Here is a 57,671-nt window from a genome sequence, read left to right as displayed (position 1 = left end):
AATCAAGCGCTAAAGTTTCAAAACTTGAGGCATGAATATTTGTGATTTGACTTTTATAGATTTCAGATTGCAGCATCAGTATTTTAAACAAATGACATATGCTAAAATGATTATTAAAATACTTATGATTACAAAAAGGAAAAATTTACGATTTAACAATGGTGAAAATTTTCCTGAAAGCTTTACCGGATTGGAATTACTGATGTAGAGCAATTTCAACATATCCAGTTCTTTTTGAATGTCCGGATCAGAGTCTCGCCATTCTTCTACAAAAACTCTTTCTTCGGGTGTACAAGAGTTTAAAATGTAGCGAATCAATATTTTTTTATCCGGGCCAACAGCCATGTTCATCAATATTTAAAAATATCTTTTCCCTTGTGAATATGAACCTCTTCATGGTCACTTGCTTCAACCCTTCCTATGATTTGTGCTTCAATTTTCATTTCCGCGGCAAGGCTAATTATTTCCTGAGTATAAATTTCGTCCACATAAATTTCCATTCGGTGTCCCATGTTATAAACTTCATATAATTCATGAGGAGTGCAGAGTGAACATTCTGCAATCATTTGAAAAACCGGAGGTGGATCAAATAAATTATCCTTAATAACCCTCAGTCCCTTAATAAATTTTTTCACTTTCGTCTGTGCACCTCCTGTACAATGAATGATTCCTTGCAAGTTTTTTCTATGTTCTGCAATAAGCTTAACTAAAAAAGGCAAGTAGGTTCTTGTAGGGGATAACAATAATTTGCCAACTTCATGCTGGACTCCATTACAAACATATGCATCAAGTAAATTATATTTTCCGGTATATTTTACTTCATCAGGGGTTTCCGGAGCACATGACTCAGGGAATTGCGTCAAATATTTTTTTGTCAACACATCGTGTCTCGCTGCCGTGAGACCATTTGAACCTATTCCGCTGTTGTATTCAGTTTCATACAAAGTTTGCCCACTCGACGAAAGCCCAACAATCACTGCACCGGGTTTTATACTGATGGGAATAATATCGGCCCTGGGAATCCTGGCAAATGCGGTAATCCCGACATCTATAGTTCTAACAATATCACCCACATCAGCTGTCTCTCCTCCCCCTGAATAAATATTCACTCCAAATTCATTCATCAGGTCAAGAAAATCTTCAGTTCCCTCAATGATGGATTGAATAACTGCCCCCGGTATTCTGTGTTTATTTCTGCCAATTGTAGAAGACACAACTATATTATCCACTGCACCGACACAAGCCAGATCATCCAAATTCATGACCAAAGAATCTTGAGAAATTCCTTTCCACACCTTGACATCACCTGTTTCTTTCCAATACAAGTATGCCAAACTAGTTTTGGTCCCAGCTGTGTCTGCATGAATCAAATTGCAAAAGTCCTTATCCTTTCCTACCAAATCAGGCAGCACCTTACAAAAAGCGTTGGGGAATAATCCTTTATCCAGGTGTGCAATGGCTTGATGAATCTCATCTTTACTGGCTGAAACGCCAAGAGAATCGTATCTTTTTGACATAAAGTGAATTAACTTTCAGCACAAAAATAAGGAAGGCCCAACAGGAATTCAGTATAAATTTTAAACAATTGTTTAACTTTATTTTATATATATAAAATAAATATAATGTATTAACTCGACCTTAATTTTACCCACAAATATTAACGAATGGTTAGCATATCAATTTTTTCAAAATTTCTAATTTTACAAACTTAATGGTGATTATATGAAGCTGACTCCTGTACCGAAAAGATCAGGACTCGACAGACTCAGTTTTAAAAAGGAGTTTCTCGAACCCATGCAACCTGTGGTCTTTACAGATCTGATTGACACCTGGCCCGCTAAGGAAAAATGGACGTTTGATTTTTTTATTGGAAAATATGGTGAAATCGAAGTTCCTGTGTATGACAGTAGTTTTTCAAAAGGTGGCAAAAGCTACATGGCTTCAGTTGGGAAAATGAAATTTGGAGAATACTTAAAAAAAATATCGGAGGGTCCGACTGAGTTGAGAATTTTTCTATTTAATATTTTTAAACGTATTCCGGAATTGAGGGAAGACATTAGAAAGTTGGACATCATGGATGGTTTTTTAGATGACTTTCCGTTTATGTTTTTCGGGGGACAAGGATCTTACACCAAAATTCACTACGACATTGATTGTGCTCATGTATTTTTGACCCAATTTCAAAATAAAAAAAGAGTCCTGCTTTTTTCACAGGAACAATCCAAATATTTATACCACATCCCTTTTACGGTGGCTTGTTTGGTTGACCCTATTGATCCTGATGAAAAAAAATATCCTTCCCTTAAATATATTGAAGGGCATGAGACTGTTTTAGAACATGGAGAAACTCTTTTTATTCCAAGTCAGTACTGGCATCATATTGAATATACCGAAGGAGGTTATTCGATTGCGCTCAGGGCAAATGAATCCATCCAACGCAGGATGAAAGGGGTTTTCAACATTGCAAGGCATATGGTTGTAGACCGTGGATTAAACTATATTATGGGTGACAAATGGATGGACATTAAGGTGCAAATGGCCAATAACCGTGCACATGCAAAATAATTGGCACTAAACTTGCATAAGAATAAGAGTAAAACGAAACCGAATATTGTAATTTGTTAAAACCAACCTGTTAAAAGATCCTGTTCCAAAAGAACGGGATTTTTTTTTTGAAAAAGTAATCTCCTTATTCCTTTATCTCATTTCAATTGAACTTAATTTAAAAACAGTCCGTCGATTTATTTTTGTTGATTTAATCTCACCTCTTCATAAGGACTAAATTAAATCCTGTGGATTTAATAGCGTTATAAATTACTTGAATAGAATTTCTTTGTAAACACCACAAATTAGATTGCCTTTTCCATGGCCTGATGCAAAATTCCAACTTCTATGAAAGGGTCCCCAACTGAGAGATATCCGAGTTTTTGATAAAAATCAACTACTCCACTCCTTGCATGAAGTACGATTTTATGAAATCCTTGAGTTCTGGCCCAATGCTCTGAATAAATTACCAATGATGCTCCAACTCCTTTTCCCTGAAAATTTTCATCCACTGCCACTTGTCGCATTTTAATAATACCGGAAGACAATTTCTGAAGTGTCAGCCCACCAATGATCAGACCGTATTCATTAAATGCTCCAAGATGATACTGATCCCATTCCTGTGATATCTGATCCTCTGTGAATTCCAAGTCCAAAGGTTGCCTCAGAACTTGATACCTCAAACGAACAAACAAGTCGTATTCAGGACTTGCATAATCCATGAAGCCGTAACTTATCATAAATAAATTTTAATGGGTGAATACTTTAGACGAGAACATCATGGCCTCATCAAATCGCTCCTTTTTGATGCCTGTCTCCTCATTTTGACGATAAAAAAAGTCAATGATGTGTTCAGTCGGCATATTGCCGGTCAATACATCCTTTGCCATCGGACATCCCCCATAACCTTTGATGGCACCATCAAACCGACGACAGCCAGAATCATAGGCTGCCTGGATTTTTTCTTCCCAGGCATTTGGAAGGGTATGAAAATGGGCTCCAAATTCCATTTCCGTATAAACAGGAATCAAATGTGAAAAAATATAAGAAATGCTTTCAGGGGTTGCAACGCCAATCGTATCTGACAATGCAATTGTTTTACAACCTAACGCACGGAGTTTATCCAACCAAAATGATATTATGTCGGAGTTCCAGGGATCTCCGTAAGGATTGCCGAATGCCATGGATATGTAAAGTATCAGGTCTTTATCATGTTTACTCACTATATCCATGATTCGCTTCACTCTTTCAAAGGATTGTTCCAAATTACTATTGGTATTTCTCATTTGGAAAGTTTCGGAAATCGAAAAGGGATAACCTAAATAATCAATGACCTTATGTTCAACAGCTTCCTGCGCACCACGTTCATTTGCTACGATGGCTAATAGTTTTGTAGGAGAAGACTTACTTTCCAACAATCTGGTAATTTGGTGGGTATCTCGTAATTGTGGGATGGCTTTTGCAGAGACAAAACTCCCGAAATCAAGCGTATCAAAACCGACCTCAAGCAGCAAATTGAGATATTTTAACTTTATTTCGGTAGGAACAAAATAATTCAAGCCCTGCATAGCATCTCTGGGACATTCTATTATTTTAACCTTACTCATCATGTAATAATCATCAAAAGTATGATGTTCTGCCTATGAATTGTCATCGTCGGAGTTAAATTTGAGAAATTTTTTAACATGAATAAGAGAAGTTTAGGTCTCCTGATTGGTTTTGCACTCTTTATGATTGGAGCCATTGCCCTCATACTAAGTCTGGTTGGACTTTCGTTTAGCTTCTTGAGACCTTTAGAGGGATTGGGATTCCTTGGAGCCAGTCTGGTCAAGGGGTTGATGTGTATATCCGGGATTGTAATTGTTTATTTTTTGCAGGAGCAAAAAAGATATTAGATATTTTTTGTATATTTAATTAATCCTTTTTGAGGAACTCATTGTACTTTTACTTGATAATTCAGCAGACAATATGACTACAGGTTATTTTAGCTACGTCAGGACCGAGCAAAAAAACAGCATCAAGGGGACAGTTTATGCCATTCTTGTGCATTTATTGCTATTGCTGATATTTTTTATTAAAATGTTTGACATTATTCCGCCAGAAGACCCGGAGCAACCGCCTTATTTAAGTTTGGTTGAATTTATACCGGTGGAAAAAATGAAAGAATACGATAACGCGGGCGGCAGTAAAGGAGAAGAAGGGCTAGAGGCTCTGGAAGGTGGATCTCAGGGGAATGAGGAACAAACTCCTCAACCGGAACCAGAACCTGTCGCAGAAAAGAAAGTAGAGGAAGCCCCTGTTGAGAAAATTCCAACACAAACGCCGGCGGGGCCAAAACCAGTTCTTACATCTACTGAACCGGATGTAGTCAAACTTCCTTCTCCGCCAAAATTACCCCCTTCCACAAAACCAACTACTGATAACGGCTCTACGGCAAGTAATCCGAGCACGACTCCTTCAAAGTCCACTACAAGTTCATCTTCTGGTGATAATGATCATCCTGGTTCGGGAGGAACAGGAACAGGGTCCGGATCTGGTCAGGGTGCAGGCGATGCCAATGCAGGTAGTGGAACAGGTGCAGGAGGAGGCAGCGGAACCGGAGGTGGTGGTGGTACCGGGGGTGGATCCGGTGCAGGAACAGGCTCGGGTACAGGTGACGGTGTAGGAGTTGATTTCGACGAGATCGGTCCTCTTAAAAGACAGAGAGAGCTATGTCCTGACATGAAGACTCTTGCAGGACCGGTGGTTCAAGAGGCCGCATTCAACATTTGTATCGATCGAGAAGGGAACATCAAATTCTGCTCTTTTAATTCAAAGGCTTCCAAAACAAAGGATATCAATTTTGTTAGAAAAAGTATGAATCTGGTGAAACAATGTAAATTCAAACCAAATCCAAGCGCTCCAAAAAAGGAATGCGGAGTTTATACTTTAAGGTTGTTGGGTATTCAACAAAAGTTGAATTAAACATTCTTCTCCTGTGGATGTGAACTTATTCAATTTCGCTTAAGCTCCTTATTCAGCTTAGTCCTTGTACAGCAAATATTTATCTCTTAATTTTTTATAGGAGTCTAGCTTTTTTTGCCATGATTGTCTTATGACTTTTTCAGTCTTGCCTTTTATAATTTGAATTCTCAATTCATCGGTACCTACCAATTGATCAAAAAATTTCTGATTGGAAAAAAAATCAGCAGGCTTTCCCAAGACCCTGTAAGCCTCTATCAATTCATTTAATCTTACTTTAGGAGAAGTATAAAGAGAGTTCAAGTCTACATTCATTAAACTCCTACCAAAGCATTCTTTATCTTTCCAGGGCGGATCTGTGGCTCCACTCATTTCCCTTGGCACAAAACTGGTGTCCCCTTTCGTCCACATTGGGTGACCGTATATTTGGAAGGGTGCTTTTGTTCCTCTCCCCAAACTCACTAATGTCCCTTCAAAAAAACACATACCAGGATATAGAAGAATAGCCCTTGCATTAGGTAAATTAGGAGAGGGTTTTACAGGCAGTATGTAGCGGCTTCTATGGCTGTAGTTTTTACACAATATTACTTTAGGGGCAGATGACATCTGCTTGCTTAGCCATTTTTCACCATGTATCATTAAACCTAATTCTCCTATGGTCAGGCCGTACACCACCGGAATTGGATGCATCCCGACAAAAGATCTGAAATGAGTATCCAATACGGGGCCATCCACATAAAACCCATTGGGATTTGGCCTGTCAAGCACAATTAAATCTTTGCGATGCTCAGCGCAAGCCTCCATAACATAATGCAGTGTTGAAATGTAGGTATAAAATCTTACTCCAACATCCTGAAGATCGAAAATCACCACCTCCAGATCTGCTAAATCAGCTGCCGAAGGTTTCTTATTCTTGCCATACAAGGACTTTATCGGCAAGCCGGATTTACTGTCCTTTCCATCTGATATAGAAGTGCCCGCAGAGGCCTCCCCTCTTAGCCCATGTTCTGGTACAAAAATTTTTCGAACATCTACTTTCAGGTCTAATAAGGTATCCAACAATAATCGTTTACCAATGGTAGAAGTTTGGTTTATTACGAGACCAACTTTCTTTCCTTTTAGCAAGGGCAAATATTGATCCATTTGATAAGCTCCAGGTAAAATCACCTTTCCTTCCGGGTTTTCTGTAGGGGTGGAATGACTTTTTTCTGGATGGCCGTGATTAACTTTGTGGGCGCAACAGTACATGGCTATGATTAATACCAGAAACAAGTAAGATTTAAGCGTCAGTAGAAATTTGAACATGACAAAATTTGCGATTATTGATATTGAAACAACCGGAGGTCAATATAGATCCGGTAAAATTACAGAAATCGCCATAATCATATTCGAAAATGGACAAATAGTTGATCAATTTGAATCCTTAATAAATCCTGAATGTTCGATCCCTTATGAAATTACCAGAATCACCGGTATAGATTCAGAAATGGTAAAAGATGCGCCAAAGTTTTATGAAGTTGCCAAGAAAATTATTGAGATTACGCATGATTGTATTTTTGTAGCCCACAATGTTGAATTTGATTATTCATTTATCAAAGAGGAATTTAGAACTCTAGGCTACACCTACAGCAGGAAAAAATTATGCACCGTCCAATTATCCCGCAAATATTTTCCCGGCCTCCGCTCCTATGCCCTTGGAAATTTAATTAAACATTTTAACATTGAAGTAAAAAGCAGACATCGGGCTTATGAAGATGCTGCTGCCACTTTAAAAATATTTCAATTGATGCTGGAGGCAAACTATAATGATTTTAGTTTTACTAAATACATAAAGGGCGCACTCCGGGACACTAAACTCCCTTCCCAATTAACCAAAGAATTAATAGATGCCTTGCCGGAAGATTGCGGTGTATATTACATGTGTGATGAATCCGGCAAATATGTTTATATCGGTAAGAGCATTAATATTCGGGAACGAATTCTTCAGCACTTTAACGAAGATGGGTTTAAGACCATCAAGATGCGGCGAATGGTTCACCACATTGATCATATACATACCGGAAGTGAGCTCATGGCTTATTTGTTGGAATCCGCAGAAATTAAAAAACACATGCCTGAAATTAACAGGGCACAGAAAAATAAGTCAGAATCGTATGCGCTCATCAAAGAGTCCGATCCGGGAGGACGCTTTAGATATGAAATTAAACACAAAGATTGGCTGACAGGAAATGAAGAAGCCATCCAATTATTCAGCAATGCAAAAAATGCGCACAACTACCTTGACTATTTGATCTACCAATACCAGCTATGTGACAGTGTACAACAGACTAAAATAAAAGATTTAAAGCCATGCAATAAATTTCAATTAGGAATATGCCATGGAATTTGTGCCGGCAAAGAAAGTGTATCAGACTATAATGAAAGGTTCGATGCAATGCATCACAAAGTGAATCGTTTTTTTACCCAAAATTTTATTTTCTTTGATCGAGGTAGAAATGCCCGGGAACAATCTGCCTTTGTAATTGAAAATGGGTTCTGTACCAGAACAGGATACCTGAATATGGAAGAAAATTATTTTGATATTGAAGACATTAAAAATAACCTTGATTTTTACAAAGGGAATATTGAGTCAAATGGAATAATTCTCAATTATTTAAAAAACAATCCCGGGTTATTAAAAAAATACTTTTGACAATTAAAAAATGCTCCCTCATTTATTCTATTTTTATTTGTTCCCCTTTATAATTTCTTCCAGAGGTTCTAAATCAATCAAATCCCTGGCTTGAGGATACCGATCGATGTATGCTCGCCAACCTTGTAACCCTCCACTGTGCAAAAAGAAAACATTTTTATAAGGATGGACTTTGGTCAAGTAAACAGCCAATACCCTCATCAATCTGCCGGTATATATAGGATCCAATAAAACTCCGCTGAGCTTTTGAAATTCACCAATCCATTTGATAAGACCGTAATCATAAGCTCCGAATGCAATTTTGTTTTCCTCTACAAGAGGAATAATTCTGTCGTCACTAACTGGATCGAAATTTGATTTGACAGGAGAAAAAACTGCCAATTTGATTTTATGGGTATTTTCAAAAATGTATTTAGCGGTTGCTCCTGAGCCAATGGCCACAGCAAATAAGTTATCTTCCTGATCAAAATCTTCAGGGAGTTCTTTTAGCATTTCTACTATTCCTGATTCTGCCAATGGAGAAGCTCCTCCCTCCGGAATCCAAAAATATTTTTCTGACTGTTGTGCTGGTCCTTCCCTTAATTCATCTGCTTCAACCCGGCTCACCATATGCACCTTTACATTCCAACGCTTTGCATCTTCCAGAACCGGACTAGGTATCTTTCCGGAATGTCCATAAACAAATAACTCACAAGGCATGCCCAGTTTGAATGCAACATAAGAGAGCGCGTGTAAGTGATTGGAATGCATACCTCCCATGCTTGCTAAAATTTTTGGCTGTTCCAACTGGAGTAAATCATCTATAAAGCCTTGTAATTTTCTCCACTTGTTACCACTGATCAATGGATGAATAAGTTCATCTCTTTTGATCCAAACATTTGTGGCTACTCCGGGCAATTCAAGCTTTTGGAGCGGACTTGGTAAGGATATTAAATAATTTAATTTTTCCAACACAGTACAAGGCTATAATTTAATTCAATCTGCTCAGATTATAAAGGAAAAAAGTGTAAATCAATAAACCAAAGTGTACAATTCAGCCTAAACAATCTTAATATTCAAAATACCCTCCGTTTAAAATTTACAATAAATAGGTTATTCAAACAACCAAGGTATTGGTTTGTATTGATTGTGTGGAATTAAGGTGGATCTCACTAAGGTGTGATCTTTTATAAATTCGATGGCTGCATCGACATCATCTGTTACAAAAATCAATTCCTTATCCTTGGGTCCGATGGTACCTGCAGCCGCAAGATGATCGATAAACTCCAATAGGTCTTTGTGAAACTCGGTACCGAAAAGCACAATCGGAAATCCGGAGATCTTTCCTGTTTGAATTAAAGTAATTGCCTCAAAGAATTCATCCATCGTTCCAAAACCACCCGGCATCACAATAAATCCATATGAATATTTTATCAGCATCGTCTTACGGGTAAAGAAGTAATCCATATTTACAAAATGATCCAGGTAAGGATTCTGCTTCTGCTCAAAAGGAAGCACGATGTTACATCCCACAGAATGCCCTCCTACCATTTTGGCCCCTTTATTGGCAGCTTCCATAATTCCTGGACCGCCACCTGTCATAATGGTAAAACCAAGTTGAGCGATCTTACCGGCCAGCTCTTCTGTAATTTTATAATATATGTGATCTGATTTAAATCTGGCAGAACCGAAAACTGTAATACAAGGACCCACAAAATGTAAATGGCGAATCCCTCTAAACAAATCCCAACATACATCAATCAAATATTTGAATTCCTTCCAACGGCTGAGTGGCCCTTCAAGGTATTCTATTTGTTTTTTATTGGCTTTCATCAGAAAAACTGATTTGGGTTGCAAGATTAGAAAAAAATACCAATATTAAAATTTATTAATATTTTACCACCTCAAGCGAAGCATAACATGATAAATCCACCAAAATCAGTGCCTGTAGAGGTTTCCTCCATGGCAGCCAATCTGATTCCTTCTGAAATCATCAAACTGGGAAATGAAATCAACAACCTTATTAAATCCGGGGTTTCGGTATTTAATCTTACGATTGGAGATTTTGACCCAAGCATATTCCCGATTCCTAAAGAACTGACCGCATTCATTATTGAAGCTTACCAAAAAGGATACACTAATTATCCTGCAGCAAATGGCGTTCCTGAACTAAGGAATGCCCTTTCTGAGTTTATTCAGGAAAAATTGAACCTGAGTTATTCTCCAGAGGAAATATTAATCTCCGGTGGTTCAAGACCTTTGATTTACGCCACTTATCGAACCATTGTAGATGAAGGGGACACCGTGGTGTATGCGGTACCCTCTTGGAATAATAATCATTATTGCCATTTGAGCGGAGCCAAGAAAATTGAGTTAGAAGTTGGAAAGGATCAAAATTTTATGCCACATGCAAAAGATCTTGAACCCTTTTTATCTGAAGCGGTATTGCTGGCACTTTGTTCTCCTCAAAATCCAACAGGTACTGTATTTGACAGAAATACGCTCAAAGAAATTTGTCTTTTGGTACTCGAAGAAAATAAACGTCGTAAAGGAAATCGCAAACCATTGTACATCCTGTACGATCAAATCTATTGGCAATTGTGTTTTGGCGAACTTGAACATGTTGACCCGGTAAGTTTGGTTCCGGAACTGAGAGATTATGTAATTTACATAGACGGTCTATCAAAAGTTTATGCAGCAACTGGAATCAGGGTAGGTTGGAGTTTTGGGCCCATAGAAATCATGAATAAAATGAGGGCGATTTTGTCTCACGTGGGTGCCTGGGCACCAAAAGCAGAACAAATGGCCACCGCCTGGTTTTTAAAAGCAGACGGCGCGTCACAGCATTATCTGAATTGGTTCAAACCTGAGGTTGAGTTTAGGCTTAAGTCCCTGTATGAAGGCCTGTCTGCCTTAAACAAGGAGGGTTATCCCATAGAGGTAATAGAACCTCAAGGTGCAATCTATCTCACTGTCAGAATACCATGGAAAGATAAGATGATTAAAACCGGAGAGATTTTACATCATCAGAAAGATGTTACCCGTTATTTATTGGATACTTGTAAAGTAGCCTTGGTTCCTTTCAAAGCCTTTGGATCTTCTGATGAATCAGAATGGTACCGTTTATCTGTTGGGACTCTTCGCAAGGAGGATATTCCTACCATCCTGGAACAGCTTAGAGCCGGAATGGACCAATTCGTAGAAATCAGTAATTAAGAGTAAAAAAACTAAAATATGGAACGAGCCAAATTTGCCGTCATTATGGCTGGAGGAGTGGGAAGCAGGTTTTGGCCATTAAGTCGCAATCAAAGACCAAAACAATTCCTTGATATTCTGGGAACAGGAAAATCTTTACTGCAAATGACCTTTGACCGGTTGTGCAAAATAACATCTCCTGAATGCATTTTAGTTGTCACGCATAAAGATTATTTTGCCCTGGTTCAAACTCAATTACCGCTGATCCTTGAAAAAAACATTCTCACAGAGCCTGACCGTAAAAACACCGCACCCTGTGTCTTATATGCAGCTCATGTGATTCATGAAATTTCCCCTGAAGCTGACATTCTTATTGCACCAGCAGACCATTTGATATTGAATGAAGTTCAATTTATAAAAGATGTGAATGAAGGATTTTCATTTTTGAAAAAAAACAATTCCATCCTGACAATGGGGATCCAGGCGTCAAGACCGGATACAGGTTATGGATACATACAATTAGTTGAAGGTGGATTGATTTCTGACGAGATTTATCCCGTAAAGCGTTTCGTTGAAAAGCCTGATCACAACACCGCTCTACAATATTTGAACGATGGAAATTATGTTTGGAACAGCGGGATGTTTCTCTGGAACACCCAATCCATACTCCAGGCTTTTAAGCAATATGCCCCTTCTATGGCAGTACACTTCACACCATTTGACAGAACCAGAATTGAGGAAGTTTATGCCCAATGTGAAAGCATCTCAATTGACTATGCGATCATGGAAAAATCAGATCAGGTTTATGTAAAAAGTGTTGACTTTGGATGGAGTGATTTGGGGACCTGGGGTTCACTTTACACCTTACTTCCTCATGACAAATTTGGTAATTCTGCCAACAATAATCAACATATTTTGGTAGACTCAGAAGATTGCATGATCCATAATGAGACCAATCAAATCATAGCAATTCAGGGATTGAAAAATTTTATTATCGTCAACACGGAGGACGCGTTACTGATTTGCGACAAAAACGACGAGCAAAAAATAAAACAAATTACCTCAGAGGTAGGAATCAAATTTGGGAATCATAAAACCTAGTTCAAAAGCTAAATTCTCAAACTAGTTTGGAATGGGATTCAAGCGGCAGCTTCCTACACCTATGTTGCACCTGCTGAAATTATCTAAGCTCTAAATCGCATCAACTAAAAGCGCCTTTACCACCTGTACAATCCTTCAAACTTAAATTAAATACTTACACAATGAAGGCTTTCAGAGGATCCCAAATTCTCATCCACCTCCACACTTTTTTAAGTTTAGTCATATCCTTCCTGGCTCCAAATTTTAGTTTAAATAAATTAAATTTTAATAAAACCCTTGATTTTATAATTGTTTCCTTATATTCGTAAGGTGGGAGCGGTAGCCAGGAAATTGTTCCTGAGTGCAGGTGCATAAAGTTTTATCGTTTTTAAAACTCAATTATGAAAAGTTTTTGTAAGCTTTTACTGAGCGTAATGCTGATTCATTCGAATCTTTTTAGTCAGCCCATAAATGAATTTGCAGCGAAAAGTTACCTGAGAACAGGTAACTCAGATGGCTACATTAGTCCGTTTATCGATGTAGTTGGTTCTTCGATGAATTCCTCCGGTTTTTCTTATTTATATGATTCTACTCAAAAGTTCCATATTTACGTTGGGGTAAATGTTACCTCTGCATTCATTCCGAGTAGTATGCAAAGCTTTAATGGAATCACAGAAGAGCCTTTCTCCCCGGAGAGGACAGTGGAGGTTCCTACAGTCTTTGGGACAAATACTGCTGTAACAGCCGTTGATGAAACCGGAGATTCCTACGTTTTTCCGGGTGGGTTTGGATTGAATAGGGTGAATTTACTTTTTCCATCTCTTCAAATCGGGAACTTCTTTAATACAAATTTGAGTTTTAGGTTTTTAGCATTGGATTTTGGAGGAGATCTGAAGAGCATCAAATTATTTGGTGGCGGTATTCAACATTTCATCAGTCAGTATTGGGGAGCCAAGGACTATTTCGTAGGGGTAGGAGCCAGTTTCAATCAAATTAAAATTGGCGAGTATTTAACGGGAAACAATATCCTGGCTCAAGTAAATGCAGGACAGCAAAGGGGAATTTTTAACTATTATGGATTTGCGGCTTATCAAAAAAATAAATATGAGTTTTTCTATGCGGATGAAGAAAATGGCAAAGGATCAGTCGTCTACGAAGGTGACCAACCTTTTCGACTTGGATTAGGCGGAGGAATACAACTTTGGAAATTTTATTTGCATGCAGAAGCCTCCGGGTTTAAACCTGTGGTTGCTTCGGTAGGTTTTGGATTAAGATTTAAATAATAACAAATAATTTCAGCTGAATATGAAAAATTTTTTACTCTTTCTAACAACGATTTTCATCCTGTCCGGGTGTGAAGAGACAAAAAAAGTCAAACTTGAATTTACCAGCAATCCGTCCATAATTGAAACAGGCGCATTTACTAAAACAGGTGTTTTGGTTGCAAAATCAATTGGCAAGAATGATATTATAAATAAACTGAATCTCGACTCTGATGTTGAACTGAAGAAGTTAATTATAACGCGTGTATTTACGGAGGTTCACTTAAATGATGTAAAAGCGGACAGCGTGATCTTTGACCTGTATTGTGACGCGATTCCAGGATTTTCTATTTACAAAGGATCTGCAGCAGTGAAGCAGGGCTTTTTCGAATTCGATCCACAGAAAAAACAGGTAAAACTTTTTGGGGTATCGCTGACTTTGACAGATTTGTTAAATACTCAATTAAATCAAGTAATAACCAATGGTAAGGTCATTAGTTTCAGGGCAGTAGGTAGAACTTTTCCGGCCGGTACAGAGGTTATAGGTACCGCCTATTTGCAGATAGATTTTGCAGCGACCTATCTTAAATGTGTTGAATGGCCGGATATTTTGATATCAGAAAGTGAAAATCACGGGGCCTGCAATTAAAAAATTCGCAACGAGAAAAAAGCGTATTTACTTAGAGATCTGTTAGATTTGTTAACCTCTCCATGAGATGGTCTTGTGTTGAAGTGGTAGGTTTTTAAGTTTGAGTTCAAGTATTAAAATTTCTGAGAAGTCTATATTCAAATCTATATCAGTTTCCTTACCATAGTACAATCTCCTTCCATCAGTTGCCAACACCTGTATAAATTCTACCGGTTCATTTGTTGTTATACTTAGTTTTTTACCTATTTGTTCAACTGTGAACAAGGATAAATTCTTGTTTGGATGGTTGGTTTGTGAACTTACTTTAAATGCACCTTCCATCAACCGAACAGTCCCATCAGCATTGTCAGACCATGAAACCAACAATTTATTTGAATGAAAAGCTACGTCCGGATGAGTTTGATTTCCATTCTGTTCTGAATTCATTTTGATGGTATTTTTTATGAACCCAGTAGGCAAACCAATAGAATAAGTAAAAAAGATGTCATTGCTAATATCAGTTTCTTGCCAAACCATTGCAACAGTATCTTTTCTACCTGCCATTCTTGGGTAATTTTGACTTTGTCCCCGCCCTTTTTGATGATCCATGCTCAAGACTTGTTCTAATTTACCGGTCGATAAATTATAGCTTGAATAAAAAATCTTTGGTGGATTTACCCTTCCACTCATCCAGCAAGTATGCAACAGATCATCATTAAAAAATCCGTCACCACCCGTAGATGGGCATGAAAAAATAACCCAGTCCTTGTTATCCAACTCGGTATGCAGGTTAAAATTTTTACCCCGGTCATTAGAAATAGCTACCGCCATATTGCGCACATTGCCACGGTTGTTTCTATAAAAAACAGCCAACCGATCTCCATCAGATTCCATGGCTACAGGACAACAATCACAAGCTTCTCCAAATTGAGGCTCCACCAATTCTCTAAAGCTGTCAAAATCATTTCCAAAATTTTCAGAACGTATACTTACATAATGCGGCTCAGACCAATCTTTATTAAATCTCATATAACTGACAATGGGTTGGTGATTATTATCTACCGCTACACCTGGAAATCGGCAATAAAAAGTATCAGGATTGACTATGGGTATTGGTTTGGTGAAATTTTGTCCATAATCTTCTGAACGCATGAGGTAGATTTTACCGGACTCTGCAGGATCGGTTTTAAAAACGATGTAAACAAAGTTATCCCTGCCTGCCACTTCTGTGCTGGCCCAATCATTTATAAAAGGTTGTAGACCATTTAGATTTGGCGTGAAAATATTTGATACTTTTCCATTTTCCCAAAGTGCATATTGAATTCTTTTTGTCACCAACTGACCCCATAAAACCACCGCATGATCCCTATCCAAAAATACAGTTCTGGGACGAATGTTGGATCCGGTTCTGGCAGGATTAATTTTAATTTCAGGAGCCCAGATAATTTCTTGGGCATTGACAAAGTCAACCAAAAAAAACAAACATGCTATAATCCTAATATTGAACATAGATTAGAAATTTAAGCACACAAGTTAACGAAATTGGGAGGGTGTTGGTTTTTATTATAATGAGGTACAAAATTCTCTTTGTTGTGTTTTTTTAACACCCGCAATTGTTGTGCGTTTGGCAGCCAGTTACTAAAAGAATGACAGCTTATTAAAAGTCCAGATTTAAAGAGAAATAGTGAGAGTACAAACCTGCGCCGGTATTTCCAATGTTGGTCAAGGCATAGTCCAGGCCAATTTTGCCAAATTTCAGACCCAATCCACCGGATGGTTGCACACTGAATTCTTCTTTACCGGGAGTTTCGTCAGACAGGATGGTTTGAAAATTGGAAGCACCCAAACGGATAAAAACCTTTTGTTTAAAATCGAGTTCAAAGCCAAATTTTGGGTCTGCCACAAATTTATCGCTGCTGATTAATGCTGTTAGGGTACCATTAGTAGAAAATTCAATATCCATCGCCGTTGTAAATCCCAAACTACTGGTCAATTTCCAATTATAGGCAAAACCTGTAATCAATTTTGGGAGCGTATATTCCACGGAACTCACCGGCACATCATTTCCTGTTAGCAGTAAAGTGGCTTTTTCCTCTTCTGAGAAACTAAATTTATATGCGTTGTAGGTCGTTGTAATGTCCCTTCCCATCAGGCTAAAGCTGAGCCTGTCTCTTCGGTAAAGAATGCCGGCATCAATTCCAAATCCCCAAGCAGATGCAAATGTTCCAAAAGCCCTGTGGATGACCTTGGCATTGACCCCCAGTGACCATGGGCCATCGCCTAATTTTCTACCATAGGAGATGAGCATTGCGTAATCTGCCACGCTAAAAGAACTTAATCGGTCGTAATCAATACTTCCATCAGGAGCCCTTAGACGCAATGTGTTGGGTATGTCATCAATGCCCATTCGGATCAGACTGAGGGCCCCAAAGGATTTTCCTTCAGAATCAAATTTCTTTCCAAAAGCCACATAATCATAATTTCCGATGCCAGCAAACCATTCGGCATGTTGGGCTCCCACTTGAAAATTAACCGGTACATGAACCAAGCCCGCAGGATTCCAATATCCGGAATTTATGCTATTTGTAGTTGAACTTACTGCCCCCCCCATTGCCATTCCTCTGGCCCCAACACCTACATTGAGAAAGTCATTACTGAATTTTGGGGCTTGACCAAAAACAATGAATGATGACCAAAGGAAAAAAATTAAAAGCGCCAGTTTCTTCATAAAAATAAATATGGGGCTACAAATATATAATAAAAATAACTAATATATAATTACAGATGTAAATATCTAACGCAATTTCTGTAATGAATAGTGTTTACTATCAAAATCATGGAAGACTTGCCAATAAGGTGGAGCTTCTAAATTCGAAAGGATTTAAGGACCTTGTTAACTTAAATCGACGTCTCCCTCCCCCACAGTTTTGTGCATCATAAAGGCTTTTAGGAAATCGTCCAAACCTCCATTTAATACGGCATCGGTATTTCCGGTCTGATATCCTGTGCGATGATCTTTTACCCTTCGATCATCCAATACGTAGGAGCGAATCTGTGACCCCCACTCATTTTTCATTTTGGTTGATTCCAATTTTTCTTTTTCCTCAAATTGGCGTTGTAATTCTCTTTCGTACAATCTGGATTTGAGCATTTGAAGGGCTTTTTCACGATTTTGATGCTGGGACCTTTCCTGCTGGCACTCCACCACTATTCCACTGGGTAAGTGTCTTACCCGCACAGCGGATTCAGTTTTATTCACGTGCTGACCTCCTGCTCCACTCGACCTAAAAGTATCCCAATCCAAATCTGCCACATTAATTTCCACTTCAATGCGATCATCGACAAGTGGATGCACAAAGACGGAAGAAAAAGAGGTCATCCTCTTACCTTGCGCGTTAAAAGGACTCACACGAACCAAGCGATGAACGCCGTTTTCTCCTTTCAACATTCCATAGGCATAGTCCCCCTGAATTTCCAGTTCTGCCGTTTTAATTCCTGCAACGTCTCCATCTTGCTTATTTACAACCGTGACTTTAAAGCCACTTTTCTCTCCCCACATCTGATACATTCTGAACAGCATTGCAGACCAGTCGCAAGCCTCTGTGCCTCCGGCTCCGGAATTTATTTCTACCAGACAGCTTAGTTCATCTTCGGGTTTATTCAGGGTTGAGAAAAACTCAATGTCTTCAGTCAGTTTGATGCACTCATTGTATTTGGCATCAAGTTCTTCTTCGGTTGCCTCGCCGGCATCAAAAAATTCCAATAAAACCTCAAGGTCATCCAAATGAGACTTTGCATTCATATAGGATGAAATCCACTTTTTATGGGATTTAATTTCTTTCATGATCATTTCAGCCTTGTGGCCGTTTGACCAAAAATCAGGGTCAAGTGTTTGTTGTTCTTTATCTTCTAGTTCAAGGAGTTTCTTATCGACGTCAAAGAAACCTCCTCAACTCACCGAGCCTTGCTTTAAGCTCTTTTAATTGATCCAAGGTCATTAAAAGGTGATTTTACAGGTTAGTAATAAGAAATGTTCCGGGTGGTTCCCGGAACATTTCCATATAATTAATTAATTTTTATTTAGAACCGTTGACCTCCACATAAAAAACGAGGTCTGATTTTGCCGGGATCGTTGGAGGAGATCCAGCCTCTCCATAAGCCAATGCATAAGGAATAAAAAAAGTTGCTTTAGAACCGATTGGAAGCAAAGCTACCCCTTCGTCCCAACCTTTGATAACCTGACCCTGACCTAAAGGAAAACTAAATTCCTGTCCTCGTGACCAAGAATCATCAAATCTTGTACCGTCCATTAAAGATCCATAATAATTTACTGAGACCAACTTACCAATTTCCGGTTTTGCTCCTGAACCAGTAGTGTGAACGATGTATTTTAAACCCGACTCGGTTGAGATCAATTGATCTTTATTTTTACCGCTTTTAAAATCTTCAATCGTCATTTTAATGCTCTTTTCAATTTCCGGAACGAGTGCCTGCGATACAGCAATTTTTTCATTTCGTTCTTTAGCTTCTACTTCCATATCGGCTGTATATTCTGCTTCAGTTTTGATGTCAACTAATTTAACATCATACTCCAATTGGGAGATATCCGGAATTCCAATTTGTTTTTTTACATTTTCATCAATAACATGTGAAACAGTAGCGCTATCACCTTTGGACATGTTAATTAATAATTCAAGGATCGGTTGACTTTTAGTTAAGTCGTCCGTTTTTTCAATTTTAGGCAATTTGAATTTAATTACCGGCGCTTGCATTGCGGAATTAAAAACTACTGAGTCTTTAGCCCTTACCATATAGGTGAAGTAAACATAATCTCCTTCTTTGGCATTGGGACCATTTTCATCCTGGACGATGGTATATTTATGGCCATTGATGGTCGATTTTACGGATCCGCCTTTTTTGCAAGACACACTACCCAGCAAAACGGCAAGACATAATAACAGCAAATTTGATTTCATATTTAATTATTTTGTTTAATTTAATTGATTTGCAAAGACATATCCGGGAAATATGTCTTTGATTTTTTTGATGGTTTCTTCAAGACTCATTCTGGATGCACCTCCGGAGGCATTTCGGTGGCCTCCTCCATTAAAGTGCTCTCTACAAATAGCCTGAACAGAAAAATCACCCTTGGATCGCATACTTAACTTGACAATGGACGGTTGATTCATTACCAGGATTCCGACTTTAATACTTTTGAGCATCATCAAATAATTAATGATGCCTTCTGTGTCACCACGCTGAATGTCAAAAGTGCGATAATCGTCCCTGTTCAAATAAATAATTCCTAAATTCCATTCAGGAATGAGATCCATTCTATTGTGCAAGCAATGGCCAAGTAATTTTAAATACTTGTCAGGTTGACTGTTATTTACCAATTCTTGAATATGGGTATCTTCAAGTCCGTTTTCTTTTAATTCGGCCATTAACCTAAAAACTTCCGCAGAAGTAGAATGGTGAAAAGACCCTGTGTCTGTCATGATGCCCGTATATAAACAATCTGCCACCAGCCTTGCGATTGGCTTTGTGGGCTCAAGTTGTTTTATAATCTGGTAGACAATTTCAGACGTTGAACTTGACGTGATGTAGGAAAAAACCAAATCTGCAAAAGGTTCGGGATCCAGATGGTGATCTATCAATATTTTAGGAACTGTAGAGGTGTGAACCTTTAAGCCCATTTTATCAATTCGGTCAAGTGAATTAAAATCCAAACAAAATATCAGCTGAGCTTTATTGATGGCATTTTCCGCAACTGAGGGAGTCAGATCATAAATAATTATTTCTTCTGATTGAGGCATCCACTCAAAAGCCAGTGGGTACTCACTTGGAAACAGCACACTTGTTTTGTGTCCTTTACTCTGTAAATAAATACTGAGTGCCAGACAGGAGCCAATGGCATCTCCATCCGGATTTCGGTGGGAAAGCAATACAATTTCCTTGGGAAAGGCCAGTAATTCAGATAATTTGCTAAGATCCTCCATATAATCAGGACAAAAGTGAGTAGAATTTATGAAAATATTATTGAACAGAATGTTAAGATGTCGATAAAAAATTTGGGAGATGTTAGCTTTGCGCCTCTTAAACAATAGAAAATGGCTAGTAACAGAACCTTTACAATGATCAAACCGGATGCAGTGGAATCAGGTTATATTGGTGGCATACTTGATAAAATCTGTGGTGCAGGTTTCAAGATAGTGGCCATGAAATACACCCAACTCTCAAGGGATAAGGCTGCTGAATTTTATGCAGTCCATAAGGAAAGACCATTTTATGGTGAACTGGTGGATTTTATGTCACGAGGCCCTATTGTAGCAGCAATTCTTGAAAAAGAAAATGCTGTAGAAGATTTTAGAAAACTTATTGGTGCCACAAATCCAGCCAATGCGGAACCAGGTACTATTCGTGCCCAGTTTGCCAAAAGTGTTGGTGAGAATGCGGTCCATGGCTCTGATTCTGATGAAAATGCATCCATAGAAGGAGCTTTTCATTTTGCAGGAGTAGAGATATTTTAAAAAAAATATTGATAATTGCCTGAAGGGTTTTTCCTTGATTGGAAATTCTAACTTTCCATGTCAATGGGATAAAAACCGGAATAAACCCATTCAGCAGGTCCACTGAGCACAACATCAGTAGCTACTTTCCCATCCAAGTGCATAGATACACTTAAAATTCCACCTTCGGCATGAATGGTCTGAGCGATGTCTCCCTGTACCCCGCTTTTGGCAGCGAAATAATATGCTGAAGCTGTAATTCCGGTACCACAGGAGAGGGTTTTGTCTTCGACCCCCCGTTCATAAGTAGCAATATTTATGACTCCGTTTTTATTGTTAACGAAATTTACATTCGCGCCCTCCGGTGAAAATTCATGTCTCAGTTTTTTCCCTTCATTAAAAACATCCACCGCTGTAAGGTCTTCTACTTCCCGGATTAAATGAGGAGAACCACTTTGAATCAAAGGCCCAAGATTTGTTTGGTCAAAGGCCCGGATGTCCTGCATTTTTACGGACACATAATCCTTCTTAATCCATGCAGTATGCGGACCATCTGCTGCTATAAAATTCAAGGTGTCCAATCCAAGTTTTCTACTTACATATGCTGAGGCACAACGGCTCCCATTTCCACAAAATGTTGAAAATCTACCATCGGAATTGAGATATTTCATACGAAAGTCGTACCCTACTTCCTTGCATACTGCAATCAAACCATCTGCTCCAATTCCAAATCTGCGATCGCACATACGCTCAATGAATTTCTGCTGATGGAGGTCAAGAAACTCAAACTCAAAAAAGTCCAAAATAATAAAATCATTTCCTGTACCCTGGTATTTCTCAAAAGGGAAGTTTTTGATTTTCATGATCTAAAAATGAGGTTAGACGAAAAGGTGAATGTAATTATAAGACATCAGATCGATGATTTTGCCTGGTAACTCTGCAACAACTTCAATATGCTAAGGTGCATCGGTCTTAATTGCAATGCGTCCTGGAGTCCAAACCATCCTATTCCTTCAATGTCCTCTTCAATTTGAGGGATGGGTGGAGCTACTCCCTGATAACTCATTAAATACCATTTTGTTTTTTTTAGACATCGGGTATAGGACTTGTCCCTGAAAAAATGAAGGGTGGTTTCAAATTTACCATCCAGGCTAAGATTTTGTAAACCTGTTTCTTCCTGGCACTCTCTTAGGGCAGCATCTTTAAATTTTTCCTGCAGGTCCAACTTGCCTTTTGGCAAATCCCAGAACCCCTTTCTAAAAATCATCAACAACTTATGGTCCAAATTCTTAATGATTCCTCCACCCGCCGGAATAATTAAAAGCAGACTGCAGACATCCTCATAAAGCTGTTCCAATTCTTTGGTAAAAAGCACCACATTACTAAACCTGCTTGATTTCTCAAGAATGTCCATAAACTGAAAAAGGTTCTTTTTAATACCCATGTAGGGCATTACCAGGGTTGAAGAATCTGTCTGATAATTTGACAATTCGGCCTCGGAAAGCAACACCAATAATCGGTCATTTATATAAATTTCGTACATTTGGCGCGTTTTCGACATAGGTTAAATCATGAATTTGGCAAACAACATAGCAGACAGATTGATGCAAATTAACGCAATAAAGTTAAATGCTCAAAATCCCTTCACATGGGCTTCCGGTTTGAAGTCACCTATTTATTGTGATAACAGGCTTATACTGTCTTTTCCGGAGGTCAGAAAAATAGTTGTAGCAGCCTTGGTGAGAGAAGCCTTGAGTTTTGAAGGTATGAATGCTGTCGCAGGGGTAGCCACTGCCGGCATTGCCTGGGGAGCATTGGTTGCAGACCGACTTGACCTGCCATTCTGCTATGTAAGAAGCAAACCCAAAGAACATGGAATGAAAAACCTAATCGAGGGGGAATTACCTGAAAATTCAAAGGTTTTGGTCATTGAAGACCTAGTATCGACCGGTGGAAGTTCAATGGAAGCGGTTCAAGCTTTGCTGCAACCATCCTATGAAGTGGTTGGAGTACTTTCTATCTTCCAATATGGCTTCCTCTCAGCTGTTGAAAAATTTAATGACAAAAATGTAAAATTCAAGTCCTTAACTGACTTTCAGACACTTTTGGTACGCGCTTTGCAAGCAAATTATATCTCTTCCGCCGATTACGAAAATTTAAAATCCTGGAACCTTAATCCGAAGTTATGGTCAGATCAATTTATCAACCATAATTAAGCCCAACTATATGTCAATAATTACTAAAAAATCAGAAGAATTCTTATTCGAATATTTGAACAATGCATCTCCCACCGGACATGAAGCTGAAGGTCAGAAAATATGGCTCAAATACATTAAACCATTTATTGACGAATGGCATCTGGACTACTATGGCACTCTGTATGGGGTTATTAATCCGGGAATGGATTTCAGAGTAATAATAGAAGGCCACTCAGATGAGATCTCCTGGATGGTAAATTATATAACTGATGATGGTTTTATTTATGTAATCAGGAATGGCGGTGCCGATCAATCTATAGCCCCCTCAAAAAGAGTGAATATCCATACCCCGAAAGGAATCGTGAAAGGAATTTTTGGCTGGCCTGCAATTCATATGAGGAAGGGCAATGACACCAATCTCACTGCGACCATTGAGAACATATTTATCGACATTGGTGCTAAGGATAAAGAGGAAGTGGAGAAAATGGGCATTCACATTGGATGTGTCATTACCTACGAAGATGAGCTTATAAAATTGAACAACAAATACTACGTCGGTCGAGCTCTGGACAATAGAATGGGTGGATTTTGCATTGCAGAAGTTGCCAGGTTGATCAAACAAAACAAGAAGAAATTACCATTCTCTCTATATGTAGTTAATTCAGTGCAGGAAGAAATCGGGTTAAGAGGAGCTGAAATGATCGCGCAGACCATCAAACCAAATGTTGCAATAGTTACAGATGTTACGCATGACACCCATACTCCGATGGTAAAAACGAAAGAACAGGGAAGTATCAAATGCGGATCAGGTCCTGTAATTTGTTATGCCCCTGCAGTCCATAATAAACTGCAAAAAATAATTGTAGAGACTGCCGAAAAGAAAAAAATACCTATCCAAAAATCAGCAGCATCAAGAAGCACCGGCACGGATACAGATGCGTTCGCCTACAGTAATGGCGGAGTACCTTCCGGACTCATATCATTACCTCTAAGGTATATGCACACCACTGTTGAATCTGCAAATATTGAGGATGTTGAAAATGTAATTAAACTCATTTATGAAGTCCTTCTTAACATAAATCCAAAGGATAGTTTAAAGTACTTTTAACAACTAAATGAGACCTTTTATCGTCCCTTTTTTTTATGCAGTTATAGCTTGCTGTATTGCCCAGGGATTTTATCATTTTGCCTATGGCTCCTATCTTATTAAGTCAGAACAAATTTTCATACTGAGCGCCACTTTGGGGTATTTTATGTACCAAAAAGTGATTTCTCCTAATCTGGAACATGGCAAGTATTTGGTTTTTAAATATCTTAGTTATTTCGTACTTTTTATTTCTTTACTGACTGCAGGCGTTTCTATTTTTTTGATTCGAAATTACCAATGGCATTGTGTCTTTATGTTTGGATTCTTGGCCGTTTTTTACCATCTACATATAAATATATTCAAGCTTAGAGATTTTGCATTTATAAAAAACCTTTGCATAACGTGCGGTTGGGTTGCAGCCGCTATTTTTTATGTTGCAGAAGTAGATCTGTATACCGCGAAAAATTATTTATTGGTTGGTGAATTTAGTTTATTCATTTTTGCACTTACTCTTTATTTTGATGCCCTGGACAAGGGAAATGATCAGGCTCATCAACATGAAACGCTGTCTGTAATTTTTGGTGATCGGTTCAACTTTGGCTTTATCATGGTGGTACTCACGCTCGGAACCTGGATTGTTTTTGAAATGTACAGCGAACACCTATTTAATGATAAGACTTTTAAGGTATTTATAGGCACTTATGTACTTTTAGGAATTATGGTTGCAAGAAGTTACATTTTGAATAAATGGCACGACGACATTAAATGGCCGGCAGATGGGTTAATTCTTGCACAAGGCCTGGCTTTATGTCTAATTGAAAATTGAAAAAAAATTAGATTATCTATGCTCAATCAATTTTTAAAAATCGTTTGACTGCGAATTTCTGATGCTCATCATCTTTCAAACTGATTAAATACATTCCTCCTTTCAATCCGGAGAGGTCAATCCTTTTAGATTCTGTTAAAAAATTATTGGTTAACACTACTTTACCGAACATATCGGTAATTTGAAGGAAAGATACAGACCAAATTTCAGTATCAAGTTCGACTGTTAAGAATTGATTCGCAGGGTTAGGGTAAATCGAAAATTCAGATTTATTTTTTTTTCGTAGTCCGGTTTCCAAACAAATGTTTTCCCTGCTCATACTCACTTCCTCTAATTCAAAATTAAAAGATTCTTCACCCAACAACAGACTGTCATTGAACATACCTGTCACTTCATTTACCGTTACTTCATCCTTTGTTACCGTAAAGGCAAATTGTTCTGAACACTTGCCATTCAAATCATTCTTTCTTTCCACCACATTCACAAAAGATTCTGCAGATTTATTTGGTCGGGAAGCCATCAGAAATTGCTGCCAGGCATTGTGGTAAACTATTGATGAACTTGTTGCAATACTAACTGACTCAAATCCGGATCGGTAATAGTCCACTATTTCAGGAATCGCATTTAAGTTATTGATTCCCACGAATCCATAGGCATTCCCTCCATTCGTGACCGGTTCTTGACCTGACAACAAAAACTTACCTCCACCAATTCTAAAATCCTCCATACGAATTTTGGGACTGTAATCTCTCCAAGTCCGTAAATTTAAGTCATTGTCTAACATGGTTATTAATACTACGCCCTGATCGGAACGGCCTAAGATAGCCTGACAAGCTAAATGAATATTTCCGGCATTGATGTCAAGAAATGGGAAATCCGGTCTTTGGATCCTTCCATTTATATCCTTAAAAACAAGATCTTTGGAAATGAGAAGATTCCCTACAAGTGATAATTTGCACAATATTATTTTACTAACTGAACTATTTAAAGCGGTGCTCAAACCACTGACAAGAATATTGTTGTCTGGTGTAATTACGATAGAAGAACCCACATCATTTACACCGGCATTGTCATTTGCTATGGTTAAACTAAATGCGAATTGGCCGTTTTCCGAAACTTTCCATACAGACATTCTCTCTCTAGAGGTTGGTCCCACCAAAGTGCTCCTGTTAGTTAATACATAAATAAATCCCCTGGAGTAATTAAGATCCGCAGCACTGTATGAATCAAGTGGATGCCCTGCTCCATAAAGATGTGACCAAACAATTGATTTATTCTCAACATTGATTCTGGCAAGAAGAACACCTGTTTTTTGCGTGGTCTTTGAAAAGTAATTAGCCAGAATAATTAAATCTGCGCCTACCTGAATCTGATCCTTTAGTAGTAAACTGGCATCGGCTGAGGTCATTTTGATGGCAAAAGCACATTCTGTTCTTTCATTCAATTTTAATAGTAATCCTCCGGCTTCATCCCGATCATTGTAATGAAAATTAACGGCTAAAATTGCCGCAGGTAAAGTGCTTGAAATAGCAGGACTTGGTGCACTGAATTCAACGACTTCATCAATTAGCATATTTTTTTGAATGGGAGCAAAACGATATACAGACTGACCGGAAACTGAAGTTGCTGCAATCATTACAATTGCATTCAAAAACAAACAGAGAAAAATATTTTTCATGTGAATTATTTTACTATCAATGTTTGAAATTTTCGGTAAGTGTCCGTAGCCAATTTTACTACATAAAGTCCGGGCACAAGAGAAATATTTAAGTGAATTAAATTTTGATTTTCAAAATTGTGATGAAATTTTAATTGACCCTGCATATTGTAAATACTGATGTTTCCATCGTTGGGTTCACTCAAATCACATGTAATAAAATCGTTGGCAGGATTGGGGGAAATAATAAAATTTTCTGCACTCACATCAGCTGTTGACACCTGATTTCCGTTTGTCTGAAAAGTGGTTTTAAAAATTGAAAAACCACCCCTTTGATTCCCTACAGCCATTTCTAGTATTCCATCCTGATCAATATCTGCCAGAGAAAGATGTGTTTTTTCTCCTTCTCTTAAGCTTCCATAATCAGTATATTCAATTTTGAAATCGTTGTAAATATTTGATTCTATGTCTCCGCATACCAATGTTTTTCCCAGAAATCCCCCGGCGAATAACTTGTACTTGCCTCCAAAGTCATATACTGTTGGTGAAGAATTTACTTTAGAGCCAATTCCATCCATTATGACTGATCCGAGGCATTGTGTATTTGGGAGTAAATTCGGATTAGGATTAAAAAAAGGATTTGATTTGGATCCCTGATTTTGAAAATAATAAAAGCTCCCACATGGTTCAAAATTCACGTCGTTGTTGCTGGTCAAGGAACCTACCACAATATCCAATAAACCGTCCCTGTTCAAATCCACCAGACATGGAGCACTAAAGCCTTTTACTTCTAAATTTTGAAAACCATAAATCGGATTTTTAAAACTAAATTTATTTCCGGGGCCTGCAGTATTTTCACAATAAAAAAAAGATCCATTGTATTCACCTACCAACAGATCCAGATCACCGTCACCATCCAGGTCACCGAATGTAGGGGCAAAATTATAACTTGGATCTTGACCTCCGCTAAATCTCTTAAAATTGAGATAATTACTGTCCACCAAATGGAATTCAGGACTACTTTTTGTCCCCTTATTTTCAAACAATATCATACTTGCCTCAAGGGTATTACCCTGAATAAATATTCCCTCAGTACCTACCAATAAATCCATTTTACCATCCTGATTATAATCAACAAAACAGGGAAATGCAGAAGCTCCAAAATCAAGCATTTCATCTACCAGAAACTTTTTACTTTCCAGATTGTATTTACTGTTTCCATTTTCAATATACTTTTTATAATAATGTACATTGTTTGTATTGAGTGCTAAAAAACGCTGATTAGGGGCAACTATTACGTCCTTGTTCCCATCCAAATCTACATCCACTTCAAATGCCCCGTTAAAAATTACCATTTCGACCGGAGTATTTTCAGATGGCCAGGTTTTGTCCTGACGGTTCATCCATGCATTGGTTTTAGTGCCTCCATTGTACAAGGCGATTAAATGCGCATTGGATAAATCTCCTACAAGTAGATCCTGCAACTGATCACCATTCAAATCAAGGGTAAGTAAAGTGGATCCTGAGTGTCGTTTTGAGTTTGAATTATTTTTTAAACCAGTTGCACAAGTATCCGGACTCCCACTCAGAAAAATATCGCTAGTAAATCCACCTTCGGAAAAATTTCCATAACAATTATCTTCCAAAACATATTTCAAAGAATCAAGAGACCATCCTCTTTCTACAGCTATATTTTTATAAAATTCTACGCGGGTACCACCTGGAGAAAAAACGAGTATATCCAAATCTCCATCCGAATCAATATCTTCAATAGTAGGCAAATCAGTATAATCTACCGGTATTTGCGTGAATTTATTTCCTCCGGTAGGCCACATTAAAATATTAACGAAATTATAGGTGTTCACAATTTTAAATTTTAATTCATTTCCATTCCTGAATCCTTGATGCACTTCAATGCCTGCAGGTCCCTGCGTGTTGAAAGAACTTGAAAAGATGTCCACAACACCATCTTTATTAAAATCTTTCATAATCACCCAATCCCTCACTCTTGGAAAATTATGAACGATGGTTGGTGTAAAATCGTACCGGCCAATTTTAGTATTGTACACAAACGGCATCCATACATCTCCATTTCGATCGAATAAAATTAAATCCTGCGTGCCGTCAAAATTCAAATCGCCCTGACTAAACTGAACATTGTTTACACCTCCGGTGGCGGGATACTTCAATACTTTTCCTTCTACTACAAAAGGAATATTCATCCGATCCAAATTCTGAGATTTCAAAAAAGTGACCAACCACAAGAAAATAAAAACTAAAAATCCTGTCCTCAACATTTTACTGTATTTTAATGTAAATATAAGCTAAATAAGGGTCGTCAATTGATTTTAACATTTGGGTAATTTTAATTTCCGATCTCAGGAGGAAGTTAGCTTCAAATTTAATGAATGAAGATTTGCGATGGTAATGAGTATTCAATTGTATTAAATAATTTCTCCAAAGTCAATGTAAAATTATTTTACCTCTGCCAAATTCTTTTCATATTCAAAGAAGCCTTTTGAAGGATTTTGGATTTGATCCAAATATTCTTAAAACTTCCAAATTCATCTGAAATAATATGATAAGGAGTATTGGTAAAACCATACATATATAAGCATAATAAGCTATATTTGCGCCTTGAAAATCACTTTAAATGCAACAACCTGATCTGGAAACCGCCAAAAAATTAGGACTGATTGAATCTGAATATCATCAGATCGTTGAGATTCTTGGACGAAAACCTAATTTTACTGAACTCAGTATCTTTTCAGTCATGTGGTCTGAGCATTGTTCCTATAAGAATTCTATAAAATATTTGAAAAAACTTCCCAGAAAAGGAAGCCGGCTTTTAGTAGAAGCAGGAGAAGAAAATGCGGGACTGGTGGACATTGGGGATGGATTGGCCTGCGCCTTTAAAATTGAATCTCACAATCATCCTTCAGCCATAGAGCCATATCAGGGTGCAGCGACCGGTGTCGGGGGAATCCATCGGGATATATTCACAATGGGGGCCAGACCCATTGCAGCTTTGAATTCATTGAGGTTTGGAAATCCGGACCTTCCACATACTAAAAAATTAATAAGGGGAGTCGTTAAAGGTATTGGCAATTATGGCAATTCTTTTGGCGTGCCTACCGTAGGGGGCGAGGTTTATTTTAATGAATGTTACAATCAAAACATATTGGTCAATGCCATGTCAGTAGGGATTGTAGAAGTGGGCAAAACCGTTTCTGCAAGTGCTGACGGACCTGGCAATCCTGTTTTCATTGTTGGTTCTTCCACAGGAAAGGATGGTATACACGGTGCCACTTTTGCATCCGCAGATCTTTCAGAAAATTCATCTGAAGATCTTCCTGCCGTCCAAGTGGGCGATCCATTTCAAGAAAAACTTTTACTCGAGGCCAGTCTTGAAGCCATCGCAACAGGACAGATCGTGGGCATGCAGGATATGGGAGCAGCCGGAATTACCTGTTCCACCTCAGAAATGTCTGCTAAATCCAAAACCGGTATGGTGATTTGGTTGGACAAGGTTCCTACCCGTCAGGCAAAAATGCAGGCATTTGAAATTCTTCTGTCTGAATCCCAGGAACGGATGCTGATTGTTTGTAAAAAGGGCGGAGAAAGTGAGTTGTTGAAAGTTTTTGATAAATGGGATCTGGAATGTGTGCAGATTGGAGAAGTTACCAATACCGGCCGATTGGAGTATTTCATGAATGGAGAAAAGGTGGCGGATGTTCCTGCTCATGCTTTGGTACTTGGAGGAGGTGCACCGGTATATGACCGGGAAATGATTCGCCCGGCCTACATGGATAAAGTAGATGAGTTCTCCCCTTCCATGATTCTGGAGCCAGACGATTTGGTATCTATTTCAAAACGGCTTATTTCTACACCTAACATAGCTTCAAAGTCCTGGATTTATGAGCAATATGACCGAATGGTAAGAACCGGAACCATGACTTCTGTAGTCAGTTCTGATGCAGCTGTTGTTCGGATGAAAGGCACCAAAAAAGCACTTGCCTTGAGTGTTGACTGCAATTCTGCCTATGTCCATGTTGATCCTTATGAAGGTGCCATGATAGCGGTGGCTGAATGTGCCAGAAACATAAGCTGCTCAGGTGGCCTACCGGTAGCCATAACCAATTGTCTTAATTTTGGAAATCCCTATAATCCTGAAGTATATTTTCAATTTGTCCATGCGTTGAGAGGAATGGGTGATGCATGCTTAAAATTTGATACACCCGTCACTGGAGGAAATGTAAGTTTTTATAATCAAAGTACGATAAATCATAAAATTGAGCCGGTCTACCCTACTCCGACTATAGGCATGTTGGGAATTATAGATGATGCTTCCAAAATGATGACAATTGATTTTAAAAACGAGGGAGATCTCATTTTTCTGATTGGGAGACAAAACAACCATATTGGTTATAGTGAATATGTTGTGCACATTCATGGATTTGACCTCTCCCCGGCTCCATATTTTAATCTTAATGAGGAGTACAATATGCAGGCTGCCTTGAGAAAATCAATTCATGAAGGACTGATTGAATCCGCACATGATGTTTCCGAAGGAGGTGTTTTTATCAGCCTTACCGAGTCGGCAATGGCTGGGTTAATTGGTTACGACATAAAAGTCCATGAACAATACCGCAAGGATATCTTTTTATTTGGAGAGAGCCAGGGCAGAGTCGTGGTTAGTTGCAAACCCTTAAACAAAACGAAGCTTCTTGCGTTTTTTGCAGATCAGGGAGTGGATATACATGAATTGGGTACTGTAAAATCTTCTAAACTCGTGATTGATGGACAAGTGTTTGGGGATCTTAAGGAGTATTCCGAATTATACCAACAAGCGCTTTCCCTAAAAATGGATCATTAATTAAAATTGATATAAATGAAATTGTTAGTAAAGATTAGTAGTTTTTTTATGGGCATAGTTCTGTTTGCCTCGTGTTCCAATGATGTAAAAATAAACGGTGATTTTTCAGATGGCGGAGACATGAATGTGAGTCTTGAGCGAATTGGTCTTGACAATACTTCTGTTCCGGTGGATAATCAAAAAATGGCAAGTGGCAAGTTTGGTTTTGCCTTAAAGGAAGTTCCTAAGCCTGGACTTTACCGTATTAAAATGGGACAAAGTCAATTAATTTTTGTCTTGGATGGGTCGGAAAAAAAAGTAGAATTTTCCGGAACATTGGCAGATGTGAATCAAGGCAAATATGAACTTAAAGGTGCTCCTGCTGCCGAAGAGGTCGTAAATTCCTTGAAAAATTTAATGACTGGTCAAGTAACCATAGAAATGGCTCAGAAAAAAATTGATGAAGCCACACATCCATTGTCTAAAGGACTGCTTGCCGTTCAATTGTTAGGTTTTAGGCCTGAATTTATTGCTCAGCACAAAACCGTTATTGCTCAATTGAAAGAAAAGTACCCGGAATCAGAATTCACCAAATCATATGAGAGTTTTGTGGTCCAGACTGAGCAGGCGGCCGCACAAGAAAAAGCTCAGGAAAGTATTCAGGTAGGCATGCAGGCTCCTGACATCAATCTTCCTTCACCGGCAGGGAAATCTTACAAATTATCTGACTTAAAAGGTAAAGTAGTTTTGATAGACTTCTGGGCAAGCTGGTGCGGACCATGTAGAAGAGCAAATCCTCATGTAGTGGATGTTTACAATAGATACAAGGCTAAAGGATTTACAGTTTACAGTGTCTCCTTGGATGGTGTGGACAGCAGAACGAAATCGCAGTTGGGAGACGAAGCTCAGATTCAGGAATTTACCAAGAGGGCAAAAGATGCCTGGGTAGGAGCCATTGAAAAAGATGGATTGAGTTGGGATACACACGTAAGTGATCTTAAAAAATGGGAGTGCGCTCCAGCTGGAAGCTATGGTGTCAGGGCCATTCCAAAAACTTTCCTGGTTGACAGGGACGGTAAAATTGCCGCCATCGACCCGAGAGATAATCTGGAAGAAGAAATTAAAAAATTACTCTAATATTAGTTTTTATAAATATTAAAAGCCTCGAGGAATCGGGGCTTTTTTTTTACCCGATTTTACGCATAAAATTTTCTAGTGATTTTCTGGCTGAACGCTGAACTTTCTTTCTAAAAAAAGGCATCCAACCTAGCAAAACTCCTTTCCAACCAAATGCCTGTCTTGCCCAGGCATAAAAATTAAAATGATCCAAATGATGGATGATCTTACCTTCCCCAAATTTAAAGCTCGCATGAATTATATTCACCACTTTTCTTCCGGTAGGTGAAAACGTATATTGAGCTTGCCAAACAGCTGTTCCTGATTGTTCAGTAGCCTTGACTTCTCCAAATTCTATTTTTATATCGGTGCTACGGCTCAAAAGCATTGTCCACATTGCTATTGTCTGTTCGTAATGAAGGTCGTTAAAGACTTCATCTGAAAAAATCAATTGTTCTGAGTACAATAATTTCAAACTTTCAAATTCCTTTGATTTTAGCGCGGTATAAAAAGAATGGATAATTGCTGTATTAGATTCCATGTCTAAGTTATTATAATACCTTCTTCAAAAAATGTAGATGTAATACTATCTTATAAAGGTAAATATTAATTACCATTCTTTGAGATGTTACAAATTCAACAACCATCAGTACATTTAAAAGTCAATAACAGGATTCATTTTGTGGCATTAGCTCATAAATATAGTTTCCATTTCATTTGAACCTCGATCCTTAAATAGCCATTTAATTAACCAAACTATATTAACAAGTGAATGGAACAGATTTCTATGCTTTAGAGATGTCTTTTGTAAAAACTTTATTCCATGATCCTGAATATCTTTATGATAAATTTTGTCGATGAAAAAAGATATATATATTCAAACAAACATCAGTCACCCGTGGCATGGAGTAGATTCAAACTGGGAGAATAACCTGATCAATGCCGTTGTGGAGATTCCAAAAGGGGAAAGATCTAAGTTTGAGATTGATAAGCAAAGCGGTCTGATAAAGTTGGACAGAGTGCTATCAGGCTCACAAGAATATCCAACGAATTATGGAATTATTCCCAAGACACTGGGCGAAGACGGTGATCCACTGGATATACTTGTACTTTCTAATTCCCCCCTCCCTTCCCTTTGTCTGGTTCGTTGCCGAATATTAGGTGCATTTAAAATGCAGGATCAGGGTATTCCGGATGATAAAATTTTAGCTGTAGCAGATAAGGATGCTACCTTGAGCCATTTAAAATCTATGGATGATTTGCCGGATCATTTTAAAAATGAATTGAAACATTTTTTTGAGCAATACACTGTTTTAGAAAATAAGACAGTAAATTTTTTAGGATTTGAATCTTACGAAGCGGCAAACTTATTAATCACCAAATGCAGAGACAGGTACCAACATACCTATGCAATGGATAAAATTGGAACGTCCTGATTATCTGTGTTTATAAATCCTGTGATTTGAGTTATATTTGAATCAAAATAAGGCACGTGAAAAGGTACTTTTTATTATTACTTATAATACTTTTTAATAATACATTATTTTCTCAAATACAATCACTTCAGAAATATATCGAAGAAGGAAAAAATTTTAATGAGATCTACCGCAAAGCGGATAAGATGATTCGTCGACATAAATTAGAAGAAAAGGAGTACAGAGATACCTATAGAAAAAGTAAATCCAACAAGGATCACCTCGATAATGAGCGCTTAAGATTGGAGCGTTGGGCCTGGTATTGGCGAGACAGATTGAACGAGGACGGCAGTTTTCCAGATATAAGCCGCCAGCATGAAATTTATCGATTAGTCAACCAGACATCCAAAAAACAAACTTCACGTGAAGAAAAAGCTTGGAAACATGAAGGCCCTGTGCGCAATACCGGCGGATATTGGGGAATGGGGCGTACCACGCACATTGACTTTCACCCTACTCAGCAGGGCACTTTTTATGTTGCTGCTCCAAACGGCGGACTTTGGAAAACTACCAATGGTGGCTTAAACTATGTCTCATTAGGGGAAGATTTACCACAGCAGCCAGTTGGGATTGTCATTGTAGATCAGAAGAATCCGAATAACATTTTTATCAGCCTTGGTGAAAAAGAAGGCTGGTGGCAATATGGTCTTGGTGTATATAAATCAACAGATGGCGGCATTAGCTGGAAGGCAACAGGACTTAATTGGAAGCTTACGGACAACAAAGTATTATATGGATTGGAAATGAATTCTAAAAATTCCAATATCCTAATTGCGGCGACCAATGATGGTTTGTATAAAACATTTAATGGAGGAACCAGTTGGATCAAAGTAAGAAATGAAAATTTCTCAGATGTAAAATACCACCCTACAGACACCTCCATTGTATATGCTGCAATAAATGATTATTGGGGGAGCTGTGAAATTCTTAAATCTATTGACGGTGGCAAGAGCTGGAATCAAGTCTCCTCCTTTGCGACACAGAAATCATTCCTGCGACTAGCTGTTACGCTAGCGGCTCCTTCTTATCTGGGAGTCAATGCAAGTGTGGATGGTGCTAAGAAATTTTTCTTATCAAAAGATCTTGGTGCAAGCTTTAAATTTATTTCCGACATGCCGGAAAATCTAGTGATGTGTTTCAGTCAGCAGAATGCTGACATTATGTATTGCGGCTATGTTGTTTTGTACAAATCAAATGATGGTGGAGTGACCTGGACCAAATTTACCCATTGGCACGGTGGAACAGAATATCCTGAAATTCATGCAGACCATCATTACGTAGCTTCACATCCCAAGCAAAAACAAGATCTTTATTTTTGTAATGATGGTGGTGTACACAAATACGATGAGAATACAGATAAATGGACTGAATTGGTCAACGGTCTTGCCATTACGCAATTTTACAAAATGGCTGTATCCAATTCAACACCTGCAGTACTTATTGGCGGAAGTCAGGACAATGGAGGCTATATAAGAAGAGCGAATGGCAATTGGGGAAATACCAATGGGGGTGATGCCATGTGGCAACTGATAGACCCCACTAATCCAAACATTGGATATACGGAATACTGGGGTGGCACAGCAGTATACCGCACCACAAATGGATTTTATGATCTTACAGAAATTTCAGTCAATGTCCCAGGCGATCCTCAAGGGCAGTGGGTCACCCCATTTGTTTTAAATCCAAAAAATCCAAAAACATTTATCATCGGATATCACGAAGTTTTTGCAAGCCATAACCGTGGAAATAGTTTTGTTGCACTCAGCAAGAATTTAACCGGAGGTGAGGACAAAGATTTACGAAATGTAGTGATGAGCCCAATTGATACCAATACGATACTTGCCTCCTACAGTAATATCGTTTATCACACCAGAGATTATGGAAAAAATTGGTCAAAAACCACTGTTCCTCTTTCTTTGGATGTTACAGGAATAGAGTTTCATTCAAAAGATACCAACAGGATTTGGATTACCAGAGGAGGACTTGGCACCATTAAAGTGATGGAATCAAAGGACCGAGGTAAAACATGGGGGAATGTCACCAAGAATTTTGTAAATACGCCTGCACTTTGCGTCACCTTTGATGAAACATCAAATCTATTATTTGTAGGTACTGACATTGGGGTATTCTATTCAGATGTCAATGATTTTAACTGGAAATATTATGGGGTTGATTTACCTAATACGTCTGTCACCGATATAGATCTTCACAGACCAACCAGAAAAATGTACATTTCTACTTATGGCCGGGGATTTTATTCTATTGACTTGCCAGATTGCTACCCTGCAGAAATAAATGTACAAGCGAGCACTTCAGGCGATTCATTTAAAGATGTAGATACATTAAAAATTTGCCTGGGGCAATCATTGAAATTAAAATCCAGTCAGGAATCACTTACAGGAACCTTCCAGTGGATAGGCCCTTTGGGATTGGATACTGTAATCTCTAACTATAACATCCTTGACCTAGGTAAGATAACTACCTTTTCGAAAGCAGGGGTCTATGTGTTGGATTATCTCTCTCCTTCCGGGTGCAACAGATCAGATACTTTTTGGTTAAAGGTGTATTCTAATCCTGTTACAAAAATAACTTCGGATTATACTTCAATCGATTGCAGACATGGAGAAATAATATTGAGTCACCAAAATCCAAATAAGGACTTCAAACAAACGTGGAGTTTTCAACAAAATAGTTTTTCAGACAGTGCAGCCGTTGTAATTAAAGAAGAAGGAACTTATAAATTGACCATACTCAATGCGCTTACAGGTTGTTCTGCTTCAGACTCTATCTATATTAGGAAATTTATTTCCCCCAATCTCAGTTACACCAAAGAAGATTTAAGATGCTTTGGAGACTCCACCGGAAAAATAGAATTGAAATTAAGTGGCGGAACACAACCAATTATTCTGAGCTACTCTGATGCACGCATTGCATCGAACCCAACAAATTTGACAGCCGGAATTTACAAGGTAACAGCTAAGGACTCCATAGGATGTATTTCCGAAGTCGAAATAAAAATTATCGAACCAGCAGAAATCAGGATTACTACTATGGTCACACATACTTCCGGGAATGAAGGAAAAATTGTACTGGATGTTACCGGAGGCACCCCACCCTATTTATTTAAATGGTATAAGGAGAATGTTGAAATTAGTAATTCCAAAGACTTAGAAAATCTTAATCCTGGAATTTACGAAGTTGTGGTAACCGATTCGCTGGGGTGTGTCTATAAATCTGATTACATTACAATAAACAATTCTACAGGAATTAACACATCTAGCTTTGGTAAAATCTATTTATACCCCACTCCTGCAAAAGATAAATTGGTATTGCATTTTGACCAAATTCCCTCAGAACCTATCGCGATCGATATAATCGGATTGGGTGGTCAAATAATGTTCGGAAAAGAATTTATTCTGAACACCCAAGAATTTGATATAAATCTCAAGAGCATACAAGCTGGGTATTACAAATTAATTATCAGAACCAAAAGCCAAACAAAAGAACTACGATTTGAAGTAGTTAAATAAAAAACATTTAAGAATTTATGTTGCGTAAAATGAAAGTATCCAAACTCGGTTTTTTAATTGTTGCATTTATTATTTTTTCATCCTTGCAGTCTCTTTTTGCAGGAGAAGGGATGTGGCTTCCACAATTCCTCAAGGCACTGAATGAAAAGGAGATGAAGTCCATGGGAATGAAAATAAATGCTGAAGATATTTACAGTGTAAACAAGGGTTCATTAAAAGATGCTATTGTTCAGTTTGGAGGTGGATGTACCGGAGAAATAATTTCATCGCAGGGATTAATTTTAACAAACCATCATTGTGGATTTAGTTATATTCAATCTCATTCCTCCGTTGAAAAAAATCTGATCAAGGATGGCTATTGGGCAAAAGATTACAATTCTGAATTGGCATGTGCAGGGTTAACTGCAACTTTGATAGTCAGGATTGAAGAGGTGACAAAAGAAATGTTGAAAAACATCACACCAGACATGAAAGACAATCAGCGAAGACTGATTTATGATCGAAATCAAAATGAACTTCTCAAAAATATACAAAAAAAACCATTTGAAGAAGTCAGCATCAGATCCTTTTACAATGGCAATCAGTTTTTTGCTTTTGTCACATTGACCTATAGAGACATTAGGTTGGTTGGTACACCACCTGAATCCATCGGAAAATTTGGTGCAGACACAGACAATTGGGTTTGGCCCAGACACACCGGAGATTTTTCAATTTTTAGGATTTATGCCGGAAAGAATAATTTGCCGGCAGAATTTTCTAAAGAAAATGTACCTTATATTCCAAAGCATTCTTTGCCAATTTCTTTAGATGGCGTAGAGGCGGGAGATTTTACCATGATATTTGGTTTTCCCGGCAGAACCAATGAATATCTTACGAAAGAAGGAGTTCGTCAAATCACGGAAGTTCAAAACCCTGTGAGAATAAAGATTCGTGACCAGGTTCTCAAAATCATGGACAAATACATGCGCAGCAGTGTAAAAACCAAAATCCAATATTCTGCTTTGTACGCAGGAATTGCCAACTATTGGAAAAAATGGATTGGAGAAAGTCAGGGTGTAAAATTTACAAATGGTTTAGAAAGAAAACAAAGGACTGATGAAGAATTCAACAAAAGAGTTCAGACCAATCCAAACTGGGCCTCCTACAGATCTCTGGTTAGTGATTTGGAAACTCAATATCAATTATTAGAACCTATGGCTGTGGCAAAAGAATATTATGCGGAGGGTTTTCAGCGAAATATTGACCTTTTTAATTGCTACAGCAGAATCCGAAAACTTTCGGAAACTTATGAAGGGCGAGGAGAGGAAATTTTCAAGAGCAAGAGAAATGAAATGTTTAAATCTGCAGAAGGAATATTTAAAAATTTTGACATTCAAGTTGAGAAAGAAATTTTTAAAAATGTACTTAAGACTGTAGTGGAAGGAGTGGATTCGGAATTGTTGGTTCCTTATTTGAGAGATCAGTTAAACGCATATAAAAATGACTACTCAACTTTTACTGAAAATTTATATACTTCCAGTGCATTCACTACTCCGGACAGTCTGAGAAGTCTTAATTCTCTTGAGTTTCCTCAATGGATAAACAGGGTACAGTCGGATCCGGTTTGGAAATTTTATGAAGAACTCAATTACTTCTTGATCAATGGAATTCAAAAAAGAGCCGGTGAACATGAGGAGAACATTGCAGATTTAAGGAGAAGACATATGGCTGCTCTAATGGAAGTTTTTCCGGAGCGTAAATTTTATCCGGATGCAAATTCCACATTAAGAGTGGCCTATGGTAAAGTAGAAGGCTTCCTTCCAAGAGATGGCGTTACCTATCTACCCAAAACATATTTGGATGGCGTTATTGAAAAATATGTTCCGGAAGATTATGAATTTGATGTCCATCCAAAATTGAGAAGTTTGTTTGAAAAGAAAGATTTTGGAGTCTATGGGGAAAAAGGAAAAATGCCTCTCGCATTCATAGCTTCCAATCACACTACAGGAGGTAATTCCGGAAGTCCCGCCATTGATGCACATGGAAATCTCATAGGTTTAAATTTTGATCGGGTATGGGAAGGAACCATGAGTGACATCAATTATGATGTCAGAATTTGTCGCAACATCATGGTCGATGCGAGATATGTTTTATTCATTGTAGATAAATTTGCCGAAGCTGATCACATTCTCTCGGAATTGAAGTTGGTTCATCCAAAAAACAATAAAAGAGGAAAGCAAAAATTATAAGCTTATATTCGTAAAATTTTATTCAGAATCTGTTCTTATAAATTGGAAAGAAAAATGCGGTTGAAGTTTAGTACCATCTTAAGTTTGGCAATTCTAACCATAGGTAGAATTACATTATTAAGTAGTCAGTGCACAGGTATTGACGCAGATGCAGGGCCGGATCTATTTACATGTGACCCAAATGATCCCATTACTTTGCAAGGGAACGTGATGGGAAATTACACAAAATTCAGTTGGTCCCCTACTTCCGGATTAAGTGATCCTATGATACTGGACCCTCAGGTTACCCACAAGAATCCCGGAATTTATAAGTACAAACTATCAGCAGAAGGAGTCGGCGCAACAAATCTTATCATTAACGGAAATTTTGAAGCAGGTAATACAGGATTCAGCACCAGCTATATTTATGGTGTCCCGGGCAGTCCTTTTGGCCCCAATAATTATGGAGTAGGTGATAATCCACAAGCCTATAACGGTGGCTTTTCACCATGCGGAGATCACACTTCCGGATCAGGTCAACAAATGGTCGTGGATGGATCGACCACTCCAGGATCAAACGTTTGGTGTCAAACGGTGGCGGTAACTCCCGGAAACAGTTATTTGGTTGAGTTTTATGTCCAAAATGTATACCCTGTTTCACCATCTGTATTAAATCTCAAAGTGAATGGGGCTACTATTGGGTCCGGAGTAGCCGGAGCCCTGTGTGATTGGATTAGAATTGAGGGTTGCTTTACCGCTTCTTCGGGCTCTGCAAATATTTGTATAACAGAAGCATCTGGAGTCGGATTTGGAAATGACTTTGCGATAGATGACATTGCGATGTTTGAAAAGTGTATGGACATGGATGAAGTCACTGTAGAAATTGTGGATGTCATTGCCAAATTAACCATCCCGTTTAAACCAAAATGCTCGTCAGAAACATTTGACTTATTTGCTACAGGATCATCTTTTGGCCCGAATGTAAGTTATGAATGGTCTACCGATGTTGGTAAAATAATTTCTCAAAATGGATTGATGGCTAAAGCCAAAGGTTCCGGCATTTATACCGTAAAAGTAAAATACAAAAACGGTACTGTGGAATGTGAAGAAGAAGCCTCCATTGAATACATCGCACCCGATGAATTGGTCGGATTTGTAGATGCTGACGGCAGGATAGATTGTCAGAAGGACAGCGTACAATTAATTGCAAACCTTACTTCAGGTAGTGGAATTTACAGTTATAAGTGGAGTCCTGACAGTAACCTTATCGATGGGCAAAATACCGAAATAGTCCTTGTCAAAAAGGCCGGAAAATACACTGTCACCATCACTGATCAGACTTCCGGTTGCACGCTTTTAATAGACTATGATGTGAAGGCGGATACTGTCAGACCAATTGCCGGAATAACAGGTGACAGTCTTCTGAATTGTAAAAAACAACTGTTTACATTAAACTCTACTATTCTGGACAGCACTAAATACTTTTTGAGCTGGACTCATCCGGATTTAACCATAACCAATCAAAAATTAACTCTGGCAGGGAACTTGCCCGGGAAATATAAATTATCTATACTTGACAAAAACAATCATTGTGAAGACAGTGTAAATTGGGATGTCAAAATTGATACGTTGGCTCCGCTTATTGAATTGGGTAGTAATCTTAGCATTGATTGCAAAAACAATGGTGTGAACGTTACCAACAATTCCAGCAATCCATCCGGAAACTATAGCTATTTTTGGAGCGTAGACACCACCAAATTCCCCAAAGAAAATGTACTGTCAGACAAGCTAATTGTAAAAAGTGGTCTGGTAATTTTAAAATTAGTCAATGATATAAATGGATGTGAATCATCCGACAGTTTGACAGTGTTAGATTCCAGAATGGTGCCATTGCTGGATGCCGGAAAGAATGAAATCCTAACTTGCAAAACATCCAGTTTTAAACTGAATGCAACGGTTAATTCCAATGACTCCCTTGACATCACATGGACCAGCGTCGGAGGGAATATTGTGTCAGGCAGCAATCGTGTGGACCCTACTATTAACCAAAAAGGATGGTATTACATCCGAATTAAAAACAGGGCGAATGATTGTGAAAATTTGGATTCACTGTTTGTTGATCAAAACATTTTAAAACCAATAGTAAGTGCAGGCTCAGATCAGATTTTTAGTTGCGTGGATACATTAAAAACAATTGATGGCTCCTCCAGCAGTTCAGGTTCTCAATTCTCATTTAGGTGGACAAGCCCGGATGGGATTATAAAATCAGGGAACGGGACTAATAAAATTGAAGTCCGCACTCCTGGCACTTATATACTAGTTGTAACAGATACGATTAACGGTTGTCAGGATTCTTCAAGTGTCAAAATCACTCCGGACTTAAATAAACCAATTGTAAGCATAAAATCACCCGACACACTCAACTGCAATAAGTTGGATATTGATTTGACCGCAACCGCAAATTCGCAGAGTGGCAATCAACTTAGTTATGAATGGTCCTCTCAGGGTGGCGGAACCATCCAATCTCCGAATGCCCTGCAAACCAAAATAAATGCACCTGGCACTTACATTTTCAAAGCCACTGACCAATCTAATGGTTGCAGTGCATCCTTCAGTGTAAGTGTTGCAATTGATACTGTAAAACCAATGGTAAATGCCGGCAAGGATTTGATTTGGAATTGTGAAAGCCAACAACTTACTCTAAGTGGAACGGCATCTGGAAATTCAAATTCATTTAGTTTTAACTGGACCAGCACGGGAGGTCAGATCCAGGGTAATTCCGGATCGAAAAACATCACAGTTGTTTCTCCAGGAACTTATACAGTAACAGTAAAAGATTTAATTAATGGCTGTGAATCTTCCGACATGCTCAGCATTATTCCTGACCTTACAAAACCAATTGTGAATATTCAAACACCGGATACACTAAATTGTAAAAGAAGTATATTAAATATAAATGCCGGAAGTTCAAGCAATGGAAACCGATATTTAACAAGCTGGCAAAGTAATGGCGGCAATATTTTGGGTAGTCCTTCCAATTTAAATATCAGCGTTGATAAAGCAGGGGTTTATGTGCTTACCATAAAAGACACCGTTAACAAATGTGTTTCTCTGGACAGTATCCGTGTGTTCGAAGATTTCAACAAACCAACGATCAATTTTCCTGTCATTGGAGAAATCACTTGCTCAAAAAAGGATATATTAATTCAGGGAATAGTTCAGAATCAGGGAAAAAATTTCCAATTAATTTGGAACACGACCAATGGATCCATCATTGGAGCTACTGACAAAACAGATTGTCTGGCAGGAAGTAAAGGGACTTATTATTTAAAAGTTAAAAACCTTGACAATGGCTGCGAAACAACTGATTCCATCTCTGTCCTTGAAAATACGAATGTGCCCACACTCCTGAATTATGATTTGGAACAAGCCAGGTGTACAGGTGAAAATGCTTCTCTCACCCTAGTCAATATAGTAGGAGGCGTACAGCCATATACTTATTTTTTGGATAATATTCCGGTTGCGGGCCCCTACATATCAGGATTACAACCAGGTCGCAGAACTATACGAGTTGTGGATGCCAATGGATGTATTCTGAATTCAGATTTTATTGTAACCATTCCAGATCCGGTTGGAGTTAGCTTGCCACCTGTGATTAAAATTAATGAGGGCGACCCCTTGGTTTTACAGGCAGTAATCATCACACCCAAAGATTCTATCGATTGGATAAAATGGGATCCTGTTGACAATTTATCATGTTCTGATTGTGCAAATCCGTCTGTAACAAATTTACAAAAAGAGACCACTTACACTGTAACTTATGCTAATAAAGAGGGTTGTATTGCATCCGCAAGCATCACCATCCAAATTATTAAGAAAGGAATATGGATACCTTCCGTATTTAGCCCCAACGGAGATGGAATCAATGACTGGTTTTTCCCAAGTGTTACAGAGGACAGTTACAAGACCATCAGAAAATTTTCTATTTTCAGTAGATGGGGAGAAAGAATTTTTGACAAAGTAAATATTCAGCCCAACATACCAGGTGAAGGTTGGAATGGAGAATTTAAGAATGAACCACTCAATCCGGGAGTTTTTATTTACGTACTTGAAATTGAATGGAATGATGGTAAAGTCCAACAACTTACCGGTGATATCAACTTACTCAGATAATCTAATAAACCAATTTTGCTCAACATAATTTTTGAAGATAAAGACCTGCTCGTCCTCAACAAACCTGCCGGGCTTCCTTGCGAACCAGATGCAGCCAAAGCATTTGATAATCTTCAAGAGCAAATACTGAACTATTATATTTCATCAGGTCAAAAAGCAAAAAACCTGATCGCAGGACTGGCACATCGACTTGATCGTCAGACCAGTGGTTTGATGGTGGTATCAAAGAAACCTTCCATGTTAGTCAAACTAAATGAACTGTTTTTAGAAAACCAGGTACACAAAAACTATCTGGCAGTTGTGGAAGGTGATTTCAGGTTAAAAGAGATTCCTCAAAAACTATTTTTAAAAAAAAATCTAAAGAATTTTAGGGCTGAAATTTTTCCTTTCCCAAAAGCCGGTTATAAACCTATACTCACTCAATCAATTCATTTAGATTTTACAGACGGATTGAGTTTACTTGACATTAGTTTACTTACCGGCAGGTATCATCAGATAAGAGCTACTTTATCTTATTTGGGTCACCCTGTTTGGAATGATCAGCACTATCGAGGTTCGGTGCGATTAACAGAAAAGCGCATTGGCCTGCATGCCTGGAAAATTGAATTCATACACCCAATTTCAAATGAGTTGATGAAATTTACTTGTTTGCCGGTTAAAGAGGCCCCATGGACTAAATTCGAGCCTATTCTCAGTAGGCTTGAGGAGTAACGGATCCTGTTTAATTGCATTTTACACAAAATGATGGTCTCCAATGACCACTAAAATGCACCTGAAAAGGTCATAAAACTGTAAGCAAAACTCTGCCCAAGCCAAAAATGCCAAAATCACACATATTATATTTAAATACATATATATAAACTTAATTGATAATTAATTAAAGCCAATATTTTAAGCATTTTTATTAAAATTACTCAAAATTCATTTTACCGATAATCGGTTAAAACCTACCGTTAATCGGTTTACCTGAACACATTTAGTAGTCAGTAGTATCTTTATACCGTAATAAAAAATACTATTCTTCTATATATCCTCTTAGTAATCAATGGACGCATCCATAATACTATGAGAAACCCCTACAATCCACAGAGGATAGTCCTCTGTGGATTTCTTTATGAATTAGGTATCTAATCAGTTGCTGGTTGATTGTTTAGAGGGAATTTCAAATGTTTTATCTTTGAACTTTGGTACACAAAAACATAAAATCTGAATTGATCTGCAAGCAAAAATTCATGCTTTGGTTTTGCTCACTTTTTTTTTCAACCATTTTAGTTGTACACTTTCCACAATCGGCTTATGCCCAGGTGAGTCCTTATAAGAATTACACTGTCGCCGATGGGTTATTGTCCAATAAAGTATTTGCCATTTGCCAAGATTCCACGGGTTACATGTATTTTGCTACAGACAGGGGTGTCTCTGTTTTCAATGGCCATACTTTTAAAAACTTTACGGTTAAAGAAGGGATGCCTACCAATATAATTTATGGTCTTTATAAAGATAAATGGAATAGAGTATGGGCTCAAAACACTTCGGATCAGTTAATTGCATTTAAGGATGGAAAGATTGAAAAAAATTATCTTCTTGAAAGTGAATGTCGGCAATTAAATATTTTAGAAGGAAAATCTGGAATATATGTAATTGATAATCTTGGAATATTGTATAAAGAAATTAAAAACAAAATAGTAAAGATAGATTTTAATGAGTACTTAGAAAATAAAATTTTCAATAACTTCATTCCGTTAAATGATGATTTATGTCTAATTATTTCAAACGACAAACTAAGGCTATATTCTATTACTGAAAATGGTGATTTACTATTTTTAAATGACATCAGACCAAATAAATACAAATTATCAAATTATAAATCATTTTACGCTTATAAAACAAATAATTATATATATATGTATGCCAATGATGCAAATAAAATATTAATTATTTCTCTTAAATCAAATCAAATTATTTCAAGCATCAATTTAAATAAACTATTATCCGAAAACAACATCATCTATCTTCCAACAGTAAAGAATAACCAATTGTATATTGAAAGTTCTAATAAATATATTACTATTGACTCAAGTGCTATTGTAGAATCAAATTCATATAACACCCAAAGAAATATTGAGTACACAAGAAATTTTAAAGATAGAAATAACAACCTATGGATAGGCTCTAATTTTAGTGGTGTATTTTTGAACACTTTTAATAAAAATGAAATTAAAAGTAAATATTTAAATAATAAATATGGGAGATTCTGTAAAATAAATGGATACAAGAACAACATCTTTGTTGGCACAACAAAAGGCATACTATATAAATTTCAAAATAACGAGTTAATACAAATAGCAAATCTAGGTTTAGACCCAATCCACAGTATTGATATTAATGATTCATCTTTAATCGTTGCCAACACTCTAAATGTTTTTGAAATTCAGACAAAAACTGGCTTAATTAATAAAGATTATTTTTCAAAATTTAATAAATCTGAACAAAATAAGTTGATTTTTAATTACCCATTACAAAAAAATATCTGTAAATATATTTCTCGAGACAAAGACTACATATACATTTCAAGACTTAATGATTTTATTGCAATTAATAATTCATCAAATGAATTGCAATTTCATTTTTTATCAAACGGATTTACAAATCATATTTCCTCAACAAATAACCATGTTTACTTTTCAATAAATAATTCGTTATACGTTTTACATAAACCACTCAAAGGATCTGACAAGAAACAAATAAATATTCCAAATTCATTAATAATTACAGACTTAGATGTATTGGGAAATAATTTAATAATTAGTACAAACAATGATGACCTAATTCACTTCGACTCAAATTTAATTATTGATCAAAAAATCCAAACAAATACACGTATAAATAATTTATTCATAAATAATGAAAATAAAATTATTTTATCAACAATTAATGGAATCACCTTTTTAGACCCAAAAAATAAATTCTTAAACATTAATTCACTTTCCAGCCAAGACGGATTAAACGACCGTAATATTGTAGACATATATTCTAATTCAAATAAAATATATGCAATTTCGAATTCGTATTTTTCATCATTAATTTACACTAATTACAAAGCTGATCCATTTTTGAATTTGAAAATTAACTTGTGTCATAATTCTGATTGCTATTCAGGAAAAATAGTTTCAATATCAAGAAGTAACACAAGTTTCAAAATAATTCTTGAGCCTTTCGAATATAATAGTCTTGAACAAAAAAAATACCATTATTCCATAGAGGGACTACAAAACAACTGGAATTCAACAGCTAATCCAGAAATAAATTTCAACTTAAGCAAACCTGGCACTTATATCTTTAGATGCAAACTTGAAAATTACAAAGGGCAGATATCTCCGAATGAGTCTACCATGCAAATTATGATTTTGCCTAAATGGTATGAAACAGTGGTTGCAAGGATTCTGGGAATTATTTTTATGGTATCGCTATTGAGCGGCATCATACAATTCGTTCTTAAAAGAAAAAAGAAAACTGAGAAAGCAAAGCTATTGGCAGACATGCAAATTTCAGATGTAAAACTGGAGTCTTTAAGAGCACAAATGAATCCACATTTCGTTTTCAATGCAATGGGGTCCATACAGAATTTGATACAAAATGATCAAAAGGCTCTGGCTGATGAATACCTGAGCAGATTTTCAAAATTGTTGAGGCTTTATCTGGAATCTTCCAAAAATGAAGACATTCTGCTAAAAGATGAAATTCAATTAATAAGTAAATATCTGGAAATTGAAAAATTGCGATTTAAGAATAGGCTGGATTTCAGCATAGAGGTGCGCCCAAATGACCTGGACACCTCCACAATAAAAATCCCATCTCTGCTATTGCAACCAATTATTGAAAATGCCCTGGGACATGGGTTATTTCATAAAGAAAATGGTGGATTTATTTCTATCCTAATTGAAGAAAAAGCAGAAAAACTTAAAATCACCATTGAAGACAATGGAATCGGTAGAAAAAAAGCAGCCCAAATTAAAAGCCAAAAACCTGCTACGCACATTTCCAGGGGTCTAGAGATGATGTTTGACCGGATCAATCTGGTTAATAAAAAGGGCCATTTTTACGTTACTTTAGAGTACTTAGACTTGACAGAACAATCTAATCCTGTAGGAACCAGGGTGATATTAAATATAAAATAATGGAAACCGTAACAGCCATATTAGTTGACGATGAACAAGATGCACTGGCTATTCTGGAAGAAAAAATAACTAGCCTGTTTCCCAACATTCAAATTTTGGATAAAGTCCAAACTACCCGTGATGCTTATGTGCAGATTTTGTCAAAGCAGCCGGATTTAGTTTTTATGGATATTTCAATGCCCGGGGAGAGTGGTTTGGAATTGCTCAAAAGATTGCCCAAACACAATTTCGAATTGATATTTGTTACCAGTCTGGACCAGCATGCCATCGATGCCATCCGTTTGTGTGCAGTTGGGTTCATAGTAAAACCCATTAGCAATGCTGAGATCGTTCATGCCATTAATGCCGCCCTTGAAAAAGTCTACCTGAAATTTGAACACAACCGTATCCAGAATCTATTACGCAATTTATCGCTTCCCATTAGCCAAAATCACAACATTGCCATTTCAATGAAGGAGGGGGCACATTTTGTCAGAGTAGGCGACATTGTTCGGTGTGAGGGTTGGGCCGGGTATACCAAGGTGGTTTGTGCAAATGGCAAAACCTTGATCAGTTCCCAAAATATAGGGGAGTTCAAAAGTATGCTGGAAAAATATAATTTCTACGAGGTGCACAAATCTCATCTAATCAATGTAAAACTGATTGAATTTGTAGGTAGGAACGGAGAAGAAATAAGGCTTTATGACGGAACAACCATTCCAATCTCCAGAAGAATCAGAACGAATTTACTGGAAGTTATTTCAAAAAGGATAATTTGAAGTAGTTATATTTCAATCTTTATCGAATCAATTGCTTTCATATTACCTCCAAAGCAATTTGATAATAGTTGTTAACAGATCCAATTAATTTTGTTTTCAAATAATAACTCTCCTCCATAATTTTAAGGGCATGGAATTCATGATTCGGAACATTGAACTCATCAAAAAAGATAATATCCCCTTTATTTAGTACTGGATGAAGCGAACTTAATGAAAACAAAGTAGATGAAAACAAATCAGCATCAAATAGAATGACTTTCCTTTTTTTACTCAAAACTTCCCCCTCTCTTATGAACCCGGGGAGAGTTTCCTGGAAAAGCCCTTTGATAAATGTTGCGCGTGTGTCAGTTATTTCAGGAATATTTGCCATCAAGGTGCCTTTACCAAAAAAAACACCCCAATGTTCGGGTAGCCCTTCAAAAGTATCAAAGCCATAAAATTTACTTTCGAGATTTATATTTTCTCCTATCCACCATTTAAAGGAATGTCCTTCAAATACTCCAAACTCTAAATATAATATTTCATCCGAGTATAGGTTGTATTTTTTAGAGACGTAGTCATATAATTCAAATCTTTTTGAATAATCTCTTTTTGCTGTAAAAAAATCATCTAAAACGCCCTCAACTTTATTATGGCTAATCCATCTTGATAGCTTAATAAGATTAGCGGTAAAATAAAACGGCTTTTCTAAAAAACCAATTAACATATGAGGCCTAAGCCACAATATCAATCCCTTGATAAAAGCATTAATTTTTATTATAAAAGCGCCCATATTTAATTTCATTATTTAACAAAGGTATAAATTTCTATATGCTGTGCTGTTTACTAATGAGAAAATCGTCCTTATTATGGGTATTTAAATCAATTTGCGATTCAAATCCTCCTTCAATTTTACAAGTTTGGTTAACTTCGCCGAAGTATGATGTCCCGAAAAATTGAACAACTTTTAGAAAAAAACAAGGAGGCCCTTTTGGGCGGTGGTCAGAACCGAATTGATGCCCAGCATCAGAAAAAGAAACTCACCGCGCGAGAAAGAATTCATCTGCTGCTTGATCCCGGAAGTTTTGAAGAATTGGGGAAGCTGGTTACTCATAGATGTTCCGATTTTGGCATGGAGAACCAAATCTATTATGGAGATGGAGTAATTACCGGATATGGCTCTATAGAAAACCGATTGGTGTATGTATATGCACAGGACTTTACTGTATTTGGCGGATCTCTTTCTGAAACACATGCGGAAAAGATTTGTAAGATCATGGATATGGCCTTACGAAACGGAGCGCCGGTAATTGGGTTAAATGATTCCGGTGGTGCACGAATTCAGGAGGGCGTTCGATCTTTGGGTGGCTATGCCGACATATTCTATCGAAATGTCAGAACATCCGGGGTGATACCTCAAATTTCAGCCATTATGGGACCTTGTGCTGGTGGAGCTGTTTATTCACCTGCCATGACTGATTTTATCATCATGGTTGAACATACTTCCTACATGTTCGTAACCGGCCCAAACGTGGTTAAAACAGTAACCAATGAAGAAGTCAGCTCTGAAGAATTGGGTGGTGCACATACGCATGCTACAAAATCAGGAGTTACCCAACTTACTGCTGAGAATGATGTCGAATGCATTCTTAAAATACGCCGCCTGCTTGGTTATGTACCCCAAAATTGTGAAGAAAAACCTATCGACATACCTTATGTTCCATCCAATGAATTACTCGAAAACATAAGCGAACTGATCCCCAACAATGCCAACCAACCTTACGACATAAAAGATATTATTCATAAAATTGTCGATCATGAATCTTTCTTCGAAATTCATGATTTGTTTGCACAAAACATCGTCGTTGGATTTGCCAGACTTGCAGGAAAATCAATCGGCATTGTAGCGAATCAACCCATGGTACTGGCAGGTTGTCTGGATGTGAATGCCTCAAAAAAAGCAGCACGGTTTGTTAGATTTTGTGATTGCTTCAATATTCCTTTGCTTGTTTTGGAAGATGTGCCTGGGTTTTTACCCGGCACAGATCAGGAGTGGAATGGAATCATCAGTAATGGAGCCAAGCTCTTATATGCATTTAGTGAAGCTACTGTGCCAAGAATTACACTCATCACCCGGAAAGCATACGGAGGCGCCTACGATGTAATGAACTCCAAGCACATTGGTGCGGATTTTAATTTTGCATGGCCATCTGCTGAAATTGCAGTTATGGGTGCTAAAGGCGCCAGCGAAATTATCTTTAAAAAAGAAATAGACCAGTCCGATAATCCGGCAGCCACCATTCATGAGAAGGAATTGGAGTATGCTGAAAAATTTGCAAATCCCTATTCAGTTGCTTCAAGAGGATTTATTGATGAGGTCATACTTCCGGAAGACAGCCGAAGAAAACTCATCAGGGCATTTGCCTCTTTGGAAAACAAAGTAGATAAACTTCCCAGGAAAAAGCACGGAAATATTCCACTGTAACTAGTCTTTTACTATTGGTATTTATTTTCAATTTTCCTAAAATGAAATTCAGTATCTAAAGAAGACCAGCAAATTTTTGAAAGCAATTCTTCCAAACTGAATCAAAATTTCAAGAACATTTTGTTGTTAAAATTCGCAAATGTGGAACATTAAGGAGCAATATATATTTTAGAAAAGACAATTTTTATGATCAATATTCACTGTATTAAAAGTATAAAAATTACTGATTTTTATCAACTTGAAATTGCTGAAAAATTGCATCCGCAATTCTGATTCCATCCATAGCAGCAGACAAGATTCCACCGGCGTAGCCTGCTCCTTCACCTCCCGGATACAAACCATGGACCTGAGGATGCATGCATGTTTCTTTGTCTCTAGGTATTCGCACCGGGGCACTTGTTCTTGATTCACTGCCTACCACCACAGCTTCATCGCTTAAATATTGCGGCATTTTTTTTCCAAACTGTTGGAGACCTGTTCTCAAACGTTGATAAATATCCTTTGGAAATAATTGATCTACTCTTGAATTCAGGATCCCCGGAATATAGCTGCTGTCCGGCAAACTCTGACTTATCCTTCCTGTAAGAAAATCCTGTAATCTTTGTGCGGGCGCTTTCTGTGTTCCATCTCCGGCTTTAAAAAAATCACGCTCAATATTTTCTTGGAAATACATCCCCTGCAAAGGTCCATGTTTTGAAAAAGTGCTAAAATCCTTTTGATCGACAGAAGTAACCAATCCACTGTTGGCATATGGAGAATCTCTTCTTGACAAAGACATTCCATTGACTACAATTTCTCCCGGTGAGGTTGAGGCAGGAATGATCAATCCTCCGGGACACATACAAAAAGAAAAAACTCCCTTATCTCCTACCTGACATGCCAGGTTATAACTGGATGCCGGCAAGGTATCAGGCCTGGTCACACAGTGATATTGAATTTCATCAATTAATGATTGCGGATGCTCAATTCGAAATCCAACTGCAAATGGCTTTACTACAATGAAAACATTTTTCTCATGCAGTATTTTGTAAATGTCTCTGGCAGAATGTCCGGTTGCCAAAATTATTTGGTGGCATGGAATCATATCGGATCCCAACTTCAAACCCGTCACCTTATTTTCCTCTATCAATATATCGGTAAGTCTTGAATTAAATCTTACTTCGCCTCCATGTCTTTCGATCGTTTTTCGAATTTCAGAAATGATATCAGGCAATTTATTGGAACCTATATGAGGATGTACATCCACCAAAATATCCTCGCTGGCACCATGCGCAACCAATAATTGCAGAACATAATTTATGTCTCCTCTTTTGGTCGCTCTGGTATAAAGTTTTCCGTCAGAATAAGTTCCCGCCCCACCTTCACCGAAACAATAATTGGAATCTTCATTAACAATCCCAAACTGTTGAATGGCTTTCAAATCGCGTCTTCTATCTCTGACATCCTTTCCTCGCTCCAAAAGAATTGGCTTAATTCCATGACGGATCAGTTGCAATGCGGCAAAATATCCACATGGTCCTGCTCCAATTATATAAACTTCTTTGGTAGCTTTCAGTTCGTGGAACAAGTCCAATACATTTACTTTTTCAATCAATTCTCCCGCTTCGAAAATTTCTGCCTTAAGGACATACTCAACATTTTTCTGTCTCGCATCAATGTTTCGACGAATAATCCGATAATTAAAATCTTTTTCAAGATGTTTGGCACTAGCACTTTTAATGGCATCGCGAATAGCCGTCACATCCCGAATTTTGGAATGATGTATTGAAAAATCTACGGTAAAGGACATACTTACAGAATTGCCCTTCTTACTTTTACTAACTTTTCCAATAATGGCTCCATGTGATCAAGCTGGAGCATGTTGGCTCCATCTGATTTCGCCTGAGAAGGTCTTGGGTGGGTTTCGATAAAGAGTCCATCAACACCAACGGCCACTGCGGCTTTGGCAATTGTGGGGATCAAATCCGGACGTCCGCCTGTAACCCCAGAAAGTTGATTGGGCTGTTGGAGCGAATGGGTACAATCCATGATCACCGGCACACCGAATGCTTGCATCGTTGGTAATCCTCTGTAATCTACTATGAGATCATGGTATCCAAATGTAGTTCCGCGATCAGTCAACCAAACCGCATCATTACCACTTTGCCTCACTTTGTCAACAGCATGCTGCATGGCTTCAGGACTCATAAACTGTCCTTTCTTAACATTCACCACTTTACCGGTTCTGGCTGCTGCAACCAGCAAGGAAGTTTGCCTGCAAAGAAATGCAGGAATTTGGAGCACATCAACATATGCAGCCGCAAGTTCTGCTTCTTCATCTGTATGAATATCTGTTGTTACCGGAATTTGGTAATGGTTGCTTATGTATTTCAAAACCTCCAATCCTGTTAAGTCACCCTGGCCGGTAAACGAATCAATCCTTGATCGATTTGCCTTCCGATAAGAGGCTTTGAATATGTACGGCAATGAATAGTCTTTACATAGTTGAATCATACGCTCCGCTATTTCAGCACAGAGATCTTTTGATTCTACCACACATGGTCCGGCGATTAGAAAAAATTGTTCGGATTCCTTAAAGGAAATTTTATGAAGCGCATTCCAATTCATCATTGACATCAGTATTTAAGAATCCAGGAGTCCGGGTTAAATGACTTTTTTAATTCAGCTAATGTGACATGAAGGTCTTTAGACAAACAGTCAAACTTCACACCCACTCTATTAAATTCTCCAAAAGATTCCCGGTACACATTATAATTTTTATTTTTCACCCGCCTACTTAATCTTTCTGCATTGGCTTTAATTTTAAAGGAGCCTACAATTATCACACACTTTCTTCCTTTAATTTTGTCATCCAGTTCTTCAATATTATGATCCAAAATTTGGGCTTCGTGATTGAATTCTTCCTTACTCACTTGACTGCTTTCTTCTTCTGTTTGTATGGAAGAATTCAAGTTTGTTGAATCATTCGTCATAGCATTGAGAAGGGAAATACTATCCTGGTGTTTTTGCTTCAATTCAATACTTTCTCTTTGCGTTTCCAAAGACTTTTTTATAGGATCTTCCGCCATCACCTTTACAGGAGATTGCTGAATTGATTTGCGCGAAGGACACATTAAAAGAAAAAGAAAAACAATCCAAAGAATTCCAAGGAGATAGTACAACCATCTGAAATTGTTGCGCTCCTTTTGAGGCAGGGGTTTCACAGGTACTGAAACTTCAGGTAATGCCTGAAACTGATGCACCAACGGCGTTAGGCTTTTCCCCTCCATTCCAAAAAAGCGGTCGTGCAAATTTATTGAGGAAGGAAGAAAACTAATTTCACCGCTTGCATCTTGTCTCAAGGTGCCATATGGATCAAAAACAACTTGTTGATTTTTTTTTAATTCCGATACCAGGTGAAAGCTCAGTTGTCCTAAACCTTCTTCCAGGGCTTCCATGGAATAATCAGATTCTCTTTGTAAGTTTTCAAGCATTTGTTCGCCATCCAACTGATCGCCTGATATAAAGCTAACTTTTAGTTTTGATGGATAGATAACGCCCTTTTGATGATCCAGGTAGGCTTTCTCTTCATGCCCTTCCAATCTACCAATACCAGGTATCCCAATCCATTTGTATCGGTTCAAATGCCACAACAGCAAATAATTTATCTCAGGTTTCAAAGACAAAGTCCAGAATATTTAGCCTCTTACAGCAAAAAATGATCCCAAATTTACAGCAAGGACCAAGGAAAGTAAAATTAATGAAGAAGATTTAATTAATTCCTTATTATATACCCACTAATACATTAAACAATCTTGTTATATTATCAAAATTATTTAATATAATCATAAAAGTCCCTTTGCATATGGAACTATTGGATTACTCTCCCTTCTTTTTTCTTTTAATTTTGAACAGATCTACGACTTCTTTTTCTGTCATAAACTCATATTCTGTAAAGCTGGTGCTCACAAACTTCTTAACATCCTGATACTCCCGACTTCTTTTATCCTGATAAAAAGCCAATAGCTTTTGAATGTATTTCATGCTCATTCCTTCAACATCCTGGTTAAATGCTGAATTGTCGAAAATATTCATGTATGTGGCAAAAGTCTTGCTGATTTCGAAAAAGGAGAGATATTCCGGTTCGGTAAGGTTTTCGACTACATTTCCAAATTGCTGCAGTATGGCCAATCTAAGACATTCATTGTTAATCGACATCCCTTCATATTGAGCATAGAAGGCATTGACTGCGTCTATGGCATCTTCGTGTACAAAACCTTTGGTATGGATGGTTTCAAGGAGTTTGTAAAATTTAACCAGATCATCATTTTTACTTTTGTCCAGTAATTCATAAAACTTACTGTCTGCTTTAAGTCCAAATTTCGTACCTTCTTTGTAGCTCTTTTTAAGGAAATTAAAATATTGATTGGCAAATTGAGGATTGACGGTGCGGACCTCATTTATTGCAGAAGCCAGATACTGATTTTCCTTTTCTCCGAGATTAATAAAATTGGCCACTATTGCTAATAATTCAAGGAATTCCGATTCTTTGTAAAATTCCTTTTTAGAAACTAGCTCGTGAATTTCATTGATGTAATTTTCATGTTTGGATTTGAATGTGAGTCTGCTCCAAAGAAAATTTTTAAGAGATTCAAATTCAACCTTTAATTCTCCTACCGATTGTGGGAATACGCAAGTGAGAAAATTGTAATGAGCAAATTGCTTTTTATACCTTAAATAAAAGTTATGCCTTTCTTGAGTATCTCGAAATCTGTCCAATTTCATACTTTGCAAGAATGCCTTTACTTTTTTATTTTCTATTCTATCCAAAAGGGAAGCAATCCAAATATCACTGCTCAATGAAAAACCTAACTGTACAGTCTGCCCTATCCTTTGTTTGATCACATCAAAATTGGTAGAGTTTGCAATGGCAACTAAAACTTCTTTGAAATGCTCCTGAGGACGGCTGTATTTGACTTCGTCATTTATTTCTCCCCTAAGGACGCTATAACCCAAAATCCTGGGTAAAAACAAACCTTCAAAAAATGGATTGAGCAGAACTTTTTCCAATTCAAGAATTTGTAATGGGTGATCGTCCGCAACCTCTTGGTAAATTTCTGCAACCAAAGGCTCATAAGTTTCCTGAAGAGCTTTGTACAACTCCGGAGTCTCCTCTTCAAGATACGCTGCGAGTTCATCTGATCCCTGAATTACTTCGGCAACTGCCTGTAATCTCTCCTTGTAATCCATTTCTAGTTCCTGCATGGCAATTTCATTTATAGGTTTAATAACAAGACCCGGAAGATTTTACCACCTCCCAGGTCTAAATATATTTTTAATATTTATGTCTTTTAAAAATATTATTCTACTAACATGTAGAAGTTAAAAATATAAAATCAATAACACCTACAATACAAGAATATTATTCTTCAGCTTTCGCTTCTTCGTTATTTGCTGCGGCAGCATCCTCCGCAGTAGACTCAGATGCTTCATTAGATGATTCCTCTACAACTGTTTCTGCTACTTCTTCAACTACCTCAACTGGTTTGGCAGCTTTTGTTTTGGTTACCGCAGTCATAGATTTATGCAAATTCTCTATTTCAGATTTTCTAGTTTCGACTTTGATGTTGATCAAGCCTTCTTTCTTTTCGATCCAATCTTTATAAAGCTGATCTGCCTTTTCCTGATCAAAAGCACCTTTAGCTACCCCTTTGGATAAATGCTTTCTGTACATTACCCCTTTGTAACGAAGAATTGCTTTAACAGTGTCAGTAGGCTCGGCACCTTTCATCAACCATTCGAAAGCCTTGTCTCTGTCAATATCAATGGAGGCAGGAACGGAGATAGGATTGTAGAATCCTATTCTTTCAATAAATTTTCCATCTCTTGGAGATCGGGAATTTGCTACCACAATGTGGTAAAAAGGAGCCTTCTTACGACCCTTGCGCTGTAATCTGATTTTTACGGCCATTTATTAGATTTTTTAAATGTTAGACCATTACCCATTCACCCGGATTAACCGGCCATATGGGCTTTAGCGGCTGCAAAGTTAAAACTTTAATCGCATTCTATGTAAAAAGTTCGAAACAAAATTTTAAAAATCTGATTTTCAAGAACTTAAACGTTTTAAAACCCATCCCATTCCCTAAAATTCAATCCGTAATCTGAGGTTTATTCTCCTGGAGGTGAGATAATTTGGAATGGCAAATTGATAATTATAAACAGATTTAATCCATCGGACAGAAGCTTCATTTTTAACCTTTAATAGATTAAAAACTTCGACACTTACCCATGTTTTTTTTGAAAATCTCAAAACATGAT

General features: G+C 37.6%; 47 protein-coding genes (2 of these 47 cut by a window edge). 22 read left to right on the top strand and 25 right to left on the bottom strand.

Annotated features, from left to right (window positions below):
• The 3 genes in view from IPJ53_07660 to IPJ53_07650 are tightly spaced (at most 5 nt apart) and all read right to left on the bottom strand, a layout consistent with a single transcriptional unit that may run on beyond the window.
• Positions 1 to 76, bottom strand: partial view of an acyl transferase gene (locus IPJ53_07660; protein MBK7798972.1) — the 5' portion only. The gene continues 917 nt to the left of window position 1, outside the view; the window shows 76 of its 993 coding nt (coding positions 1–76); the start codon lies at positions 74 to 76; its stop codon lies off the left edge, out of view.
• Positions 76 to 345: a hypothetical protein gene (locus IPJ53_07655; GenBank protein MBK7798971.1), complete on the bottom strand. Its 270-nt coding sequence runs from the start codon at positions 343 to 345 to the stop codon at positions 76 to 78. Before IPJ53_07655 ends, IPJ53_07660 begins: the two co-directional genes overlap by 1 nt.
• Before the next feature lie 5 nt (positions 346 to 350).
• The gene (locus IPJ53_07650) at positions 351 to 1,517 is read right to left on the bottom strand and encodes a phosphoribosylformylglycinamidine cyclo-ligase (protein ID MBK7798970.1); all 1,167 of its coding nucleotides are present in this window, start codon (positions 1,515 to 1,517) and stop codon (positions 351 to 353) included.
• Between the two features lie 205 nt (positions 1,518 to 1,722).
• On the opposite strand from IPJ53_07650, the gene IPJ53_07645 reads away from it, so the two are divergent.
• Entirely contained in the window at positions 1,723 to 2,565 is an 843-nt protein-coding gene (locus tag IPJ53_07645) for a cupin-like domain-containing protein (protein ID MBK7798969.1), read from the top strand.
• Between the two features lie 284 nt (positions 2,566 to 2,849).
• Here the strand turns inward: IPJ53_07645 and IPJ53_07640 are convergent, their stop codons facing one another.
• Both IPJ53_07640 and IPJ53_07635 read right to left on the bottom strand, forming a co-directional pair.
• A complete protein-coding gene (locus IPJ53_07640) occupies positions 2,850 to 3,284 on the bottom strand; it encodes a GNAT family N-acetyltransferase (protein MBK7798968.1) in 435 nt (144 codons plus the stop codon).
• Positions 3,285 to 3,293: 9 nt separating this feature from the next.
• Positions 3,294 to 4,151, bottom strand: a complete 858-nt coding sequence (locus tag IPJ53_07635) for a hydroxymethylglutaryl-CoA lyase (protein MBK7798967.1) — start codon at positions 4,149 to 4,151, stop codon at positions 3,294 to 3,296.
• Between the two features lie 78 nt (positions 4,152 to 4,229).
• Between IPJ53_07635 and IPJ53_07630 the strand changes: the two genes are divergently transcribed.
• Both IPJ53_07630 and IPJ53_07625 read left to right on the top strand, forming a co-directional pair.
• Positions 4,230 to 4,439 (top strand): hypothetical protein, encoded by a 210-nt coding sequence (locus IPJ53_07630; GenBank protein ID MBK7798966.1) that lies wholly within the window; start codon positions 4,230 to 4,232, stop codon positions 4,437 to 4,439.
• 73 nt (positions 4,440 to 4,512) lie between these two features.
• Positions 4,513 to 5,508 carry a hypothetical protein gene (locus IPJ53_07625; protein ID MBK7798965.1) on the top strand — a complete coding sequence of 332 codons (996 nt, stop codon included), beginning with the start codon at positions 4,513 to 4,515 and terminating at the stop codon, positions 5,506 to 5,508.
• A 57-nt stretch (positions 5,509 to 5,565) separates the two neighbouring features.
• Here the strand turns inward: IPJ53_07625 and IPJ53_07620 are convergent, their stop codons facing one another.
• Entirely contained in the window at positions 5,566 to 6,810 is a 1,245-nt protein-coding gene (locus tag IPJ53_07620) for a DUF1343 domain-containing protein (GenBank protein ID MBK7798964.1), read from the bottom strand.
• Between IPJ53_07620 and IPJ53_07615 the strand changes: the two genes are divergently transcribed.
• Positions 6,809 to 8,197 (top strand): GIY-YIG nuclease family protein, encoded by a 1,389-nt coding sequence (locus IPJ53_07615; protein MBK7798963.1) that lies wholly within the window; start codon positions 6,809 to 6,811, stop codon positions 8,195 to 8,197. The genes IPJ53_07620 and IPJ53_07615 overlap by 2 nt on opposite strands.
• 33 nt (positions 8,198 to 8,230) lie before the next feature.
• Here IPJ53_07615 and IPJ53_07610 read toward each other — a convergent pair whose 3' ends face one another.
• Entirely contained in the window at positions 8,231 to 9,151 is a 921-nt protein-coding gene (locus IPJ53_07610; GenBank protein MBK7798962.1) for a pyridoxal-phosphate dependent enzyme, read from the bottom strand.
• A gap of 138 nt (positions 9,152 to 9,289) precedes the next feature.
• Positions 9,290 to 10,009, bottom strand: a complete 720-nt coding sequence (locus IPJ53_07605; GenBank protein MBK7798961.1) for a TIGR00730 family Rossman fold protein — start codon at positions 10,007 to 10,009, stop codon at positions 9,290 to 9,292.
• 87 nt (positions 10,010 to 10,096) lie between these two features.
• Between IPJ53_07605 and IPJ53_07600 the strand changes: the two genes are divergently transcribed.
• The 4 genes from IPJ53_07600 to IPJ53_07585 all read left to right on the top strand — a co-directional run bounded on the left by IPJ53_07600 (position 10,097) and on the right by IPJ53_07585 (position 14,362).
• The gene (locus tag IPJ53_07600; GenBank protein ID MBK7798960.1) at positions 10,097 to 11,392 is read left to right on the top strand and encodes an aminotransferase class I/II-fold pyridoxal phosphate-dependent enzyme; all 1,296 of its coding nucleotides are present in this window, start codon (positions 10,097 to 10,099) and stop codon (positions 11,390 to 11,392) included.
• An 18-nt stretch (positions 11,393 to 11,410) separates the two neighbouring features.
• Positions 11,411 to 12,472 carry an NTP transferase domain-containing protein gene (locus IPJ53_07595; protein ID MBK7798959.1) on the top strand — a complete coding sequence of 354 codons (1,062 nt, stop codon included), beginning with the start codon at positions 11,411 to 11,413 and terminating at the stop codon, positions 12,470 to 12,472.
• A 380-nt stretch (positions 12,473 to 12,852) separates the two neighbouring features.
• A complete protein-coding gene (locus tag IPJ53_07590) occupies positions 12,853 to 13,734 on the top strand; it encodes a hypothetical protein (protein ID MBK7798958.1) in 882 nt (293 codons plus the stop codon).
• A gap of 22 nt (positions 13,735 to 13,756) precedes the next feature.
• On the top strand, positions 13,757 to 14,362 hold the full coding sequence (locus tag IPJ53_07585; protein MBK7798957.1) for a hypothetical protein: 606 nt from the start codon (positions 13,757 to 13,759) through the stop codon (positions 14,360 to 14,362).
• 51 nt (positions 14,363 to 14,413) lie between these two features.
• Here the strand turns inward: IPJ53_07585 and IPJ53_07580 are convergent, their stop codons facing one another.
• The 5 genes from IPJ53_07580 to IPJ53_07560 all read right to left on the bottom strand — a co-directional run bounded on the left by IPJ53_07580 (position 14,414) and on the right by IPJ53_07560 (position 20,340).
• Positions 14,414 to 15,850 carry an exo-alpha-sialidase gene (locus IPJ53_07580; protein ID MBK7798956.1) on the bottom strand — a complete coding sequence of 479 codons (1,437 nt, stop codon included), beginning with the start codon at positions 15,848 to 15,850 and terminating at the stop codon, positions 14,414 to 14,416.
• A 148-nt stretch (positions 15,851 to 15,998) separates the two neighbouring features.
• Complete coding sequence (locus tag IPJ53_07575; protein MBK7798955.1) at positions 15,999 to 17,069, bottom strand: PorV/PorQ family protein; 1,071 nt, start codon at positions 17,067 to 17,069, stop codon at positions 15,999 to 16,001.
• Positions 17,070 to 17,234: 165 nt separating this feature from the next.
• Positions 17,235 to 18,339, bottom strand: a protein-coding gene (gene prfB, locus IPJ53_07570; GenBank protein ID MBK7798954.1) for a peptide chain release factor 2 whose coding sequence is annotated in 2 segments (ribosomal slippage) — positions 17,235 to 18,287 and positions 18,289 to 18,339 — 1,104 coding nt in all. Because the reading frame shifts where the segments join, the coding sequence is not laid out codon by codon here.
• Positions 18,340 to 18,417: 78 nt separating this feature from the next.
• The gene (locus IPJ53_07565) at positions 18,418 to 19,317 is read right to left on the bottom strand and encodes an FKBP-type peptidyl-prolyl cis-trans isomerase (GenBank protein MBK7798953.1); all 900 of its coding nucleotides are present in this window, start codon (positions 19,315 to 19,317) and stop codon (positions 18,418 to 18,420) included.
• A 15-nt stretch (positions 19,318 to 19,332) separates the two neighbouring features.
• Positions 19,333 to 20,340, bottom strand: coding sequence for a DHH family phosphoesterase (locus IPJ53_07560; GenBank protein ID MBK7798952.1), 1,008 nt, complete (start codon positions 20,338 to 20,340; stop codon positions 19,333 to 19,335).
• Between the two features lie 111 nt (positions 20,341 to 20,451).
• On the opposite strand from IPJ53_07560, the gene IPJ53_07555 reads away from it, so the two are divergent.
• Entirely contained in the window at positions 20,452 to 20,871 is a 420-nt protein-coding gene (locus IPJ53_07555; GenBank protein MBK7798951.1) for a nucleoside-diphosphate kinase, read from the top strand.
• Positions 20,872 to 20,918: 47 nt separating this feature from the next.
• Here IPJ53_07555 and dapF read toward each other — a convergent pair whose 3' ends face one another.
• Both dapF and IPJ53_07545 read right to left on the bottom strand, forming a co-directional pair.
• Positions 20,919 to 21,713, bottom strand: a complete 795-nt coding sequence (gene dapF, locus IPJ53_07550; protein MBK7798950.1) for a diaminopimelate epimerase — start codon at positions 21,711 to 21,713, stop codon at positions 20,919 to 20,921.
• 47 nt (positions 21,714 to 21,760) lie between these two features.
• Complete coding sequence (locus IPJ53_07545) at positions 21,761 to 22,393, bottom strand: NUDIX domain-containing protein (protein ID MBK7798949.1); 633 nt, start codon at positions 22,391 to 22,393, stop codon at positions 21,761 to 21,763.
• Between the two features lie 28 nt (positions 22,394 to 22,421).
• On the opposite strand from IPJ53_07545, the gene IPJ53_07540 reads away from it, so the two are divergent.
• The 3 genes from IPJ53_07540 to IPJ53_07530 are packed head-to-tail and all read left to right on the top strand — an operon-like array spanning position 22,422 to position 24,961.
• Positions 22,422 to 23,066 (top strand): orotate phosphoribosyltransferase, encoded by a 645-nt coding sequence (locus IPJ53_07540; GenBank protein MBK7798948.1) that lies wholly within the window; start codon positions 22,422 to 22,424, stop codon positions 23,064 to 23,066.
• 10 nt (positions 23,067 to 23,076) lie between these two features.
• Positions 23,077 to 24,156, top strand: coding sequence for a M42 family metallopeptidase (locus tag IPJ53_07535; protein MBK7798947.1), 1,080 nt, complete (start codon positions 23,077 to 23,079; stop codon positions 24,154 to 24,156).
• A gap of 7 nt (positions 24,157 to 24,163) precedes the next feature.
• The gene (locus IPJ53_07530; GenBank protein MBK7798946.1) at positions 24,164 to 24,961 is read left to right on the top strand and encodes a hypothetical protein; all 798 of its coding nucleotides are present in this window, start codon (positions 24,164 to 24,166) and stop codon (positions 24,959 to 24,961) included.
• Between the two features lie 22 nt (positions 24,962 to 24,983).
• Here the strand turns inward: IPJ53_07530 and IPJ53_07525 are convergent, their stop codons facing one another.
• Positions 24,984 to 26,639: a T9SS type A sorting domain-containing protein gene (locus tag IPJ53_07525; GenBank protein MBK7798945.1), complete on the bottom strand. Its 1,656-nt coding sequence runs from the start codon at positions 26,637 to 26,639 to the stop codon at positions 24,984 to 24,986.
• A gap of 5 nt (positions 26,640 to 26,644) precedes the next feature.
• Positions 26,645 to 28,915, bottom strand: a complete 2,271-nt coding sequence (locus IPJ53_07520; GenBank protein ID MBK7798944.1) for a T9SS type A sorting domain-containing protein — start codon at positions 28,913 to 28,915, stop codon at positions 26,645 to 26,647.
• 356 nt (positions 28,916 to 29,271) lie between these two features.
• Here IPJ53_07520 and purL point away from each other — a divergent pair, with 356 nt between their 5' ends.
• Both purL and IPJ53_07510 read left to right on the top strand, forming a co-directional pair.
• Positions 29,272 to 31,494: a phosphoribosylformylglycinamidine synthase subunit PurL gene (gene purL / locus IPJ53_07515; protein MBK7798943.1), complete on the top strand. Its 2,223-nt coding sequence runs from the start codon at positions 29,272 to 29,274 to the stop codon at positions 31,492 to 31,494.
• A 15-nt stretch (positions 31,495 to 31,509) separates the two neighbouring features.
• Entirely contained in the window at positions 31,510 to 32,610 is a 1,101-nt protein-coding gene (locus IPJ53_07510; GenBank protein MBK7798942.1) for a TlpA family protein disulfide reductase, read from the top strand.
• 49 nt (positions 32,611 to 32,659) lie between these two features.
• Here IPJ53_07510 and IPJ53_07505 read toward each other — a convergent pair whose 3' ends face one another.
• The gene (locus tag IPJ53_07505) at positions 32,660 to 33,130 is read right to left on the bottom strand and encodes a nuclear transport factor 2 family protein (GenBank protein ID MBK7798941.1); all 471 of its coding nucleotides are present in this window, start codon (positions 33,128 to 33,130) and stop codon (positions 32,660 to 32,662) included.
• Positions 33,131 to 33,446: 316 nt separating this feature from the next.
• Here IPJ53_07505 and IPJ53_07500 point away from each other — a divergent pair, with 316 nt between their 5' ends.
• The 7 genes from IPJ53_07500 (at position 33,447) to IPJ53_07470 (ending at position 48,907) form a co-directional block, all read left to right on the top strand.
• Positions 33,447 to 34,025 (top strand): inorganic diphosphatase, encoded by a 579-nt coding sequence (locus tag IPJ53_07500; protein ID MBK7798940.1) that lies wholly within the window; start codon positions 33,447 to 33,449, stop codon positions 34,023 to 34,025.
• A gap of 56 nt (positions 34,026 to 34,081) precedes the next feature.
• Complete coding sequence (locus IPJ53_07495; GenBank protein ID MBK7798939.1) at positions 34,082 to 37,594, top strand: hypothetical protein; 3,513 nt, start codon at positions 34,082 to 34,084, stop codon at positions 37,592 to 37,594.
• Positions 37,595 to 37,704: 110 nt separating this feature from the next.
• A complete protein-coding gene (locus IPJ53_07490) occupies positions 37,705 to 39,822 on the top strand; it encodes a S46 family peptidase (GenBank protein ID MBK7798938.1) in 2,118 nt (705 codons plus the stop codon).
• Positions 39,823 to 39,876: 54 nt separating this feature from the next.
• Positions 39,877 to 43,974 (top strand): gliding motility-associated C-terminal domain-containing protein, encoded by a 4,098-nt coding sequence (locus IPJ53_07485; protein MBK7798937.1) that lies wholly within the window; start codon positions 39,877 to 39,879, stop codon positions 43,972 to 43,974.
• 15 nt (positions 43,975 to 43,989) lie between these two features.
• The gene (locus IPJ53_07480) at positions 43,990 to 44,685 is read left to right on the top strand and encodes an RluA family pseudouridine synthase (GenBank protein MBK7798936.1); all 696 of its coding nucleotides are present in this window, start codon (positions 43,990 to 43,992) and stop codon (positions 44,683 to 44,685) included.
• Positions 44,686 to 45,206: 521 nt separating this feature from the next.
• Positions 45,207 to 48,149 carry a histidine kinase gene (locus tag IPJ53_07475; protein MBK7798935.1) on the top strand — a complete coding sequence of 981 codons (2,943 nt, stop codon included), beginning with the start codon at positions 45,207 to 45,209 and terminating at the stop codon, positions 48,147 to 48,149.
• Positions 48,149 to 48,907 (top strand): response regulator transcription factor, encoded by a 759-nt coding sequence (locus IPJ53_07470; GenBank protein MBK7798934.1) that lies wholly within the window; start codon positions 48,149 to 48,151, stop codon positions 48,905 to 48,907. The genes IPJ53_07475 and IPJ53_07470 overlap by 1 nt, the downstream gene beginning before the upstream one ends.
• Before the next feature lie 37 nt (positions 48,908 to 48,944).
• Here IPJ53_07470 and IPJ53_07465 read toward each other — a convergent pair whose 3' ends face one another.
• Positions 48,945 to 49,691: a hypothetical protein gene (locus IPJ53_07465; protein MBK7798933.1), complete on the bottom strand. Its 747-nt coding sequence runs from the start codon at positions 49,689 to 49,691 to the stop codon at positions 48,945 to 48,947.
• Positions 49,692 to 49,829: 138 nt separating this feature from the next.
• Here IPJ53_07465 and IPJ53_07460 point away from each other — a divergent pair, with 138 nt between their 5' ends.
• Entirely contained in the window at positions 49,830 to 51,371 is a 1,542-nt protein-coding gene (locus IPJ53_07460; GenBank protein ID MBK7798932.1) for an acyl-CoA carboxylase subunit beta, read from the top strand.
• A 220-nt stretch (positions 51,372 to 51,591) separates the two neighbouring features.
• Here the strand turns inward: IPJ53_07460 and IPJ53_07455 are convergent, their stop codons facing one another.
• The 6 genes from IPJ53_07455 to IPJ53_07430 form a co-directional block, all read right to left on the bottom strand.
• Positions 51,592 to 53,160 (bottom strand): FAD-dependent oxidoreductase, encoded by a 1,569-nt coding sequence (locus tag IPJ53_07455; protein ID MBK7798931.1) that lies wholly within the window; start codon positions 53,158 to 53,160, stop codon positions 51,592 to 51,594.
• A gap of 2 nt (positions 53,161 to 53,162) precedes the next feature.
• A complete protein-coding gene (gene kdsA / locus IPJ53_07450) occupies positions 53,163 to 53,978 on the bottom strand; it encodes a 3-deoxy-8-phosphooctulonate synthase (GenBank protein MBK7798930.1) in 816 nt (271 codons plus the stop codon).
• An 8-nt stretch (positions 53,979 to 53,986) separates the two neighbouring features.
• Positions 53,987 to 55,036 (bottom strand): hypothetical protein, encoded by a 1,050-nt coding sequence (locus IPJ53_07445; GenBank protein MBK7798929.1) that lies wholly within the window; start codon positions 55,034 to 55,036, stop codon positions 53,987 to 53,989.
• Positions 55,037 to 55,229: 193 nt separating this feature from the next.
• Positions 55,230 to 56,615 carry a hypothetical protein gene (locus IPJ53_07440; GenBank protein MBK7798928.1) on the bottom strand — a complete coding sequence of 462 codons (1,386 nt, stop codon included), beginning with the start codon at positions 56,613 to 56,615 and terminating at the stop codon, positions 55,230 to 55,232.
• Between the two features lie 157 nt (positions 56,616 to 56,772).
• Positions 56,773 to 57,321, bottom strand: a complete 549-nt coding sequence (gene rpsP / locus IPJ53_07435; protein MBK7798927.1) for a 30S ribosomal protein S16 — start codon at positions 57,319 to 57,321, stop codon at positions 56,773 to 56,775.
• A gap of 174 nt (positions 57,322 to 57,495) precedes the next feature.
• Positions 57,496 to 57,671: the end of a TonB-dependent receptor gene (locus IPJ53_07430; protein MBK7798926.1), read on the bottom strand. The gene runs 2,350 nt beyond the window's last position; only the last 176 of its 2,526 coding nucleotides appear in the window; its start codon lies off the right edge, out of view; it ends in the stop codon at positions 57,496 to 57,498.

Source organism: Candidatus Vicinibacter affinis (genome assembly GCA_016714365.1).
Lineage (GTDB): Bacteria > Bacteroidota > Bacteroidia > Chitinophagales > Saprospiraceae > Vicinibacter > Vicinibacter affinis.
Note: the sequence above shows the minus strand (reverse complement) of the source record. Positions and strands in the feature narration are given on the sequence as shown.

Bases quoted from the DNA above. Each gene is read 5' to 3' on its own strand.
- IPJ53_07655 (MBK7798971.1), bottom strand. From the start codon at position 345: ATGGCTGTTGGCCCGGATAAAAAAATATTGATTCGCTACATTTTAAAC.
- IPJ53_07650 (MBK7798970.1), bottom strand. From the start codon at position 1,517: ATGTCAAAAAGATACGATTCTCTTGGCGTTTCAGCCAGTAAAGATGAG.
- IPJ53_07645 (MBK7798969.1), top strand. From the start codon at position 1,723: ATGAAGCTGACTCCTGTACCGAAAAGATCAGGACTCGACAGACTCAGT.
- IPJ53_07640 (MBK7798968.1), bottom strand. From the start codon at position 3,284: ATGATAAGTTACGGCTTCATGGATTATGCAAGTCCTGAATACGACTTG.
- IPJ53_07635 (MBK7798967.1), bottom strand. From the start codon at position 4,151: ATGAGTAAGGTTAAAATAATAGAATGTCCCAGAGATGCTATGCAGGGC.
- IPJ53_07630 (MBK7798966.1), top strand. From the start codon at position 4,230: ATGAATAAGAGAAGTTTAGGTCTCCTGATTGGTTTTGCACTCTTTATG.
- IPJ53_07625 (MBK7798965.1), top strand. From the start codon at position 4,513: ATGACTACAGGTTATTTTAGCTACGTCAGGACCGAGCAAAAAAACAGC.
- IPJ53_07615 (MBK7798963.1), top strand. From the start codon at position 6,809: ATGACAAAATTTGCGATTATTGATATTGAAACAACCGGAGGTCAATAT.
- IPJ53_07620 (MBK7798964.1), bottom strand. From the start codon at position 6,810: ATGTTCAAATTTCTACTGACGCTTAAATCTTACTTGTTTCTGGTATTA.
- IPJ53_07605 (MBK7798961.1), bottom strand. From the start codon at position 10,009: ATGAAAGCCAATAAAAAACAAATAGAATACCTTGAAGGGCCACTCAGC.
- IPJ53_07600 (MBK7798960.1), top strand. From the start codon at position 10,097: ATGATAAATCCACCAAAATCAGTGCCTGTAGAGGTTTCCTCCATGGCA.
- IPJ53_07595 (MBK7798959.1), top strand. From the start codon at position 11,411: ATGGAACGAGCCAAATTTGCCGTCATTATGGCTGGAGGAGTGGGAAGC.
- IPJ53_07590 (MBK7798958.1), top strand. From the start codon at position 12,853: ATGAAAAGTTTTTGTAAGCTTTTACTGAGCGTAATGCTGATTCATTCG.
- IPJ53_07585 (MBK7798957.1), top strand. From the start codon at position 13,757: ATGAAAAATTTTTTACTCTTTCTAACAACGATTTTCATCCTGTCCGGG.
- IPJ53_07580 (MBK7798956.1), bottom strand. From the start codon at position 15,850: ATGTTCAATATTAGGATTATAGCATGTTTGTTTTTTTTGGTTGACTTT.
- IPJ53_07575 (MBK7798955.1), bottom strand. From the start codon at position 17,069: ATGAAGAAACTGGCGCTTTTAATTTTTTTCCTTTGGTCATCATTCATT.
- IPJ53_07565 (MBK7798953.1), bottom strand. From the start codon at position 19,317: ATGAAATCAAATTTGCTGTTATTATGTCTTGCCGTTTTGCTGGGTAGT.
- IPJ53_07560 (MBK7798952.1), bottom strand. From the start codon at position 20,340: ATGGAGGATCTTAGCAAATTATCTGAATTACTGGCCTTTCCCAAGGAA.
- IPJ53_07555 (MBK7798951.1), top strand. From the start codon at position 20,452: ATGGCTAGTAACAGAACCTTTACAATGATCAAACCGGATGCAGTGGAA.
- dapF (MBK7798950.1), bottom strand. From the start codon at position 21,713: ATGAAAATCAAAAACTTCCCTTTTGAGAAATACCAGGGTACAGGAAAT.
- IPJ53_07545 (MBK7798949.1), bottom strand. From the start codon at position 22,393: ATGTACGAAATTTATATAAATGACCGATTATTGGTGTTGCTTTCCGAG.
- IPJ53_07540 (MBK7798948.1), top strand. From the start codon at position 22,422: ATGAATTTGGCAAACAACATAGCAGACAGATTGATGCAAATTAACGCA.
- IPJ53_07535 (MBK7798947.1), top strand. From the start codon at position 23,077: ATGTCAATAATTACTAAAAAATCAGAAGAATTCTTATTCGAATATTTG.
- IPJ53_07530 (MBK7798946.1), top strand. From the start codon at position 24,164: ATGAGACCTTTTATCGTCCCTTTTTTTTATGCAGTTATAGCTTGCTGT.
- IPJ53_07525 (MBK7798945.1), bottom strand. From the start codon at position 26,639: ATGAAAAATATTTTTCTCTGTTTGTTTTTGAATGCAATTGTAATGATT.
- IPJ53_07520 (MBK7798944.1), bottom strand. From the start codon at position 28,915: ATGTTGAGGACAGGATTTTTAGTTTTTATTTTCTTGTGGTTGGTCACT.
- purL (MBK7798943.1), top strand. From the start codon at position 29,272: ATGCAACAACCTGATCTGGAAACCGCCAAAAAATTAGGACTGATTGAA.
- IPJ53_07510 (MBK7798942.1), top strand. From the start codon at position 31,510: ATGAAATTGTTAGTAAAGATTAGTAGTTTTTTTATGGGCATAGTTCTG.
- IPJ53_07505 (MBK7798941.1), bottom strand. From the start codon at position 33,130: ATGGAATCTAATACAGCAATTATCCATTCTTTTTATACCGCGCTAAAA.
- IPJ53_07500 (MBK7798940.1), top strand. From the start codon at position 33,447: ATGAAAAAAGATATATATATTCAAACAAACATCAGTCACCCGTGGCAT.
- IPJ53_07490 (MBK7798938.1), top strand. From the start codon at position 37,705: ATGTGGCTTCCACAATTCCTCAAGGCACTGAATGAAAAGGAGATGAAG.
- IPJ53_07485 (MBK7798937.1), top strand. From the start codon at position 39,877: ATGCGGTTGAAGTTTAGTACCATCTTAAGTTTGGCAATTCTAACCATA.
- IPJ53_07475 (MBK7798935.1), top strand. From the start codon at position 45,207: ATGCTTTGGTTTTGCTCACTTTTTTTTTCAACCATTTTAGTTGTACAC.
- IPJ53_07470 (MBK7798934.1), top strand. From the start codon at position 48,149: ATGGAAACCGTAACAGCCATATTAGTTGACGATGAACAAGATGCACTG.
- IPJ53_07465 (MBK7798933.1), bottom strand. From the start codon at position 49,691: ATGAAATTAAATATGGGCGCTTTTATAATAAAAATTAATGCTTTTATC.
- IPJ53_07460 (MBK7798932.1), top strand. From the start codon at position 49,830: ATGTCCCGAAAAATTGAACAACTTTTAGAAAAAAACAAGGAGGCCCTT.
- IPJ53_07455 (MBK7798931.1), bottom strand. From the start codon at position 53,160: ATGTCCTTTACCGTAGATTTTTCAATACATCATTCCAAAATTCGGGAT.
- kdsA (MBK7798930.1), bottom strand. From the start codon at position 53,978: ATGAATTGGAATGCGCTTCATAAAATTTCCTTTAAGGAATCCGAACAA.
- IPJ53_07440 (MBK7798928.1), bottom strand. From the start codon at position 56,615: ATGCAGGAACTAGAAATGGATTACAAGGAGAGATTACAGGCAGTTGCC.
- rpsP (MBK7798927.1), bottom strand. From the start codon at position 57,321: ATGGCCGTAAAAATCAGATTACAGCGCAAGGGTCGTAAGAAGGCTCCT.